The 57,671-nt window shown below is 56.6% G+C and carries 55 protein-coding genes (2 of these 55 cut by a window edge); 22 read left to right on the top strand and 33 right to left on the bottom strand.

Annotated features, from left to right (window positions below; all coding sequences use genetic code 11):
- From lon to bolA, 5 genes are all read right to left on the bottom strand, one after another.
- Positions 1-225, bottom strand: partial view of an endopeptidase La gene (gene lon, locus C6A40_RS00540; RefSeq protein ID WP_008503315.1) — the beginning only. Its footprint begins 2,130 nt before the window's first position; 225 of the gene's 2,355 nt are visible here — the first part of the coding sequence; its start codon is at positions 223-225; the stop codon falls past the left edge of the window.
- A gap of 182 nt (positions 226-407) precedes the next feature.
- Complete coding sequence (clpX, locus tag C6A40_RS00535) at positions 408-1,682, bottom strand: ATP-dependent protease ATP-binding subunit ClpX (RefSeq protein WP_008503316.1); 1,275 nt, start codon at positions 1,680-1,682, stop codon at positions 408-410.
- 126 nt (positions 1,683-1,808) lie between these two features.
- On the bottom strand, positions 1,809-2,432 hold the full coding sequence (gene clpP / locus C6A40_RS00530; RefSeq protein ID WP_008503317.1) for an ATP-dependent Clp endopeptidase proteolytic subunit ClpP: 624 nt from the start codon (positions 2,430-2,432) through the stop codon (positions 1,809-1,811).
- A gap of 260 nt (positions 2,433-2,692) precedes the next feature.
- Positions 2,693-3,991, bottom strand: a complete 1,299-nt coding sequence (tig, locus tag C6A40_RS00525) for a trigger factor (RefSeq protein WP_008503318.1) — start codon at positions 3,989-3,991, stop codon at positions 2,693-2,695.
- Positions 3,992-4,321: 330 nt separating this feature from the next.
- Positions 4,322-4,639, bottom strand: coding sequence for a transcriptional regulator BolA (bolA, locus tag C6A40_RS00520; RefSeq protein ID WP_021241655.1), 318 nt, complete (start codon positions 4,637-4,639; stop codon positions 4,322-4,324).
- Positions 4,640-4,944: 305 nt separating this feature from the next.
- Between bolA and C6A40_RS00515 the strand changes: the two genes are divergently transcribed.
- From C6A40_RS00515 to C6A40_RS00480, 8 genes are all read left to right on the top strand, one after another.
- Complete coding sequence (locus tag C6A40_RS00515) at positions 4,945-5,523, top strand: lipoprotein (protein WP_045335494.1); 579 nt, start codon at positions 4,945-4,947, stop codon at positions 5,521-5,523.
- Positions 5,524-5,569: 46 nt separating this feature from the next.
- Entirely contained in the window at positions 5,570-7,045 is a 1,476-nt protein-coding gene (gene ampG / locus C6A40_RS00510; protein WP_023343488.1) for a muropeptide MFS transporter AmpG, read from the top strand.
- A 478-nt stretch (positions 7,046-7,523) separates the two neighbouring features.
- Positions 7,524-8,471, top strand: a complete 948-nt coding sequence (gene cyoA, locus C6A40_RS00505; protein WP_008503322.1) for a cytochrome o ubiquinol oxidase subunit II — start codon at positions 7,524-7,526, stop codon at positions 8,469-8,471.
- Between the two features lie 16 nt (positions 8,472-8,487).
- Complete coding sequence (cyoB, locus tag C6A40_RS00500; RefSeq protein WP_008503323.1) at positions 8,488-10,479, top strand: cytochrome o ubiquinol oxidase subunit I; 1,992 nt, start codon at positions 8,488-8,490, stop codon at positions 10,477-10,479.
- Positions 10,469-11,083 carry a cytochrome o ubiquinol oxidase subunit III gene (locus C6A40_RS00495; protein WP_008503324.1) on the top strand — a complete coding sequence of 205 codons (615 nt, stop codon included), beginning with the start codon at positions 10,469-10,471 and terminating at the stop codon, positions 11,081-11,083. Before cyoB ends, C6A40_RS00495 begins: the two co-directional genes overlap by 11 nt.
- The gene (locus C6A40_RS00490) at positions 11,083-11,409 is read left to right on the top strand and encodes a cytochrome o ubiquinol oxidase subunit IV (RefSeq protein WP_006176899.1); all 327 of its coding nucleotides are present in this window, start codon (positions 11,083-11,085) and stop codon (positions 11,407-11,409) included. The genes C6A40_RS00495 and C6A40_RS00490 overlap by 1 nt, the downstream gene beginning before the upstream one ends.
- 11 nt (positions 11,410-11,420) lie before the next feature.
- On the top strand, positions 11,421-12,308 hold the full coding sequence (gene cyoE / locus C6A40_RS00485) for a heme o synthase (protein WP_008503325.1): 888 nt from the start codon (positions 11,421-11,423) through the stop codon (positions 12,306-12,308).
- Between the two features lie 149 nt (positions 12,309-12,457).
- The gene (locus C6A40_RS00480) at positions 12,458-13,819 is read left to right on the top strand and encodes an MFS transporter (protein ID WP_045335395.1); all 1,362 of its coding nucleotides are present in this window, start codon (positions 12,458-12,460) and stop codon (positions 13,817-13,819) included.
- Positions 13,820-13,850: 31 nt separating this feature from the next.
- On the opposite strand, the gene C6A40_RS00475 is transcribed toward C6A40_RS00480, so the two are convergent.
- On the bottom strand, positions 13,851-14,342 hold the full coding sequence (locus C6A40_RS00475) for a YajQ family cyclic di-GMP-binding protein (RefSeq protein ID WP_008503327.1): 492 nt from the start codon (positions 14,340-14,342) through the stop codon (positions 13,851-13,853).
- A 121-nt stretch (positions 14,343-14,463) separates the two neighbouring features.
- Here C6A40_RS00475 and panE point away from each other — a divergent pair, with 121 nt between their 5' ends.
- Together panE and yajL are read left to right on the top strand one after the other, a co-directional pair.
- The gene (panE, locus tag C6A40_RS00470) at positions 14,464-15,375 is read left to right on the top strand and encodes a 2-dehydropantoate 2-reductase (RefSeq protein WP_008503328.1); all 912 of its coding nucleotides are present in this window, start codon (positions 14,464-14,466) and stop codon (positions 15,373-15,375) included.
- Entirely contained in the window at positions 15,338-15,931 is a 594-nt protein-coding gene (gene yajL / locus C6A40_RS00465; RefSeq protein WP_008503329.1) for a protein deglycase YajL, read from the top strand. The genes panE and yajL overlap by 38 nt, the downstream gene beginning before the upstream one ends.
- Positions 15,932-16,025: 94 nt before the next feature.
- Here the strand turns inward: yajL and thiI are convergent, their stop codons facing one another.
- Positions 16,026-17,474: a tRNA uracil 4-sulfurtransferase ThiI gene (gene thiI / locus C6A40_RS00460; RefSeq protein ID WP_045335394.1), complete on the bottom strand. Its 1,449-nt coding sequence runs from the start codon at positions 17,472-17,474 to the stop codon at positions 16,026-16,028.
- A 191-nt stretch (positions 17,475-17,665) separates the two neighbouring features.
- On the opposite strand from thiI, the gene xseB reads away from it, so the two are divergent.
- From xseB to C6A40_RS00440, 4 genes are all read left to right on the top strand, one after another.
- Positions 17,666-17,908, top strand: coding sequence for an exodeoxyribonuclease VII small subunit (gene xseB, locus C6A40_RS00455; RefSeq protein WP_008503331.1), 243 nt, complete (start codon positions 17,666-17,668; stop codon positions 17,906-17,908).
- A complete protein-coding gene (gene ispA / locus C6A40_RS00450) occupies positions 17,909-18,808 on the top strand; it encodes a (2E,6E)-farnesyl diphosphate synthase (RefSeq protein ID WP_045335393.1) in 900 nt (299 codons plus the stop codon).
- 24 nt (positions 18,809-18,832) lie between these two features.
- Positions 18,833-20,695 carry a 1-deoxy-D-xylulose-5-phosphate synthase gene (dxs, locus tag C6A40_RS00445; protein ID WP_008503333.1) on the top strand — a complete coding sequence of 621 codons (1,863 nt, stop codon included), beginning with the start codon at positions 18,833-18,835 and terminating at the stop codon, positions 20,693-20,695.
- Between the two features lie 64 nt (positions 20,696-20,759).
- Positions 20,760-21,734 (top strand): aldo/keto reductase, encoded by a 975-nt coding sequence (locus C6A40_RS00440; protein WP_023343484.1) that lies wholly within the window; start codon positions 20,760-20,762, stop codon positions 21,732-21,734.
- A 64-nt stretch (positions 21,735-21,798) separates the two neighbouring features.
- On the opposite strand, the gene thiL is transcribed toward C6A40_RS00440, so the two are convergent.
- The 5 genes from thiL to nrdR all read right to left on the bottom strand — a co-directional run bounded on the left by thiL (position 21,799) and on the right by nrdR (position 25,404).
- The gene (thiL, locus tag C6A40_RS00435) at positions 21,799-22,770 is read right to left on the bottom strand and encodes a thiamine-phosphate kinase (RefSeq protein WP_021241664.1); all 972 of its coding nucleotides are present in this window, start codon (positions 22,768-22,770) and stop codon (positions 21,799-21,801) included.
- A gap of 77 nt (positions 22,771-22,847) precedes the next feature.
- Positions 22,848-23,267: a transcription antitermination factor NusB gene (nusB, locus tag C6A40_RS00430; RefSeq protein WP_006809908.1), complete on the bottom strand. Its 420-nt coding sequence runs from the start codon at positions 23,265-23,267 to the stop codon at positions 22,848-22,850.
- A gap of 21 nt (positions 23,268-23,288) precedes the next feature.
- A complete protein-coding gene (gene ribH, locus C6A40_RS00425) occupies positions 23,289-23,759 on the bottom strand; it encodes a 6,7-dimethyl-8-ribityllumazine synthase (RefSeq protein ID WP_003859098.1) in 471 nt (156 codons plus the stop codon).
- 87 nt (positions 23,760-23,846) lie between these two features.
- The gene (ribD, locus tag C6A40_RS00420) at positions 23,847-24,950 is read right to left on the bottom strand and encodes a bifunctional diaminohydroxyphosphoribosylaminopyrimidine deaminase/5-amino-6-(5-phosphoribosylamino)uracil reductase RibD (protein WP_045335392.1); all 1,104 of its coding nucleotides are present in this window, start codon (positions 24,948-24,950) and stop codon (positions 23,847-23,849) included.
- A 4-nt stretch (positions 24,951-24,954) separates the two neighbouring features.
- Entirely contained in the window at positions 24,955-25,404 is a 450-nt protein-coding gene (gene nrdR / locus C6A40_RS00415) for a transcriptional regulator NrdR (RefSeq protein WP_008503337.1), read from the bottom strand.
- Positions 25,405-25,556: 152 nt separating this feature from the next.
- On the opposite strand from nrdR, the gene C6A40_RS00410 reads away from it, so the two are divergent.
- Positions 25,557-26,096, top strand: a complete 540-nt coding sequence (locus C6A40_RS00410; RefSeq protein WP_008503338.1) for a DUF3251 domain-containing protein — start codon at positions 25,557-25,559, stop codon at positions 26,094-26,096.
- Between the two features lie 270 nt (positions 26,097-26,366).
- A complete protein-coding gene (locus C6A40_RS00405; RefSeq protein WP_031275068.1) occupies positions 26,367-27,251 on the top strand; it encodes a nucleoside-specific channel-forming protein Tsx in 885 nt (294 codons plus the stop codon).
- Between the two features lie 88 nt (positions 27,252-27,339).
- On the opposite strand, the gene C6A40_RS00400 is transcribed toward C6A40_RS00405, so the two are convergent.
- From C6A40_RS00400 to queA, 7 genes are all read right to left on the bottom strand, one after another.
- Positions 27,340-28,020, bottom strand: a complete 681-nt coding sequence (locus C6A40_RS00400; protein WP_023616119.1) for a helix-turn-helix transcriptional regulator — start codon at positions 28,018-28,020, stop codon at positions 27,340-27,342.
- 14 nt (positions 28,021-28,034) lie between these two features.
- Entirely contained in the window at positions 28,035-28,400 is a 366-nt protein-coding gene (locus tag C6A40_RS00395) for a VOC family protein (protein WP_045335391.1), read from the bottom strand.
- A 142-nt stretch (positions 28,401-28,542) separates the two neighbouring features.
- Entirely contained in the window at positions 28,543-29,514 is a 972-nt protein-coding gene (secF, locus tag C6A40_RS00390; RefSeq protein ID WP_008503342.1) for a protein translocase subunit SecF, read from the bottom strand.
- Positions 29,515-29,524: 10 nt separating this feature from the next.
- On the bottom strand, positions 29,525-31,372 hold the full coding sequence (secD, locus tag C6A40_RS00385; RefSeq protein ID WP_114191217.1) for a protein translocase subunit SecD: 1,848 nt from the start codon (positions 31,370-31,372) through the stop codon (positions 29,525-29,527).
- Between the two features lie 27 nt (positions 31,373-31,399).
- Positions 31,400-31,732: a preprotein translocase subunit YajC gene (yajC, locus tag C6A40_RS00380; RefSeq protein ID WP_000007630.1), complete on the bottom strand. Its 333-nt coding sequence runs from the start codon at positions 31,730-31,732 to the stop codon at positions 31,400-31,402.
- 22 nt (positions 31,733-31,754) lie between these two features.
- Positions 31,755-32,882 (bottom strand): tRNA guanosine(34) transglycosylase Tgt, encoded by a 1,128-nt coding sequence (gene tgt / locus C6A40_RS00375; RefSeq protein ID WP_003859110.1) that lies wholly within the window; start codon positions 32,880-32,882, stop codon positions 31,755-31,757.
- Positions 32,883-32,935: 53 nt separating this feature from the next.
- On the bottom strand, positions 32,936-34,006 hold the full coding sequence (gene queA / locus C6A40_RS00370) for a tRNA preQ1(34) S-adenosylmethionine ribosyltransferase-isomerase QueA (protein WP_023326778.1): 1,071 nt from the start codon (positions 34,004-34,006) through the stop codon (positions 32,936-32,938).
- A 92-nt stretch (positions 34,007-34,098) separates the two neighbouring features.
- Between queA and acpH the strand changes: the two genes are divergently transcribed.
- Positions 34,099-34,680 carry an ACP phosphodiesterase gene (gene acpH, locus C6A40_RS00365; protein WP_023293170.1) on the top strand — a complete coding sequence of 194 codons (582 nt, stop codon included), beginning with the start codon at positions 34,099-34,101 and terminating at the stop codon, positions 34,678-34,680.
- A gap of 127 nt (positions 34,681-34,807) precedes the next feature.
- Positions 34,808-35,410, top strand: coding sequence for a peroxiredoxin (locus C6A40_RS00360; RefSeq protein WP_008503347.1), 603 nt, complete (start codon positions 34,808-34,810; stop codon positions 35,408-35,410).
- 43 nt (positions 35,411-35,453) lie between these two features.
- On the opposite strand, the gene C6A40_RS00355 is transcribed toward C6A40_RS00360, so the two are convergent.
- The 7 genes from C6A40_RS00355 to phoB all read right to left on the bottom strand — a co-directional run bounded on the left by C6A40_RS00355 (position 35,454) and on the right by phoB (position 46,715).
- Entirely contained in the window at positions 35,454-36,839 is a 1,386-nt protein-coding gene (locus C6A40_RS00355) for a DUF3999 domain-containing protein (protein ID WP_045335390.1), read from the bottom strand.
- Positions 36,836-39,457 carry a DUF2339 domain-containing protein gene (locus tag C6A40_RS00350; RefSeq protein WP_045335389.1) on the bottom strand — a complete coding sequence of 874 codons (2,622 nt, stop codon included), beginning with the start codon at positions 39,455-39,457 and terminating at the stop codon, positions 36,836-36,838. The genes C6A40_RS00355 and C6A40_RS00350 overlap by 4 nt, the downstream gene beginning before the upstream one ends.
- 86 nt (positions 39,458-39,543) lie before the next feature.
- The gene (gene malZ, locus C6A40_RS00345; protein WP_045335388.1) at positions 39,544-41,361 is read right to left on the bottom strand and encodes a maltodextrin glucosidase; all 1,818 of its coding nucleotides are present in this window, start codon (positions 41,359-41,361) and stop codon (positions 39,544-39,546) included.
- Positions 41,362-41,524: 163 nt separating this feature from the next.
- The gene (proY, locus tag C6A40_RS00340) at positions 41,525-42,898 is read right to left on the bottom strand and encodes a proline-specific permease ProY (protein WP_008503261.1); all 1,374 of its coding nucleotides are present in this window, start codon (positions 42,896-42,898) and stop codon (positions 41,525-41,527) included.
- Positions 42,899-42,979: 81 nt separating this feature from the next.
- Positions 42,980-44,299 (bottom strand): branched-chain amino acid transporter carrier protein BrnQ, encoded by a 1,320-nt coding sequence (brnQ, locus tag C6A40_RS00335; protein WP_008503262.1) that lies wholly within the window; start codon positions 44,297-44,299, stop codon positions 42,980-42,982.
- A gap of 409 nt (positions 44,300-44,708) precedes the next feature.
- Positions 44,709-46,004 (bottom strand): phosphate regulon sensor histidine kinase PhoR, encoded by a 1,296-nt coding sequence (gene phoR / locus C6A40_RS00330; protein ID WP_045335387.1) that lies wholly within the window; start codon positions 46,002-46,004, stop codon positions 44,709-44,711.
- A 21-nt stretch (positions 46,005-46,025) separates the two neighbouring features.
- Positions 46,026-46,715, bottom strand: a complete 690-nt coding sequence (gene phoB / locus C6A40_RS00325; protein ID WP_008503265.1) for a phosphate response regulator transcription factor PhoB — start codon at positions 46,713-46,715, stop codon at positions 46,026-46,028.
- Between the two features lie 187 nt (positions 46,716-46,902).
- Between phoB and sbcD the strand changes: the two genes are divergently transcribed.
- Positions 46,903-48,108, top strand: coding sequence for an exonuclease subunit SbcD (sbcD, locus tag C6A40_RS00320; protein ID WP_045335386.1), 1,206 nt, complete (start codon positions 46,903-46,905; stop codon positions 48,106-48,108).
- Positions 48,105-51,236, top strand: coding sequence for an exonuclease subunit SbcC (sbcC, locus tag C6A40_RS00315; RefSeq protein WP_045335385.1), 3,132 nt, complete (start codon positions 48,105-48,107; stop codon positions 51,234-51,236). Before sbcD ends, sbcC begins: the two co-directional genes overlap by 4 nt.
- 110 nt (positions 51,237-51,346) lie before the next feature.
- On the opposite strand, the gene mak is transcribed toward sbcC, so the two are convergent.
- A complete protein-coding gene (mak, locus tag C6A40_RS00310) occupies positions 51,347-52,252 on the bottom strand; it encodes a fructokinase (protein ID WP_045335384.1) in 906 nt (301 codons plus the stop codon).
- A 123-nt stretch (positions 52,253-52,375) separates the two neighbouring features.
- On the opposite strand from mak, the gene rdgC reads away from it, so the two are divergent.
- A complete protein-coding gene (gene rdgC, locus C6A40_RS00305) occupies positions 52,376-53,290 on the top strand; it encodes a recombination-associated protein RdgC (RefSeq protein WP_008503269.1) in 915 nt (304 codons plus the stop codon).
- Positions 53,291-53,338: 48 nt separating this feature from the next.
- On the opposite strand, the gene ppnP is transcribed toward rdgC, so the two are convergent.
- From ppnP to C6A40_RS00280, 5 genes are all read right to left on the bottom strand, one after another.
- Positions 53,339-53,626 (bottom strand): pyrimidine/purine nucleoside phosphorylase, encoded by a 288-nt coding sequence (gene ppnP / locus C6A40_RS00300; protein ID WP_008503270.1) that lies wholly within the window; start codon positions 53,624-53,626, stop codon positions 53,339-53,341.
- A gap of 71 nt (positions 53,627-53,697) precedes the next feature.
- A complete protein-coding gene (locus C6A40_RS00295; protein ID WP_008503271.1) occupies positions 53,698-54,375 on the bottom strand; it encodes an AroM family protein in 678 nt (225 codons plus the stop codon).
- A gap of 237 nt (positions 54,376-54,612) precedes the next feature.
- On the bottom strand, positions 54,613-54,804 hold the full coding sequence (gene yaiA, locus C6A40_RS00290) for a protein YaiA (protein WP_008503272.1): 192 nt from the start codon (positions 54,802-54,804) through the stop codon (positions 54,613-54,615).
- Positions 54,805-54,848: 44 nt separating this feature from the next.
- Entirely contained in the window at positions 54,849-55,373 is a 525-nt protein-coding gene (gene aroL / locus C6A40_RS00285) for a shikimate kinase AroL (RefSeq protein WP_008503273.1), read from the bottom strand.
- A gap of 141 nt (positions 55,374-55,514) precedes the next feature.
- Positions 55,515-55,976, bottom strand: coding sequence for a YaiI/YqxD family protein (locus C6A40_RS00280; RefSeq protein ID WP_021241674.1), 462 nt, complete (start codon positions 55,974-55,976; stop codon positions 55,515-55,517).
- A gap of 97 nt (positions 55,977-56,073) precedes the next feature.
- Between C6A40_RS00280 and proC the strand changes: the two genes are divergently transcribed.
- Positions 56,074-56,883 carry a pyrroline-5-carboxylate reductase gene (gene proC / locus C6A40_RS00275; protein WP_021241675.1) on the top strand — a complete coding sequence of 270 codons (810 nt, stop codon included), beginning with the start codon at positions 56,074-56,076 and terminating at the stop codon, positions 56,881-56,883.
- 16 nt (positions 56,884-56,899) lie between these two features.
- Here the strand turns inward: proC and adrA are convergent, their stop codons facing one another.
- Positions 56,900-57,671, bottom strand: the 3' portion of a protein-coding gene (gene adrA, locus C6A40_RS00270; protein ID WP_114191216.1) for a diguanylate cyclase AdrA. The gene runs 332 nt beyond the window's last position; 772 of the gene's 1,104 nt are visible here — the last part of the coding sequence; the start codon falls outside the window, past its right edge; the stop codon is at positions 56,900-56,902.

Here is a 57,671-nt window from a genome sequence, read left to right as displayed (position 1 = left end):
GGCCACGGTCCCGACGGTGAAAAGATCGTTTACACCCGGCTCATCCGTTGATGCTTCTTTCTGGGCCACCAGCATGATTTTTTTATCATGATCCATAGCGGCTTCGAGGCAACGGATAGATTTTTCCCGCCCTACAAATAAGGGTATGACCATGTGCGGATAAACCACCACATCGCGCAACGGCAATACGGGGATTTCAATGCGTTCAGAACGCTCAGGATTCATAGAGCTCTCTCTTAGTTAGTGTCCGCCAGGTAAGCTGGTCATGTCACTGTGCTTCACATAACCATTAACATGTATCCAGTATATGGGGATGTTTCCCACACATTCAACGCTATGAATACGGAAAAAGTAAAGGGGAGATAAAATCCCCCCTTTTTGATTAACTGCTTGTATGATTTGGTGAATTATTCGCCAGATGCCTGCTGGGCTTCCGGTTTACCGTAAATCAGCAGCGGCTTGGTTTGACCGCTGATGACCGACTCGTCAATCACCACTTTCTCAACGTCTTCCATCGACGGCAGATCGTACATGGTGTCGAGCAGTGCCGCTTCAACGATAGAACGCAGGCCACGCGCGCCGGTTTTGCGGCTCATTGCTTTTTTGGCAATCGCATCCAGCGCTTCGTCGCGGAATTCCAGATCAACCCCTTCCAGATTGAACAGCGCCTGATACTGCTTGGTCAGCGCATTTTTCGGCTCTTTCAGGATCTGGATCAGCGCCTCTTCACTCAGCTCATTCAGCGTAGCCACAACCGGCAGACGACCGATGAATTCAGGGATCAGACCGAATTTGATCAGATCTTCTGGTTCAACCTGTGCCAGGAGCTCGCCTTCGTTCGGTTTTTCGGATGTGGATTTCACCGTTGCGCCAAAACCAATGCCGGAGCCGGTTTCGACACGGTGAGAGATAACTTTATCCAGACCAGCAAAGGCACCGCCACAGATGAACAGGATCTTGGAGGTATCAACCTGCAGGAACTCCTGCTGCGGATGTTTACGACCACCCTGTGGCGGAACGGCGGCAACCGTACCTTCGATCAGCTTCAGCAGTGCCTGCTGTACGCCTTCACCCGATACGTCACGAGTGATGGACGGGTTGTCGGATTTACGGGAGATCTTGTCGATCTCATCGATGTAAACAATCCCGCGCTGGGCTTTCTGTACGTCGTAATCGCACTTCTGCAGCAGTTTCTGGATGATGTTTTCGACGTCCTCACCCACGTAACCGGCTTCGGTCAGGGTGGTGGCATCCGCCATGGTGAACGGAACATCAAGCAGACGCGCCAGGGTTTCAGCCAGCAGCGTTTTACCGGAACCGGTTGGGCCGATCAGCAGAATGTTACTTTTACCCAGTTCCACGCCATTGCTGGTATCGCCGTTACGCAGGCGTTTGTAGTGGTTATAGACCGCTACCGCCAGCACTTTCTTGGCCTGCTCCTGGCCGATGACGTAGTCGTCAAGGTGATGACGAATTTCATGCGGCGTTGGCAGCGCGCTGCGCTCACGGTGCGGTGCGACTTCTTTAATCTCTTCGCGAATGATGTCGTTACATAAATCGACGCATTCGTCGCAGATATACACGGACGGCCCGGCAATCAGTTTACGCACTTCATGCTGGCTTTTGCCGCAAAAAGAGCAGTACAGCAGTTTGCCCGAACCATCTTTGCGTTTATCTGTCATGAGTCCAAACCTCTTTTTAAGTTCTTTGTGCCGCACATGACGACGCAAATGCCATTCTAAGACGCAAGCTGCATCAAGCAGCGTGCCGCCCTACCTTAGTATAGCGGCACACTCGCGTCGCGGGCATCAATTACGATGGGTCAACACGGAGTCGACTAAGCCGTACTCAACTGCCTCTGAAGCAGAGAGGAAGCGATCGCGCTCGGTATCGCGCTCGATCTGCTCGAGAGGTTGACCCGTATGCTGCGCCATAAGTTCATTCATGCGCGCTTTTACTTTCAGGATTTCGCGGGCGTGGATTTCGATATCCGTCGCCTGCCCCTGGTAACCGCCCAGCGGCTGGTGAATCATCACGCGGGAATTCGGCAAGCAGAAACGCTTACCCTTCGCCCCTGCGGTTAACAGGAACGCACCCATAGATGCGGCCTGACCCATACAGATCGTGCTGACATCCGGTTTGATGAATTGCATGGTGTCATAAATGGACATCCCTGCGGTAATCACGCCACCCGGGGAGTTAATGTACAGGTAAATGTCTTTTTCCGGGTTTTCCGCTTCCAGAAACAGCATCTGCGCCACGATCAGGTTAGCCATGTGGTCTTCCACCTGGCCGGTCAGAAAGATAACGCGTTCCTTGAGCAGACGGGAATAGATATCAAAAGAACGCTCACCACGTGAGGTCTGTTCAATAACCATTGGCACCAGAGCCATATGGGGTGCAAAGTTATCTCGTTCGCCACTGTATGACATTTCCGTCTCCTGGATCAAAATTGAAAACACCTGCTGTACTGATTGTAACCTTACGGACGGATTATCAGCCAGTCTCATTCATCATGATTACGTACTTATGGGGTTCACAGTGCCCTATTTCAAGCATAACAACCTTTTGTTGTTACGCTAACACCGAAAGGGCGTTTTAGCACTCTTCCTGGGCTCTGGCTGCGATAAAAAAAACCCGCTGCCGCAAGGCAACGGGTTTTCTGTTCAAACTTTAAACCGTTGGGGCGAAATTACGCCTGCTGGTTCATCAGTTCGTTGAAAGAGGTCGCTTTTTCGGTCACTTTCGCTTTCGCCAGTACCGCTTCAACCGCCTGCTCTTCCAGGGCAACGTTGCGCATGTTGTCCATCAGCTCTTTGTTCTTACCGTAGAACTCGATCACTTCTGATGGATCTTCGTATGCAGAAGCCATCTCTTCGATCAGGCCTTTCACACGCTCTTCGTCAGCTTTCAGCTCGTGGGTACGAATCACTTCGCCCAGCAGCAGGCCAACCACAACGCGGCGTTTTGCCTGCTCTTCGAACAGCTCACGTGGCAGTTCCATCGCTTGCTGCTGGTTGCCACCGAAACGCTGTGCAGCCTGACGGCGCAGAACGTCGATTTCGCTGTCGATCAGGGCAGCAGGAACGTCGATTTCGTTGGCTTTCACCAGACCTTCGATCGCCTGAGACTTCACGCGGTTGCGCACAGCGCCGTTCAGCTCGCGCTCCATGTTTTTACGCACTTCGGTACGCAGGCCAGCAACAGAACCGTCTTCCACGCCGAAACGTTTGATGAACTCTTCAGTCAATTCTGGCAGTTCGCGCTCTTCCACTTTCTTCAGGTTGATGACGAACTTCGCTGCTTTACCTTTCAGGTTTTCAGCGTGGTATTCTTCCGGGAAGGTCACGTCGATGGTGAACTCTTCGCCAGCCTTGTGGCCTTTGATACCGTCTTCGAAGCCTGGGATCATACGACCCTGGCCCATTGCCAGTACGAAGTCAGACGCTTTGCCGCCTTCGAACTCTTCGCCGTCTACAGAACCGGTGAAGTCGATGGTTACGCGGTCTTCCGCGTCAACAGCGCCTTCTTTCTCTTTCCAGTTCGCCTGCTGCTTACGCAGGGTGTCCAGCATGCCGTCAACGTCTTCGTCAGTCACGGAGACAATCGGTTTTTCAACTTCGATAGATTCCAGACCTTTCAGCTCAACTTCCGGATACACTTCAAACTCTACGGAGTAGGTGAAGTCTTCGCCCAGTTTGTATTCGCCTGGAACGTAGTTTGGCGCACCGGCCGGATTGATTTTTTCTTTGATGATCGCATCGATAAAGTTGCGGCTCATCAGTTCACCCAGCACATCCTGACGCACGGAAGCGCCATAACGCTGAGCAACAACATTCATTGGTACTTTGCCCTTACGGAAGCCGTCAATACGTACTTTTTTTGCTACGTTGACCAGCTCGCTTTTCACAGCAGTTTCGATGCTGTCAGCAGCGATAGTAATCGTTACACGGCGGCCAAGGCCTTGAGTGGTTTCAACTGAAACTTGCATCTTGTTACCTCAAAAAAATCACAGTGCTCGGTCAACTCTGAATCTGTCTGTTATACCGGGATGCTCTCTTAGTGCAGATTCACATTCCCTGTCGCCAGAATCATCCCGAAGACATCCAATAAGACGCGGCATTATAGCGGCATCACTTAGGTGAGTCGAGAACGGTTGGGGCATGTTGCTGCGGCTTTTTTCACGCTTTAAGGCTATTTTTAGCCTTAAAATCGCACCATCCGCTCAAAACTCAGACAAAACAAAACGGCCCGAAGGCCGTTTTGAGGAAATCTGTAAGCAACATACTGGAAAAGCTCCAGCCGTTGCAAATCCGATTTATCAGGCGATAGTGCCTGCACCGCGACAGGGCGGCGATGCGAAAACCGTATCCTGCAAGCCTTCCCATTCCTTAATGGTATAGGTATGCAGTGCCAGCGCATGCACGGTCGTGGAGAGCTCTTCCGTCAAGGTGCTGTAGATCAAGCGATGTCGGTTCAGGAAACGTTCTCCCGTGAAGCGATCGCTAACCAGAACCACTTTAAAGTGGCTTTCAGAACCTGCCGGTACGTTATGACGATAGCTTTCGTCGACGACTTCGAGGAACACAGGGTTGAACGCTGCCCTTAATTTATCTTCTATATGCTCACGTATCATCATGAAATTACTCCTCCGACAACGCCAGGATGTCACCCATCCCTTTAAATATTAGCCGCTTTTACCGTTTCCATTACACATTGACAACAAATATTTAGCTTTCGTCCGATTTTCTCATTCAAACGAATGAAGTTAACTGTGAGGCTCATACCTTTTATCATCCGTGAAAGGAGAAAATGAGTGAGTTGGTCAGTTTTCAGACAAGACGATGAATTTACATGCGTTGACCACTTCCCCTGACCGTTGGCGATGTTATGATGGCGGCAATTTTTCTCTCTATTATGCTTACGATTCGTGAGAACTTAAAAATGTTAAAAAAAATCTTCTTTCCATTGGTAGCCCTTTTTATGCTGGCAGGCTGTGCTACCCCGCCTACCACCATTGATGTCTCACCAAAAATCACCCTGCCTCAGCAGGACCCAAGCCTGATGGGCGTCACCGTGAGCATTAACGGTGCCGATCAGCGTCAGGATCAGGCGCTGGCAAAAGTGACCCGCGATAACCAGCAGGTGACGCTCACCGCGTCCCGTGACCTGCGCTTCCTGCTGCAGGAAGTGCTGGAGAAACAAATGACCGCTCGCGGCTATATGATCGGCCCAAGCGGTGCGGTTGATCTGCAGATCATCGTCAACAACCTGTACGCTGACGTGTCACAGGGCAACGTGCGCTACAACATCGCCACCAAAGCGGATATCGCCATCATTGCCACCGCGAAGAATGGCAACAAGATGACCAAAAACTACCGCGCGAGCTACTCTGTTGAAGGTGCGTTCCAGGCATCCAACCAGAACATTGCTAACGCCGTTAACAGCGTGCTGACCGATACCATCGCCGATATGGCGCAGGACACCAGCATCCACGACTTTATCAAGCAGAACGCACGTTAATCCTGCTTACTGACCCGGTGTAATACCGGGTCAGTCTTAAAAGAACATGTCCAGCCATTACTTACGCATTTTCCAGCAACCGAAATCAGCGATTCTGCTGATCCTCGGCTTTGCCTCGGGTTTACCCCTCGCGCTCACCTCCGGCACGCTTCAGGCGTGGATGACGGTCGAGAACATCGATCTCAAAACCATTGGTTTCTTCTCGCTTGTCGGTCAGGCCTATGTCTTCAAGTTCCTGTGGTCGCCGGTGATGGATCGCTATACGCCGCCGTTCCTCGGGCGTCGCCGCGGCTGGCTGGTGATGACGCAGGTCCTGCTGCTGCTGGCCATCGCGGCGATGGGGTTTCTTGAGCCCACCACGCAGCTGCGCTGGATGGCCGCGCTTGCGGTGGTGATTGCCTTCTGTTCCGCCTCTCAGGATATCGTGTTCGACGCCTGGAAGACGGACGTGTTACCTGCGGAAGAACGCGGTGCCGGTGCGGCCATCAGCGTGCTGGGCTATCGCCTCGGGATGCTGGTCTCTGGCGGGCTGGCGCTGTGGCTGGCCGACCGTTACCTCGGCTGGCAGGGCATGTATTGGCTGATGGCCGCCCTGCTTATCCCCTGCATTATCGCCACGCTCTTTGCCCCCGAACCGAGCGACGTTATTCCGGTTCCCCGCTCGCTGGAGCAGGCCGTGGCCGAACCGCTGCGCGACTTCTTTGGCCGCAACAACGCCTGGCTGATCCTGCTGCTGATCGTCCTTTATAAGCTTGGCGACGCCTTTGCCATGAGCCTGACCACCACCTTCCTGATCCGCGGTGTCGGTTTTGACGCTGGTGAAGTGGGGGTAGTGAATAAAACGCTGGGGCTGTTTGCGACCATTGTCGGGGCACTTTACGGTGGCGTGCTGATGCAGCGCCTGACGCTGTTCCGCGCACTGCTGATCTTCGGCATTCTTCAGGGCGCCTCTAACGCGGGCTACTGGCTGCTGTCGATTACCGACAAACATATGATCAGCATGGCCGCTGCGGTGTTCTTCGAAAATCTCTGCGGCGGTATGGGGACAGCAGCCTTTGTCGCCCTGCTGATGACCCTGTGCAACAAGTCATTTTCCGCCACGCAGTTCGCGCTGCTCTCGGCACTCTCTGCCGTTGGCCGCGTTTACGTAGGTCCGATTGCCGGCTGGTTTGTGGAAGCCCACGGTTGGCCAACGTTTTATCTTTTCTCCGTCGTGGCTGCCGTGCCGGGGATTTTATTGTTGCTGGTCTGTCGCCAGACGCTGGAATATACCCAGCGGACCGAACACTTTATGCCACGAACGGAATATCACCGCGCCTACCGTTTTGCGTTACGTCTGTTAATGATGGGCTGCGTTGCGCTGGCACTCTGGCTTATCGTGCTCATTATTAATGCCAGCACACCACTGGCGCTCCCGTTTGAGGCCCTTCTGCTGGACGCCGGAGCCCTGCTGGCCATCGTTGGGATCCTGACGGGCGGTCTGCTCGATTTCATGGCGTTGCGGAAAACGCAGCTGACCTGAAGAAAAATGCGAAAGGTTATTTCCCGTTGTAATCACTACCCGAAATTATAACGGTGAAATAGCCACCATCGACTAAAAAAATATTTGTTGTTTTGTGCGGGATAGGATTTGGAAATTATTGGCTCTGGTTCCAAAACGCTATTTTTCATTAAACGATTCAGCATGCGATAGTTTGATTTTTCGTTTTTTAGATGTCTTTTTATTGATAATTAATTGTTAATTTTTTGTTTATTTTTAACAATGGTTATACCAATTGTCCCTTTTAGGGTATGCTTGGGGGGCCTTTCGTTATAAAGCCCATCTCATGCGGCTTCGGTCATAAAAACCGACATAATTTGCAACACTTGTGACACGTGCGGCAGAACCCGGTAACACCTTCCTGACACAGGCCTAATGATGTTTACAGTAATGTAACCTTCCCGTAAAATGCCCGCACACTTTAAACGCCACCAGACTCCCGTGGAATTGAGGTCGTTAAATGAGACTCAGGAAATACAATAAAAGTTTGGGATGGTTGTCATTATTCGCAGGCACTGTATTACTCAGTGGCTGTGATTCTGCACTACTAGACCCCAAAGGACAGATTGGACTGGAACAACGTTCACTGATATTGACGGCTTTTGGCCTGATGTTGATTGTGGTTATTCCAGCCATTTTGATGGCTGTTGGTTTCGCCTGGAAGTATCGTGCGAGCAATAAAGATGCGAAGTATAGCCCGAACTGGTCACACTCCAACAAAGTGGAAGCTGTGGTCTGGACGGTACCTATCCTGATCATCCTGTTCCTTGCCGTACTGACCTGGAAAACCACTCACGCACTTGAGCCAAGCAAGCCGCTGGTTCACGATGAAAAACCGATTACCATTGAAGTGGTCTCCATGGACTGGAAATGGTTCTTCATCTATCCAGAGCAGGGCATTGCTACCGTGAATGAAATCGCCTTCCCGGCGAACACTCCGGTTCAGTTCAAAGTGACCTCCAACTCCGTAATGAACTCCTTCTTCATCCCGCGTCTGGGTAGCCAGATTTACGCGATGGCCGGTATGCAGACTAACCTGCATCTGATCGCGAATGAAGCAGGCACCTACGATGGTATCTCCGCCAGCTATAGCGGCCCGGGCTTCTCAGGTATGAAGTTCAAAGCTATTGCAACGCCAGACCGTGCCGCTTTCGACCAGTGGGTTGAAAAAGCGAAACAGTCTCCAAACACCATGTCTGACATGGCGGCGTTCGAAAAAGTGGCTGCACCTAGCGAATACAACAAGGTGGAGTACTTCTCTAACGTGAAGCCTGATTTGTTCAAAGACGTTATTGGCAAATTTATGGATCACGGCAAGAGCATGGACATGACCCAGCCAGAAGGCGAGCACAGCGCGCACGAAGGTATGGAAGGCATGGACATGAGCCACGCGGAAACCGCTCACTAAGGGGCCGAGGAAGAAAATGTTCGGAAAATTGACACTGGATGCAGTGCCCTACCATGAACCGATTATCATGGTTACGGTGGCTGCAATTATCATCGGTGGCGCGGCCTTAGTTGGCCTGATCACTTACTTCGGTAAGTGGAGCTACCTGTGGAATGAGTGGCTGACTTCGGTTGACCACAAAAAACTCGGTATCATGTACTGCATCGTCGGTATCGTCATGTTAATTCGTGGCTTTGCGGATGCGATCATGATGCGTAGCCAGCAGGCGCTCGCGTCTGCGGGTGAAGCCGGCTTCCTGCCACCGCACCACTACGATCAGATCTTTACCGCCCACGGCGTTATCATGATCTTCTTCGTGGCGATGCCGCTGGTTATCGGTCTGATGAACGTGGTCGTTCCGCTGCAAATCGGCGCGCGCGACGTTGCGTTCCCGTTCCTGAACAACCTGAGCTTCTGGTTCACCGTTGTCGGCGTTATTCTGGTTAACCTGTCACTGGGCGTGGGCGAATTCGCGCAGACCGGCTGGCTGGCTTACCCACCGCTGTCAGGAATTGAGTACAGCCCGGGCGTTGGCGTCGACTACTGGATTTGGGCGCTTCAGCTCTCCGGTGTCGGTACGACCCTGACCGGTATCAACTTCTTCGTGACCATTATCAAGATGCGTGCCCCTGGCATGACCATGTTCAAGATGCCGGTATTTACCTGGGCATCTCTGTGCGCCAACATCCTGATTATTGCGTCCTTCCCAATTCTGACCGTTACCATCGCGCTGCTGACCCTGGACCGCTACCTGGGCACCCATTTCTTCACGAATGATATGGGTGGCAACATGATGATGTACATCAACCTGATTTGGGCATGGGGTCACCCGGAAGTTTACATCCTGGTTCTGCCTGTATTCGGTGTGTTCTCCGAAATCGCGGCAACCTTCTCGCGTAAACGTCTGTTTGGTTACACCTCTCTGGTGTGGGCAACCGTGTGTATTACCGTTCTGTCGTTCATCGTTTGGCTGCACCACTTCTTCACCATGGGTGCGGGCGCGAACGTAAACGCCTTCTTCGGTATTACCACCATGATTATCGCCATCCCGACCGGGGTGAAGATCTTCAACTGGCTGTTCACCATGTATCAGGGCCGTATCGTGTTCCACTCAGCAATGCTGTGGACCATCGGCTTCATCGTGACCTTCTCCGTAGGTGGGATGACCGGCGTACTGCTGGCGGTACCGGGTGCTGACTTCGTTCTGCACAACAGTCTGTTCCTGATTGCGCACTTCCATAACGTTATCATCGGTGGCGTGGTCTTCGGCTGCTTCGCTGGCGTAACCTACTGGTGGCCAAAAGCGTTCGGCTTCACGCTGAACGAAAAATGGGGTAAACGCGCGTTCTGGTTCTGGATCATCGGCTTCTTCGTCGCCTTTATGCCGCTGTACGTGCTGGGCTTCATGGGTATGACCCGTCGTCTGAGCCAGCAGATTGATCCGCAGTTCCACCCAATGCTGATGGTTGCAGCGGGCGGTGCCGTGCTGATTGCCTGTGGTATCGCGTCTCAGCTGATTCAGTTCTACGTGTCTATTCGCGACCGCGACCAGAACCGTGACCTGACCGGTGACCCATGGGGTGGCCGTACGCTGGAGTGGGCGACCTCTTCTCCACCGCCTTTCTATAACTTTGCCATCGTGCCTCAGGTTCATGAACGTGACGCATTCTGGGAAATGAAAGAAAAAGGTGAAGCGTACAAGCAACCTGCTCATTACGAAGAGATCCATATGCCGAAAAACAGCGGTGCGGGCATTGTCATTGCCGCCTTCGCAACGGTATTTGGTTTCGCAATGATCTGGCACATCTGGTGGATGGCGATTGTTGGCTTTGCTGGCATCGTAATCAGCTGGATTGTGAAGAGCTTTGACGAGGACGTGGACTACTACGTACCAGTCCGTGAAGTTGAAAAGCTGGAAAATCAGCATTTCGACGAGATTTCTAAAGCGGGGCTGAAAAATGGCAACTGATACTCTGGCGCACTCAACTGCCCACGCGCATGAACATGCGCACCACGATACAGGACCGACCAAAGTCTTCGGTTTCTGGATCTACCTGATGAGCGACTGCATTCTGTTCTGCTGTCTGTTCGCGACCTATGCCGTTCTGGTGAACGGCACAGCGGGCGGCCCGACCGGCAAGGACATCTTTGAACTGCCGTTCGTTCTGGTTGAAACCGCACTGCTGTTATTCAGCTCCATCACCTACGGCATGGCGGCTATCGCCATGTACAAAAACAACAAGAGCCAGGTTGTCTCCTGGCTGGCGTTGACCTGGTTGTTTGGTGCTGGATTTATCGGGATGGAAATCTATGAATTCCATCACCTGATCATGGAAGGCTTCGGCCCGGATCGCAGTGGCTTCCTGTCCGCGTTCTTCGCGCTGGTTGGCACCCACGGTCTGCACGTGACCTCCGGTCTGATCTGGATGGCAGTCCTGATGTTCCAGATTTCCCGTCGCGGCCTGACCAGTACTAACCGTACCCGTATCCTGTGCCTGAGCCTGTTCTGGCACTTCCTGGACGTGGTGTGGATCTGTGTGTTCTCTGTTGTCTATCTGATGGGGGCGATGTAATGAGTCATTCTAACGATCATGGCGCTTCCCACGGCAGCGTAAAAACCTACATGACAGGTTTCATCCTGTCGATCATCCTGACGGTGATCCCGTTCTGGATGGTGATGAGCGGTTCTGCGTCTAAGCCGGTTATCCTGGGAGCAATCCTGGTGACCGCGGTGATTCAGATTCTGGTGCATCTGGTTTGCTTCCTGCACATGAACACCAAGTCCGATGAAGGCTGGAACATGACCGCCTTTATCTTTACCGTGATTATCATCGCTATCCTGGTAGTCGGTTCCATCTGGATTATGTGGAACCTCAACTACAACATGATGGTTCACTAAGAGCGGCGAGTATGTTTAAGCAATACCTGCAAGTAACGAAACCAGGCATCATCTTTGGCAACCTGATCTCCGTGATCGGAGGGTTCCTGCTGGCCTCTAAGGGCAGCATTGATTACGCCCTCTTTATCTACACGCTGGTCGGTGTGTCACTGGTTGTTGCGTCCGGTTGTGTATTTAACAACTACATCGACATGGATATCGACAAGAAGATGGAAAGGACCAAAAATCGGGTGCTGGTGAAAGGCCTGATCGCCCCTTCCGTCTCGCTGGTGTACGCCACCTTGCTGGGTATTGCTGGCTTTATGCTGCTGTGGTTTGGTGCTAACCCGCTGGCCTGCTGGCTGGGGGTGATGGGGTTCGTGGTGTATGTGGGCATCTACAGCCTGTATATGAAACGTCACTCCGTCTACGGCACGCTGATTGGTTCTCTCTCCGGCGCTGCGCCGCCGGTGATTGGCTACTGCGCGGTCACGAACGAGTTCGACAGCGGTGCGCTGATCCTGCTGGCTATCTTTAGCCTGTGGCAGATGCCGCACTCCTATGCCATCGCAATTTTCCGCTTTAAGGATTATCAGGCAGCGAACATCCCGGTTCTGCCGGTCGTGAAGGGCATCTCCGTTGCCAAGAACCACATCACGCTGTACATCATCGCCTTTGCCGTGGCAACGCTGATGCTCTCTCTGGGTGGTTACGCCGGATACAAATATCTGGCGGTAGCGGCTGCGGTGAGCGTCTGGTGGCTCGGCATGGCGCTGCGCGGTTACAAAGTGGAAGATGACAAAGTCTGGGCGCGCAAGCTGTTTGTGTTCTCGATTGTGGCCATCACCTCGCTGTCCGTGATGATGTCTGTCGATTTCATGGTGCCAGATTCACACAACCTGCTGACTTACGTCTGGTAAGCCACAACAGGTGAATAAAGGGGTGCTTCGGCACCCTTTTTTATTCACGGAATTTATTAATAACGCATGTAATATTTGTTAAATAACCCTTTATTTACCCCGCCCCTTCCCCGCACTACACTATGGCCTGCTTTTGAACTGAGGTGGTAATGAACGATTATAAAATGACGCCAGGCGAGCTACGCGCGACCTGGGGCTTAGGGACTGTCTTCTCGCTACGGATGCTTGGCATGTTTATGGTCCTGCCTGTTCTGACCACGTACGGTATGGCGCTGCAGGGGGCCAGCGAGGCGCTGATTGGCCTCGCCATTGGCATTTATGGTCTGGCGCAGGCGGTGTTCCAGATCCCGTTTGGCCTGCTCTCTGACCGGGTGGGCCGCAAGCCGCTGATTGTCGGCGGGCTGCTGGTCTTTGTGCTCGGAAGCGTCATTGCCGCCCTCTCCCACTCCATCTGGGGGATTATTCTTGGCCGCGCCCTGCAGGGCTCCGGCGCGATTGCCGCCGCGGTGATGGCGCTGCTGTCAGACTTAACCCGCGAGCAGAACCGCACCAAAGCCATGGCCTTTATCGGCGTCAGCTTTGGCGTGACGTTTGCGATTGCGATGGTGCTGGGCCCGATAATCACCCATGCGCTCGGCCTGCACGCCCTGTTCTGGATGATTGCCGTGCTGGCAACCCTCGGCATTGTCTTAACCCTGTGGGTGGTGCCGGACAGCAAAAACCACGTCCTCAACCGTGAATCCGGCATGGTAAAAGGCTGCTTCAGCAAGGTGATTGTCGAGCCGCGCCTGCTTAAGCTGAATTTCGGCATTATGTGCCTGCACATTCTGCTGATGTCGACCTTTGTCGCCCTTCCCGGCCAGCTTGCCGCCGCGGGTTTCCCGGCGGCTGAGCACTGGAAAATCTATCTGGTCACGATGTTGATTTCGTTTGTCTCCGTCGTGCCGTTCATCATCTACGCCGAAGTGAAGCGCAAAATGAAGCGCGTCTTCGTGGGGTGCGTGGCGGTCCTGCTGATTGCCGAGATCGTGCTCTGGGGTGCCGGCCCGCACTTCTGGGAGCTGATTGCCGGCGTGCAGCTGTTCTTCCTGGCATTTAACCTGATGGAAGCCCTGCTGCCGTCGCTGATCAGCAAAGAGTCCCCCGCCGGTTACAAAGGCACGGCGATGGGCATTTACTCCACCAGCCAGTTCCTCGGCGTGGCGATCGGCGGCTCGCTTGGCGGCTGGGTCGACGGCCTGTTTGATTCACAAACCGTGTTTCTCGCGGGCGCGCTGCTGGCGACAGTCTGGCTGCTGGTTGCCGGCACCATGAAAGAGCCGCGCTACGTGAGCAGCCTGCGCGTAGAAATCCCGGATGATGTGGAGATTAGCGACGCGCTGAAACAGCGTCTGGAAGCAAAAGAAGGGGTCACGGAGGTGCTGATTGTTCCCGAAGAGCGCAGCGCTTACGTCAAAATTGACAGCAAGGTGACCAACCGCTTTGAGGTCGAGCAGGCGCTGAAAGCGTGAAAAAAAGCCCGGGTAAACCGGGCTTTTTATATTAGTCGCGGAAGTTTTTAAACTGGAACGGTTGTCCCAGATCGCCGCCGCGCACCAGCGCCATCACGGACTGCAGATCGTCGCGGGACTTACCGGTCACGCGAATTTCCTCGCCCTGGATCTGCGCCTGCACCTTCAGCTTGCTGTCTTTGATGAGCTTCACGATCTTCTTCTGCACCGCGCTCTCGATGCCCTGCTTCAGCTTCGCTTCAACAAACCACGTTTTGCCGCTGTGGACGAACTCTTCCGGCACGTCCAGGGAGGTCCCTTCGATGCCGCGCTTCAACAGCTTGGCGCGCAGAATGTCGAGCAGCTGATTCACCTGGAAATCAGACTCGCTCAGCACCTTAATGGTCTTATTTGCGTCGTTCAGCTCAAACGACGCCTCAACGCCACGAAAATCGAAACGTGACTCAACTTCGCGGGTTGCGTTCTCAACGCCGTTGCGAACTTCCTGGATATCAACTTCGGAAACAATATCGAAAGATGGCATCTTTTCTTCTCCCTTCACTTTTGTTGCGTTGCATAATACCCGCTACGAGGCATAACTCAACAGAAGCTTAGCTGTATAATTAAGCTGTAACACCTGGCGCAGTTGCAGGTGAGGAGGAACAATGAAAATTACGGTGCTCGGATGCGGAGCGCTTGGTCAGCTGTGGCTGACCGCACTGTGCAAGCACGGACATGAGGTTCAGGGCTGGCTGCGCGTGCCCCAGCCTTATTGCAGTGTAAACCTGATTGGTGAAGACGGAAGCATCTTTAACGAATCCCTCACCGCGAACGATCCTGATTTCCTGGCGCAAAGCGACCTTTTACTGGTGACGCTTAAAGCCTGGCAGGTCTCAGACGCGGTAAAAACGCTGGCCGCGCAGCTCCCCCCCACTTCGCCCATACTGTTGCTGCATAACGGCATGGGAACCCTGGATGAGCTGAAAAGCGTTCCGCAGCCCCTGCTGATGGCAACGACCACCCACGCTGCGCGCCGCGACGGCAACATCATCGTGCATGTCGCCAGCGGCGTGACGCACATCGGGCCTGCCAGAACGCAGGATGGGGACTACAGCTATCTTGCCGATGTGCTGCAGAAGGTGCTCCCGGACGTGGCCTGGCATAACCACATTCGCCCTCAACTCTGGCGCAAGCTGGCCGTTAACTGTGTGATCAACCCGCTGACGGCGCTGTGGAACTGCCCGAACGGTGAACTGAAAAACCATCCGCAGGAGGTAGCGTCCCTGTGTGCAGAAGTCGCGGCGGTCGTTGAGCGGGAAGGCTTGCATACCTCAGCAGACGATTTGCGCTGTTATGTCGAGCAGGTTATTGAGAGTACAGCTGAGAACATCTCCTCGATGCTGCAGGATGTTCGGGCATTACGCCACACGGAGATCGACTACATTACGGGATATCTGCTAAAACGCGCCCGCGCGCACGGCATCGCGGTGCCGGAAAACGCCCGTCTGTATGACCTGGTTAAACGTAAGGAGAGTGAATATGAGCGCGTCGGCACTGATCTGCCTCGCCCCTGGTAGCGAAGAGATGGAGGCGGTCACCACCATCGATCTGATGGTGCGCGGCGGCATTAAGGTCACCACCGCCAGCGTCGCCAGCGACGGTAATCTGGCAATCACCTGTTCACGCGGGGTGAAAATCCTTGCAGATGCACCGTTGGTACAGGTGGCTGACGGAGATTACGACATCATCGTGCTGCCCGGTGGGCTGAAGGGCGCGGAATGTTTTCGTGACAGCCCGCTGCTGGTTGAGACCGTGCGTCAGTTTCATTTATCCGGGCGCATTGTCGCCGCCATTTGTGCCGCCGCCGGCACGGTGCTGGTTCCCCATGACATCTTCCCCATCGGCAACATGACCGGCTTCCCGGGGCTGAAAGACACCATTCCGGAAGATCAATGGGTGGACAAGCGCGTCGTCTGGGATCCCCGCGTCAACCTGCTGACCAGCCAGGGCCCGGGCACCGCGATTGATTTTGGCTTAAAGATTATCGACCTGCTGGTCGGGCGGGAGAAGGCGTACGAAGTCGCGTCATCGCTGGTGATGCCAGCGGGGATTTATAATTACTATGAAGAGTAGTGCATAAAAAAAGCCGGGTGGCGGCCACGCCTTACCCGGCCTACAAATGCACGGTACCGTAGGCCCGGTAAGCGAAGCGCCACCGGGCGAGAAACTACGGACGATACACCTTCACATTGGCAAAGCCCTGCTCGCGCAGATACAGCGCCTGCAGGCGACTCATCACCCCGCGCTCACACCACAGCAGGTACGTTTTGCTCTGGTCGAGGTCGCCAAACTTTGTGCTCAGCTTGTAGAACGGCAGAGAAACCACTTCGACGCCGTCAACCTGCAGCGGCTTGTCATCCTGCTCGTCAATGGAGCGGATATCCAGAATCGCGTCGTTCGCGCCGAAACCGCTCACGGTCTCCACTTCTACCACTTCCTGCTCGGTCTGCTGGGCGATCTCGCGGATATCAATGTTGGACGCTTCTTCCACCACTTTATCCAGAATGCTGAAATCGAAGTTCTCTTCTTCCGCTTCGATCTTCGCCTTCACCGCTTTGACGGTCGGGCTTTTTGAGATCACGCCACAGTATTCCGGCATGGTGCGGGCAAAATCTTCGGTACCGATTTCGCGCGCCAGATCGATGATGTGCTCTTTATCATGGGAGATCAGCGGACGCAGGATCAGGGTATCAGACACGTTGTCGATCAGGCGCAGGTTGGTCAGCGTCTGGCTGGAGACCTGCCCCAGCGCTTCACCGGTGACCAGCGCCTGCACGCCGTAGCGTTCAGCCACTTTGGATGCCGCACGCACCATCATACGCTTGAGGACAACGCCCATCTGGCCGTCGTCCACTTTCTCCAGAATCTCGCCGACCACCGGTTCGAAATTGATTGCCACGAAACGCACGCGGTGGGAGCTGCCGAAGCGGTTCCACAGGTAATGCGCCACCTGACGAACGCCGATTTCGTGCGCCGCGCCGCCCAGGTTGAAGAAGCAGTAGTGTACGCGGCAGCCGCGGCGCATCAGCATATAGCTGGAGACGCCGGAGTCGAAGCCGCCGGAGATCAGGGACAGAACATCTTCCTGAGTCCCGATCGGGAAGCCGCCGATACCTTCATAGCGGCCTTTCACCAACAGCAGGCGATCGTTTTCGATCTCCAGATTAACGGTCACGTCCGGGTTGGTCAGACGCACGCGCGCCGTCTCAACGTGCTGGTTCAAACCGCCGCCAACGTAACGTTCCACTTCAATGGAGCTGAATTCGTGCTTACCGCGACGCTTCACGCGCACGCAAAAGGTTTTGCCTTCGATCCGATCGCGGTACTGAACCAGCGCTTTTTCGAAGATGTCGTGCATATCGCTGAACGGGACATCTTCCACTTCCAGAATATGGTGGATCCCCGGAATACGGGTCAGCGCGTCGCGAATATCCTGACGTTTGTTTTCGTCTTTCGCACGGACCTCAACGTGGTCCCAGTGGCGCACCACGGCGAGGGTTTCGTCGTAGTGCTTTAAAACGTTACGAATGTTCCCGGTGAGAATTTTAATAAAGCGCAAACGCACAGATTGGCTTTTGATGGTGATTTCAGGGAACAATTTAATGATAAACTTCATGGCGGCAATGTTTCTTAGGCAAGCGTATTAAGGCTTGTAATGGAAAAGAGTACAGCAGCCCACACCCGTGGCTGCATCCAGGCGCGCAAGTATACCACCATCGCGCCGCTCCTGTGCACATTGCGCGTTATTTGATAATTGCCCTGAGTCCGTTACCATGTCGGGGCTGAGAATATAAGAGTCAATTCACTATGCCGAAGAAGAACGACGCACCGGCCAGTTTCGAAACTGCGCTGAGTGAACTGGAGCAAATCGTTACCCGTCTTGAGAGCGGCGATCTCCCGCTGGAAGAGGCGCTCAACGAATTCGAGCGCGGCGTGCAGCTGGCGCGCCAGGGGCAGGTCAAACTGCAGCAGGCCGAGCAGCGCGTGCAGATCCTGCTTTCCGACAGCGAAGACGCGAAAACCACGCCTTTCACACCGGACGCCGAGTAAATGGATTTTGCCAACGAGCTTCAGGCGCGCGTCGTGCGTGCCAACGACGCCCTGCGCCGATTTATTGCGCCACAGCCTTTTCAGAACACTCCTCTGGTTGAAGCCATGCACTATGGCGCACTCTTGGGTGGAAAGCGCCTGCGCCCGTTCCTGGTGTACGCCACCGGCAACATGTTCGGCATCAGCGATAACACGCTGGACGCCCCGGCAGCCGCCGTTGAGTGCATCCATGCCTACTCGCTGATCCACGACGATCTTCCGGCGATGGACGACGACGATTTGCGTCGGGGTCAACCCACCTGCCACATCAAGTTTGGCGAGGCGAATGCCATTCTGGCGGGTGATGCCCTGCAGACGCTGGCGTTCTCGATTCTGAGCGACGCGCCAATGGCCGAAGTGGCTGACCGTGACCGTCTGGCAATGATTTCCGAACTGGCCAAGGCCAGCGGCGTGGCCGGCATGTGCGGCGGTCAGGCGCTGGATCTTGAAGCGGAAGGACGTCAGGTTAATCTGGAACAGCTGGAGCGTATTCATCGCCATAAAACCGGGGCATTGATTCGTTCCGCCGTTCGCCTGGGCGCGCTGAGCGCGGGTGAGCAAGGGCGCAAAGCCCTGCCGATTCTGGACAGATACGCAGAAAGTATCGGTCTGGCATTCCAGGTTCAGGATGACATTCTGGATGTGGTGGGCGATACTGCAACATTGGGTAAACGTCAGGGTGCGGACCAGCAGCTTGGCAAAAGTACCTACCCCGCCCTGCTGGGTCTTGAGCAAGCCCAACGTAAAGCCCGGGATCTGATTGACGATGCCCGCCAGTCGCTGAATGAACTGGCTGCGCAATCGCTGGATACCTCGGCACTGGAAGCGCTAGCGGACTATATAATCCAGCGTGATAAATAAACTATATATCTCGATGAGCCTTTGATGAGTTTTGATATTGCCAAATACCCGACACTGGCGTTAGTTGACTCCACCCAGGAGTTACGTCTGTTGCCGAAAGAGAGCCTGCCGAAGCTGTGCGACGAGCTGCGTCGCTACCTGCTCGACAGCGTAAGCCGCTCCAGCGGCCATTTCGCCTCCGGGCTTGGCACGGTAGAGCTAACCGTGGCGCTGCACTACGTCTATAACACGCCGTTCGATCAGCTCATCTGGGACGTGGGCCACCAGGCCTATCCGCACAAAATTCTGACCGGACGTCGCGATAAAATTGGCACTATTCGTCAGAAAGGTGGCCTGCATCCGTTCCCGTGGCGCGGTGAGAGCGAGTATGACGTGCTGAGCGTCGGCCATTCCTCCACCTCCATTTCTGCGGGCATCGGTATTGCCGTCGCCGCCGAGAAAGAGAACAAGCAGCGCCGCACCGTCTGCGTGATTGGCGACGGTGCCATCACAGCGGGTATGGCCTTCGAAGCCATGAACCATGCGGGCGACATCAAGCCGGACATGCTGGTTATCCTCAACGATAACGAAATGTCGATCTCCGAGAACGTTGGCGCGCTGAACAACCATCTGGCACAGCTGCTCTCCGGCAAGCTTTACTCCTCGCTGCGTGAAGGCGGTAAAAAAGTCTTCTCCGGCGTACCGCCGATCAAAGAGCTGCTTAAGCGTACCGAAGAGCACATCAAAGGCATGGTCGTGCCGGGTACCCTGTTTGAGGAGCTGGGCTTTAACTATATTGGCCCGGTTGACGGCCACGACGTACTGGGGCTGGTCACCACGCTCAAGAACATGCGCGACCTGAAAGGCCCGCAGTTCCTGCACATCATGACCAAAAAAGGGCGTGGCTACGAGCCGGCGGAAAAAGATCCGATTACCTTCCACGCGGTACCGAAATTTGACCCGTCCAGCGGCTGTCTGCCGAAAAGCAGCGGCGGCATGCCGAGCTATTCAAAAATCTTCGGCGACTGGCTGTGCGAAACCGCCGCGAAAGACAACAAGCTGATGGCGATCACCCCGGCCATGCGCGAAGGCTCCGGCATGGTAGAGTTCTCTAAAAAATACCCTGACCAGTATTTCGACGTGGCCATTGCCGAGCAGCACGCGGTGACATTTGCAGCGGGCCTGGCGATCGGCGGCTACAAACCGGTTGTCGCTATCTATTCAACCTTCCTGCAGCGCGCCTACGATCAGGTGATCCACGACGTGGCGATCCAGAAGCTGCCGGTGCTGTTTGCCATTGACCGTGCGGGCATCGTCGGTGCCGACGGCCAGACGCACCAGGGCGCGTTTGACCTGTCGTTCCTGCGCTGCATTCCAGATATGGTGATCATGACGCCAAGCGACGAGAACGAATGTCGTCAGATGCTGTTTACCGGCTACCATTATCAGGATGGACCAAGCGCCGTTCGCTATCCGCGCGGCAATGCGGTGGGCGTTGAGCTGCAGCCGCTGGAGAAGCTGGCGATCGGTAAAGGTCTGGTTAAACGTCGCGGTGAGAAAGTGGCGATCCTGAACTTCGGCACGCTGATGCCAGAGGCGGCTAAAGTAGCTGAAACGCTGAATGCCACCCTCGTGGATATGCGCTTTGTGAAGCCGCTCGACGAATCCCTGATCCTGAGTATGGCGGAGGCGCACGACGTGCTGGTCACGCTGGAAGAGAACGCGATTATGGGCGGTGCGGGCAGCGGCGTGAACGAGGTGCTGATGGCAAACCGTAAAGCCGTTCCGGTGCTGAACCTCGGCCTGCCGGACTATTTCATCCCGCAAGGTACCCAGGACGAAGCCCGCGCGGCGATTGGCCTGGACGCTGCCGGTATCGAAGCTAAAATCCGCGCCTGGCTGGACTGATCCCTCCCCCCTTTTCCGCTCCTGCTATGCTTAAACGTATTGTTTAAACAGCAGGAGCGGAACCGTGCAATACACAACATTAGGAAAAACGGACCTTAAGGTTTCCCGACTTTGTCTGGGATGCATGACCTTTGGCGAGCCCGATCGGGGGAACCACGCCTGGACGCTGCCGGAAGAGAGCAGCCGTCCGATTATCAAACGCGCCATCGAGGGCGGCATTAACTTCTTTGACACCGCCAACAGCTACTCCGACGGCAGCAGCGAGGAGATTGTCGGCCGCGCCCTGCGCGATTTTGCCCGTCGGGATGACATCGTCGTTGCCACCAAGGTGTACTACCCGGTGGGCGACCTGCCGCAGGGCCTTTCTCGCGCGCAGATCCTGCGTTCCATTGACGACAGCCTCAGGCGCCTGAACATGGATTACGTCGACCTGCTGCAAATTCACCGCTGGGATTACAACACGCCGATCGAGGAGACGCTTGAGGCGCTCAACGACGTCGTCAAAGCCGGTAAAGCACGCTACATCGGCGCATCGTCGATGCACGCGTCGCAGTTTGCTCAGGCGCTGGATCTGCAGGCGCAGCACGGCTGGGCGCGCTTTGTCACCATGCAGGATCACTACAATCTGATCTATCGTGAAGAAGAGCGTGAGATGTTGCCGCTGTGCCATCAGGAGGGCGTGGCGGTCATCCCGTGGAGCCCGCTCGCGCGCGGTCGCCTGACCCGTCCGTGGGGCGAAACTACGGCCCGTCTGGTCTCGGATGAAGTGGGAAAAAATCTCTATGAAGGAACAGAGGCCAGCGATGCGCTGATTGCCGAACGCCTGGCCGGGATTGCCGACGATACCGGCGCAACCCGCGCCCAGGTAGCGCTGGCATGGCTGCTGGGTAAACGCGGCGTCGCGGCTCCCATTATCGGCACGTCCCGGGAAGAGCAGTTGGACGAACTGTTAAACGCGGTGGATATCACGCTGACGCCCGAACAGGTTGCCGAGCTGGAGACGCCGTATCAGCAGCATCCGGTGGTGGGGTTTAAATAAGCCCCATCTTTTTTGTAGGCCGGGTAAGGCGGAGCCGCCACCCGGCATTACAGAGCGTACAAACTCACGCGAAGTGATCGTACCCTTTCCAGTCCAGCGTAACCGGCGCACCGTCTTTCACAAACTTCAGCCCTTCACTCTCCGGCATGATCTGCCCGATACAGGTGAATTTCGCGCCAAGATGCGCTAACGCCACGTCGAGCGTTCCACGGTTCAGCTCCGGAACGGTAAAGCACAGTTCATAATCTTCACCACCGGACAGAGCCCAGCGCAGTGCCTGTTCAGGTTCAACATGACGAAGCAGTTCCTCTGACAGCGGGAACAGATCCAGGTCTACGCGCGCGCCGACACCGCTGGCCTTCAGAATATGGCCAAGATCTGAGATCAGCCCGTCAGAGAGATCGATAGCCGAGCTTGCCCGCTCGCGCAGCGCCTGACCGTGCAGAATACGCGGCGTCGGGCGCAGATGGCGTTTCACCAGATACGCCGCATCGTCAGCGTTCTTCACGGTTAAGCGATCCTGAAGAATCGCCAGGCCCGCGGCGCTGTCGCCCGGTGTACCGGTCACGTAGATCCAGTCACCGGGTTTTGCACCCGAACGCTTCAGCGCGCGACCAAGCGGTACATAGCCATGGATCGCCAGCGTCATCGACAGCGGCCCGGCAGTGGTATCACCGCCAATCAGCTGCATATCGTAGTAGTTAAGCTGCTCAAACAGCGCATCGCTGAATGCTTCAAGCCAGGCTTCGTCTACCTCAGGCAGCGTCAGCGCCAGGGTTAACCACGCGGGATCGGCCCCCATCGCCGCCAGATCGCTGACGTTAACCGCCAGCGCCTTATACGCCAGATCGGCAGGATCGATATCCGGTAAAAAATGACGTCCGCACACTAAGGTGTCGGTGCTGATTGCCAGCGTCTGTTTTTCGGGAATATTGAGAAGTGCACAGTCATCGCCGATGCCGGTTTCAACATCAAGACGAGAGGTTCTGACACGGTCGAAATAACGGGCAATCAGGGAAAATTCGCCGCATGCCATACGTTATGCCTCAGCAAATAAAAGAAAAAACCGGAGCCGCACTGCCCGTCAGGCAATGCAAAACTCCGGTTTGCGGATCACTTTTTGTGGGGACGGATCGCAGGTGCTGCTTTATCAAGTACGCCGTTTACAAACTTGTGGCTGTCTTCAGCGCCGAAGGTTTTCGCCAGTTCGATCGCTTCGTTGATGGCCACTTTGTACGGCACATCATCACGTTTAGACAGCTCAAACAGCGCAATGCGCAACACTGCTTTTTCTACCTGACCCAGCTCTTCGAGCAGACGGGACAGGTAAGGTTTCATCAGACCATCGAGATACGCGCTATTAGTCGCCACTCCCGACAGCAGTTCACGGAAGTACAGAACGTCAACGTCTTTCACGTCCTGTTCTGACAGGAACTGGTATTCAACATCAGCGATGTCGTTCTGGGACAACTGCCAGGAGTAAAGTGCCTGGACGGCACATTCACGGGCGCGGCGACGAGCAGCAGGTTTCACGGAATTCCCCTTACAAAAAAATCAGGCCTTGATGGCTTTCAATACATTGATCATTTCAAGCGCGGTCAGTGCAGCTTCTGCACCTTTGTTACCGGCTTTGGTGCCAGCACGTTCGATGGCTTGTTCAATACTTTCGGTGGTCAGCACGCCGAACGCGACAGGAATTTCAGCATCCTGCGCAACGTGTGCCAGACCGTTGCTTGCACCGCCCGCAACGTATTCGAAGTGCGCAGTGCCGCCACGAATAACGGTACCCAGCGCAATCACCGCGTCATATTTACCGGTTTTCGCCAGCGCGCCCGCCGCCAGTGGCAGTTCGTAAGCGCCTGGAACCCAAACAACGGTAATGTTGTCATCTTTAACCTGGCCGATACGTTTCAGGGCGTCAACCGCACCTTCCAGCAGGCTATCGTTGATGAAGTTGTTGAAACGCGCAATGGTGATGGCGACGCGAGCGTCCGGGGTAGCTACAGCAGCTTCAATAATGTTCATACTCTTCCTTTACGGGTTCATTTGGCCCCGCAGGGGGGCGGATTTTATCATAATACTTTGCGCACTGCTTCCCTATTTCGGGAGCAATTACGCTGTCGTTAAGTGGAGGCAGACATCCGGACCCACCGGACGAATCTCGCTAAATTTGAGTTGTGGTGCATCGGCCAGTTTTTCAAGGCCGGGCAGCACAAACAGGCCGCGCGCGTCACTGCCCAACAGTTTAGGCGCAACGTAAACAAGCAGCTCATCCACCAGCCCCGCCTGAAGCAGCGCGCCGGCAAGCGTCGGGCCCGCTTCGACCCAGATGCTGTTCACCTGCTGCTTGCCGAGCAGCATCATCAGCACCACCAGATCCAGATGCCCGTTATGTTCCGGCACTATGATGCTGCGCACGCCTTCTGGCCATTCACGCGTATCTTCCTTCGTGCGGGCAATCCAGGTTTCCCCTGGCTGCTGGACGATGCAGTGCTCCGGCGTCACGCGGTTCTGGCTATCAATGACAATACGCAGCGGCTGACGCAGGTTCTCCTGCGGATACAGAGCCTGGGTATCGGCATTCAGCTCGTCCCAGCGCACGGTCATGGCTGGATCGTCAGCCAGAACGGTTTCACTGCTGGTGAGGATAGCATGGCTTTGCGCGCGCAGACGTTGCACATCGCGCCTTGCCTGCGGAGATGTTATCCACTGGCTCTCGCCATTTGCCATCGCCGTACGACCGTCCAGCGAGGCACCCAGCTTAAGCTGGATATACGGGAACCCGGTACGCATGCGCTTCAGGAAACCTTTGTTGAGCGCTTCCGCGTCCTGCATCATCAGGCCATGGCTGACGTCAATGCCTTCCTGCTGCAGACGATACAGACCTCGTCCGGCCACCTGCGGATTCGGGTCCTGCATCGATGCAACCACGCGCGACACCCCCGCGGCAATCAGCGCGTCGCAGCACGGTGGCGTACGCCCGTGATGGCTGCAGGGCTCCAGCGTAACGTAGGCCGTCGCACCGCGCGCCTTCTCGCCGGCCATGCGCAGCGCATGAACCTCAGCATGCGGCTCGCCAGCACGATAGTGAAAGCCCTCCCCCACGATCTCGCCATCTTTAACGATAACGCACCCGACGTTCGGGTTGGGATGGGTCGTAAAACGACCGCGCTGCGCCAGCTTCATGGCTCGCGCCATGTACATCTCATCGTGCATGAGCTTAATCCTGTAAGCGGGCGATCTCTTCGCCAAACTCTTTGATGTCTTCGAAGCTGCGGTAGACCGAGGCGAAGCGGATATAGGCGACCTTATCGAGCTTTTTCAGCTGCTCCATCACCAGGTTGCCAATCATCTTGCTGGGCACTTCGCGCTCACCCAAACCACGAAGGTAAGATTTTATGTGGTTTAACGCCATCTCCACGTCGTCCGCGCTGACGGGACGCTTTTCAAGGGCCTTCAGCATTCCGCTGCGCAGTTTCTCTTCGTTAAACGGCTCACGCACGTCGTTACTTTTAACCACGCGCGGCATGACCAGCTCTGCCACCTCAAAGGTCGTGAAACGCTCGTTACACACCAGACACTGCCGACGACGGCGCACTGAAGACCCTTCGCCCACAAGGCGAGAGTCGATGACTTTGGTATCCACAGCGGAGCAGAATGGGCAATGCATACGGTATCCCTGTTATCTGGTTAACTGATTTTCATTTTACCCTGAACTGGCCTGACAACAAAGGAAGAGCTTTTTGAGAAAAAGGATCTATGTCTGACACAATGATGCTGGCTACCATTAGGACGATCCGTTATTTCAAGGAAATAAACGCAATGACAAGACGTTACCTGAAAATATTGCTGGTGGGGAGCCTCTTCACCCTTAGCGCCTGTGCACAGCAAACCGAAGTCCGTCAGATGAAACAGAGCGTCAATACGCTCAATACGGCGATGGACAAGCTAAACAAAGAAACGGTGAAGATCACCCAGCAAAACGCGCTGAACGCGAAATCTACCAGCGGGGTGTACCTGCTGCCGGGGGCGAATACGCCTGCCCTGCTGAACAGCCAGATTGGCACGCTAAAAATGTCTCTGGTGAATGTGGCGGCGAATGCCGATGGTACTCGCGCAACATTACGCATCAAGGGAGAGTCCAACGATCCGCTTCCGGCCTTCAGCGGCACCGTCGAGTGGGGCCAGATCCAGGGCACCACGGAGAACTACCAGGAGGTGAACGTGAAGAATCAGCTCTTCACCGCACCGGCCAGTGTTTTAGCACCCAGTGATGTGGATATTCCGCTTCAGTTAAGCGGCCTTACGCCGGAACAGTTAGGCTTTATCCGCATTCACGACATTCAACCCGCCGCGCAGTAATCCTCTCTTTTTTAGCGGAGTGAAATGTCACTCCGCTAACATTTACATTTCGTATGGATTGGCAACATAAATGATTGCCGCTACAATCCCGGCCGTTTAAAGTACGCAAACGTGAACGCAATCGATTACGCGTATGAGAGATATGTGAAACAACACATATTTTTGTGAGCAGGGATTCCTATAATAGGCACCGCAGAAACACGAAATATTTAGAAACGCAATTCGCGCATTTTTCACTCCCGGAAGGGAATTTCAATCAGTGGCATGATTATGAAAAAAACATTACTCGCAGCTGGCGCCGTGCTGGCACTGTCCTCTTCTTTCACTGTTAACGCAGCGGAAAACGACAAACCACAATACCTCTCCGACTGGTGGCACCAGAGCGTTAACGTGGTCGGCAGCTACCACACGCGTTTCGGACCTCAGATTCGTAACGATACCTACCTGGAATATGAAGCGTTCGCCAAGAAAGACTGGTTTGATTTCTACGGCTACGTCGATCTGCCAGTATTCTTTGGTGGTAACACCGATGCGAAAGGTATCTGGAACAACGGCTCTCCGCTGTTTATGGAAATCGAACCACGCTTCTCTATCGATAAGCTGACCGGCACCGACCTAAGCTTCGGGCCGTTCAAAGAGTGGTACTTCGCGAATAACTACATTTACGACATGGGCCGCAACGATTCTCAGGAACAAAGCACCTGGTACATGGGTCTGGGTACGGACATCGACACCGGTCTGCCAATGAGCCTGTCTCTGAACGTGTACGCTAAGTATCAGTGGCAGAACTACGGTGCCGCGAACGAAAACGAGTGGGATGGCTACCGTTTCAAAGTGAAATACTTTGTGCCAATTACCCAACTGTGGGGCGGTAACCTGAGCTATATCGGCTTCACCAACTTTGACTGGGGCTCAGACCTGGGTGACAACGATTTCCGTGACCTGAACGGTAAGAAAGCGCGTACCAATAACTCCATCGCCTCCAGCCACATTCTGGCGCTGAACTACGATCACTGGCACTACTCTGTTGTGGCACGTTACTGGCACAACGGTGGTCAGTGGAACGACGACGCCAGCCTGAACTTCGGCAACGGCGACTTCAGCGTCCGATCTACCGGTTGGGGTGGTTACCTGGTTGTAGGTTACAACTTCTAATCAGTGCGGGTTTCGCCCGGTGGCGCTACGCTCACCGGGCCTACGACCCAAATGTAGGCCGGGTAAGGCGTAGCCGCCACCCGGCTTTTTACTGCCTCACCTTGCGCAAAAAATCCGCCAAAGACCTGTCCGCACTTTCGCTAAACCGCCTCTCCGTAGCCACAATGTTGAGGCATCTGTCGAGCCGGAAACAGCGATAGTCATCGCGCCGTTCACACCACGCCGCCAGCAGCCAGCGCTCTCCCCAGAAGAACAGCCCCAGCGGCTGAACCTCACGATTAGACAGCTGTCCTGCTTCATCACGGTAATGCAGCGCCAGCACCTGCTGAGCGGAAATTGCCTGATGGATCCTGTCAAAATCGCTGCGGGAGTGGCTTTGCATGCAAAAATCCGGGGCGTAGATCCGCGTCTGCTCCGCCTTTCGACGACTCTCCTCGGGCAGAATCGCCAGCACCTTTTCCTGAGCCGACTCCAGCTCGCGCGACAGCGATTCCCCTCCCCAGGTTTTGAGCAGGCGAATCGCGACGATCAGCGCCTCGGACTCCTTATTTGTCAGCATCAGCGGCGGCAGGTCAAAGCCCGACATCAGCCGATATCCGCTCCCCGCCTCACCTTCCACCGGCACGCCGGAAAGCGACAGGTCGCGGATATCGCGGTAGACCGTGCGCTCGGACACGCCAAGCCGGTCCGCCAGATGCGCTGCCGTTGTCAGACGCCTGCCCCGCAGGATCTGCACAATCTGAAACAAACGGTCAGCGCGTCGGGTCATTTCTTAGTTCGCTCTCAGGCAGGTTGATGGAGGCCGACGCGGTTACCCTCGCTGTCGGTAAACAAGGCGATAGTGCCAATGCCATGCGGCAGTTCCAGCGGGCCAAACACGCACTCGCCGCCCGCAGAGGCGATGCGATCGAGCGTTGCCGCCAGATTGTCAGTATGCAGGTAAATAATAGCGCCCTGCAAAGACGGTGTAACGCCGTCAAATTTTGCCAGGGCGCCTCCGGTGGCGGGATCCTCATGCGGGAAAACCGCCAGCTCCGCACAGTCCATTTTCTCGCGACGCAGCGCAAGCTGCATCACCGGCTCATAAAATTTAATCGCGCGATCCATATCCAAGACCGGAATTTCAAACCAGTTAATGACGCTTTTCATACATCCTCCTGCCTGTTGTTTGGGTTCAGAAGGAGTCTACGACAGGGCTCCTGACAGCATACTGTCAGGAGTGTTTGTCAGGAGCAGATAAAAAAAATCCCGGTCAACCGACCGGGATTTCGATAACGCGCTAAACGTCGCCTTACGGCAGAATGGACGGCTGATCCGCCCCTTCTTTTTCGACTTTCTGCTGGAGCAGGTGCTCGCGCTTCATGCCGAGTTTCAGCGCCAGGGCGGACGCAACGTAGATAGACGACGCCGTACCGATGGTGACACCAATCAACATGGTCAAGGAGAAGCCTTCCAGAACCGGGCCACCGAACAGGAACAGCATCAGGATCACCATCAGGGTGGTACCGGATGTGATCAAGGTACGGTGCAGCGTCTGGGTCAACGACACGTTAAAGATTTCGTACGGCGTACCGCGACGGATCTTACGGAAGTTTTCACGGATACGGTCAGATACCACGATACTGTCGTTCAGTGAGTAACCGATGACGGACATCAGGGATGCCACAATCGTCAGGTCAATCTCAATGTGGAACAGCGACAGTATGCCCATGGTGATCACCACGTCGTGCGCCAGAGCGATAACCACACCGGCCGCCAGTCGCCACTCAAAGCGGAAACCGACATATACCAGGATGGAGATCAGCGCCACCAGCAGCGCCATCGCGCCGGTCTGCGCCAGGTCAGCACCCACGCTTGGGCCGACGAACTCAATACGCTTAACCGCCGCGTTCTGGCTGGTTGTTTCGTTAATCACGCTAACAACCTTACTGCCCAGCTCCTGGCTGCCGTTAGCATCGTGCACCGGCGGCATACGCACCATGATGTCGCGGCTGCTGCCGAAGTTCTGCAGCAGCGGCTCTTCAAAGCCCGCTTTCTGCAGCGATTCGCGCATCTGGTCCATATCGACCGGTTTTTCCAGGGAGATTTCAATTACCGTACCACCGGTAAAATCGAGACCCCAGTTAAAGCCTTTCACGCCCATAATGACGATGGACAGAATCAGCAGGAAACCTGAAATGCCGAAGGCCCAGTAGTCCCAGCGCATAAAGTCCCAGACTTTACGGCCGTGGTTCAATTGTTCAACAGTATATTCCTGTGCCACAACGCACTCCTCAGATAGACAGCTTTTTGACGCGCTTGCCGCCGTACAGCAGGTTCACGATGGCACGGGTGCCGACAATAGCGGTAAACATTGACGTTGCGACACCGATACCGGTTGTAATCGCAAAGCCTTTGATCGCGCCAGTACCCACTGCATACAGGATAAGAACCTTAATCAGTGTTGTTACGTTCGCATCGAAGATAGAGCTGAACGCGCCTTTATAACCTTCATCAATCGCCTGCTGAACAGAGCGACCGTTGCTCAACTCTTCTTTGATACGTTCGTTAATCAGTACGTTGGCGTCGACCGCCACCGCAAGGGTCAGAACGATACCCGCAATCCCCGGCATGGTCAGCGTCGCTCCCGGCAGCAGGGACATGATGCCGATAATCAGCACCAGGTTCGCGATCAGCGCGGAGGTCGCAATCAGACCAAACTTCTTATAGAAGAAGATCATGAACAGGATAGAGACCACCAGACCGGCCAGACACGCTTCCAGGCCCTGCTGGATGTTTTGCATACCCAGAGTTGGACCAATGGTACGTTCTTCAACAATCTGAATTGGCGCTATCAGCGCACCGGCACGCAGCAGCAGGGAGAGCTGACGCGCTTCGTTCGGGTTGTTAATACCGGTAATACGGAAGCTGTTACCCAGACGAGACTGGATATTGGCGATGTTAATCACCTCTTCCTCTTTCACCAGCACAGCACGGCCGTTTGCATCTTTCTTACCGCTGTCTTTGTACTCCACGAACAGGGTCGCCATCGGTTTACCGATGTTGTCCTTGGTGAAGTTAGACATGATGTTACCACCCGCGCTATCCAGCGAGATGTTAACCTGCGGCTGGTTGTATTCATCCTGGCTCGACGTGGAGTCGGTGATGTGGTCACCGGTCAGAATCACACGTTTGTACAGCACAACCGGCTGACCTTCGCGGGTCTGTTTCACTTCGGAGTCACCCGGAATACGGCCAGAAGCGGCAGCAGACTGGTCAACGTTGGTATTCACCAGACGGAATTCCAGCGTTGCGGTCGCACCGAGAATCTCTTTCGCACGCGCGGTGTCCTGGATACCCGGCAGTTCAACCACGATACGGTCAGCACCCTGACGCTGTACCAGCGGCTCGGCCACGCCCAGTTGGTTTACACGGTTACGCAGAATGTTGATGTTCTGCTGAACGGCATATTCACGCGCTTCTTTCAGGCGCGCATCGGTCATCACCGCGCGCAGCTGGTTGCTGCCCTGCGAGGAGATCACCAGGTCACGGTGACGTTGGGCCAGGTAATCTACAGCCTGATCGCGCGCCGCGCTGTCGCGGAACGTGATGCTCATGCCGTAGTTATCTTCTTTACGCACGGTGGTGTAAGCGATGCCTTTATCACGCAGATCGCTGCGCAGGCTGTCGATATTCTGTTCCTGCAGCTTGCCGAGCGCGGTATCCATATCCACTTCCATCAGGAAGTGAACGCCACCACGCAGGTCAAGACCGAGTTTCATTGGCTCTGCATTCATCGCAGCCAGCCAACGCGGGGTTGCAGGGGCAAGGTTAAGCGCCACGACGTATTTATCACCCAGCACGCCCATCAGCGCTTCACGTGCGCGGAGCTGCGTGTCGGTGGTGTCGAAGCGAGCAAGAATTGCGCCCTCTTCCAGTGCCACAGACTTAGCGGTAATTTTTTCTTCTTGTAACGTTTTCTGGACCTGGATCAGCGTTTGCTCACTGGCGGCGACACCGCGCGCGCCAGTGATTTGAACAGCCGGATCCTCACCATACAGGTTGGGAAGCGCGTACAGCAGGCCGACGAGAATCACGACGACCAGCATGATGTACTTCCACAAAGGATAACGGTTTAACACGGCAGTTCCCTTTGGGAAAAGTTGGGATTACAGCGCCTTCATGGTGCCTTTCGGCAGAACGGCAGCTACGAAGTCACGTTTGATGACCACTTCAGTGGTGTCGTTCAGGGCGATTGCAATGTAGCCACTTTCAGCCACTTTGGTTACGCGACCGACCAGACCACCGTTGGTCAGCACTTCATCGCCTTTCGCGATGGAGTCCATCAGCTTTTTGTGCTCTTTGGTGCGCTTCTGCTGTGGGCGCAGGATCATGAAATAGAAGATCAGACCGAACACAACCAGCATCAGAATCAGAGACATTGGGCTGCCCTGCGCTGGAGCGCCTGTTGCTGCTACCGCATCAGAAATAAAAAAGCTCATTCAAATTCCCTCATTATTAAAATTAATCAACGTTCAACGGTGGAACATCCCGCCCCTGACGTTGGTAGAAATCGGTCACGAAGCTCTCTAATTTACCCTCTTCGATAGCCTTACGTAAACCAGCCATTAAGCGCTGATAATAACGAAGATTATGAATGGTATTGAGACGCGCGCCCAAAATCTCGTTGCAACGATCGAGATGATGCAGGTACGCACGAGAATAATTGCGACAGGTATAGCAATCGCACTCGGAATCGAGCGGGCTGGTGTCACTCTTATGCTTCGCGTTACGGATTTTCACCACGCCATCGGTAACGAACAGATGGCCGTTACGCGCGTTGCGGGTTGGCATGACGCAGTCGAACATATCAATGCCGCGGCGTACGCCTTCAACCAGATCTTCCGGTTTGCCCACGCCCATCAGGTATCGTGGTTTATCCGCCGGGATTTGCGGGCAGACGTGCTCCAGAATGCGGTGCATGTCTTCCTTCGGCTCACCCACAGCCAAACCGCCGACAGCGTAGCCATCAAAACCTATCTCTACCAGACCTTTAACAGAGATATCGCGTAAATCTTCGTAAACGCTGCCCTGGATAATGCCGAACAGCGCATTTTTGTTCTGCAGGGAGTCAAAACGGTCACGGCTACGCTTCGCCCAGCGCAGAGACATCTCCATGGAACGCTTGGCGTAGTCCCAGTCGGCCGGATACGGCGTGCATTCGTCGAAGATCATCACGATGTCAGAGCCGAGATCGTACTGAATCTCCATTGATTTTTCGGGATCGAGGAAAATCGGATCGCCGTTGATCGGGTTACGGAAGTGAACGCCCTGCTCGGTGATCTTGCGGATATCGCCCAGGCTGAAGACCTGGAAACCGCCGGAGTCGGTCAGGATAGGGCCTTTCCACTGCATGAAGTCGTGCAGGTCGCCGTGGAGCTTCATAATCTCCTGACCCGGACGCAGCCACAGGTGGAAGGTATTGCCGAGGATAATCTGCGCGCCAGTGGCTTCAACTTCTTCCGGCGTCATCCCTTTTACGGTGCCGTACGTGCCCACAGGCATAAACGCGGGGGTTTCCACCACGCCGCGATCAAACACCAGGCGACCGCGGCGCGCGCGACCGTCGGTGGTATCGAGTTCAAATTTCATTTTTTCTCCGACGTCAGAAAAACAGTCCAACGTTGTAAAACGGTGCCGCGGACTTATTCCCCGACACGCTCATTCAAAGCCTGCGGATTGTACGTGATAAACATCGCGTCCCCGTAGCTAAAAAAGCGATATTTTTGTTCTACCGCAGACTTGTAGGCATTCATCGTATGCTGATACCCCGCGAACGCGGAGACCAGCATAATCAGCGTCGATTCAGGCAGATGGAAGTTGGTCACCAGCGCGTCAATCACTTTGTACTGGTAACCCGGGTAGATAAAGATCTGCGTATCGCCAAAGAACGGCTCAATCAACTCGCTTTTCGCGGCCTGCGCGGCGCTCTCCAGCGAGCGCACCGACGTCGTACCGACCGCCACGACGCGGCTACCGCGCGCTTTCGCCGCCAGCACCGCGTCCACGACATCCTGCGGCACTTCAGCATACTCAGAGTGCATGATGTGGTCTTCAATGCTGTCCACGCGCACCGGCTGGAAGGTTCCCGCCCCGACGTGCAGCGTAACAAACGCCATCTCAACGCCTTTCGCGCGCAGTTTTTCCAGCAGCGGTTCATCAAAGTGCAGGCCTGCCGTCGGGGCCGCGACCGCGCCAGGCTTCTGGCTGTAGACGGTCTGGTACAGCTCGCGGTCAGCCTCTTCGTCAGGACGCTCAATGTACGGCGGCAGCGGCATGTGGCCGATGGCGTTCAGGATATCAAGCACCGTGCGCTCGTCGTTGAACTCCACCTCGAACAGCGCGTCGTGGCGCGCGGTCATGGTCGCCTTGATGCTCTCGTCATCGCCCAGCAGCAGCTCCGCGCCCGGCTTTGGCGCTTTGGATGCGCGAATATGTGCCAGAATACGTTTATCATCGAGCATACGTTCGACCAGCACTTCAATCTTGCCGCCGCTGGCCTTACGGCCGAACAGGCGCGCCGGGATCACGCGGGTATTGTTAAAGACCAGCAGATCGCCAGGGTTGAGCTTGTCGAGCAAATCGGTGAAAGTACCGTGCGTCAGCTCGCCCGTTGGCCCATCCAGTGACAGTAAACGACAGCTGCTGCGCTCAGGCATGGGATAGTGAGCAATCAGGGATTCAGGTAGTTCAAAGGAGAAATCGGCGACGCGCATGACGTATACTCGTGACTTAAAAACAGGCGGCATAGTCTAGTGCTCACACCCTTTTGCTGCAACAACTAGCCGCCCCCGGACAAATAAAACGCATGAATTTTCTCGCTCACCTGCATCTCGCTCACCTCGCTGACAGCTCCCTGTCCGGTAATTTGCTGGCCGATTTCGTACGCGGCAACCCCGCGGAAGCGTACGCCCCTGAGGTTGTCGACGGGATTTTTATGCACCGCCGCATCGACGTGCTAACGGATAAGCTGCCGGAAGTGACGGAAGCCAAAGCGTGGTTTCGGCCGGAAACGCGACGCGTCGCACCGATCACGCTTGATGTGATGTGGGACCATTTCCTGTCGCGCCACTGGGCACAGCTCTCGCCGGAGCTTCCCCTGCCGGAATTTGTGCGTTATGCCCATCAGCAGGTGTCGATCATTCTGCCCGACTCGCCGCCGCGCTTTGTGAATCTGAATAACTACCTGTGGTCAGAGCGCTGGCTGGAGCGCTATCGCGAGATGGATTTCATTCAGAACGTGTTGAATGGGATGGCGAGCCGTCGCCCGCGCCTGGATGCGCTGCGGGATTCCTGGTATGACCTGGATGAACATTACGATGCGCTGGAGACCCGCTTCTGGCGGTTTTACCCGCGCATGATGGCGCAGGCGAAAAACAAACAGCTCTGACAGAATTCGTATTGATAGGTAAAAGCTGGCGGAACGATTGTCACCACCTCTTTGTCTTATCCATGAACACTCTCTATACTGGCTCGCGTTGCGTTCCAAATAACCTTAGTATCTACAGGAGAATCATATGGTTCTGGTAACTCGTCCGGCTCCGGATTTTACAGCTGCAGCAGTTCTGGGCAACGGTGAAATCGTTGAAAACTTCAACTTCAAACAGCACACCAACGGTAAAGCGACCGTTCTGTTCTTCTGGCCAATGGACTTCACTTTCGTTTGCCCGTCTGAGCTGATCGCGTTCGACAAACGTTATGAAGAATTCCAGAAGCGTGGCGTAGAAGTGGTTGGCGTCTCCTTCGACTCTGAGTTTGTACACAACGCATGGCGTAACACCCCTGTCGACAAAGGCGGCATCGGTGCGGTGAAATACGCAATGGTTGCGGACATCAAACGCGAAATCCAGCAGGCTTACGGTATCGAACATCCGGACGCTGGCGTTGCGCTGCGCGGTTCCTTCCTGATCGACGCGAACGGCATCGTTCGTCACCAGGTTGTGAACGATCTGCCGCTGGGTCGTAACATCGACGAAATGCTGCGCATGGTTGACGCGCTGCAGTTCCACGAAGAGCACGGCGAAGTGTGCCCGGCTCAGTGGGAAAAAGGTAAAGAAGGTATGGCTGCTTCCCCAGACGGCGTAGCTAAATACCTGTCTGAGAACGTATCCAGCCTGTAATCGGCACGGTTTACGAGAAAGGCCCGCTTATGCGGGCCTTTTTTTATGCCTTGCGCTGCGTTTCCCGCCAGATGCGCCAGGCCATGCCCGCCAGCAGGAGCACGCCCGCGATCAGCACGCCCCACACCAGCAGGGCGTTCATCCAGCTCGCCCGCTCGCCTGCAGAGGTGGCGTTTAGCCGCCCCTCACCGCCCAACGCGACATCATCCAGAATATCGGCCTGCGGCAGGTTCGCCATATCATAGGTCTTGCGCAGATCGGCTGGGATCAGCATGTCAGGTTCCACCTGTGCAGGCTTTGCGGCGCCGTTGCCCCAGGCGAGCACGTACGGCGCTTTACCCTGCGCGTTGAACACCAGGTCATAGCGGTCGCGATGCCCCGTGACGCTCGGCAGGTATTCTGGCAGACGCGCATTCAGCGTCGTGATTTTCACTGCCTGCACCAGGTCCCCGTTAAGCGAAACCGGTCCGGATGTTTTCCCCTCCAGGCGGTAAATCACCTCTTTTTTCAGGGGATGCCATGTGTCTTTTTCCGTACGCCGCCAGGCGATCTCCACGGGAAGGACGCCATCGCCGTTCAGCGAGATGCTGACAGCGCTCAGCGGCTGCGGACGCGTCCAGCGCCACTGCGCTTCGGTTGTCGATAACTGCTCCCCTTCCCCCTCAAGATTGATCTCTTCCGGGGCCGCCTGCGCAGGTGCGCTAATTGCGTTTACGCCGGTCAACGTTACCCCCTGGCTCTGCGTTTTCAGCACCACCATGAGATAGCCATTCGCCTCGGGAGATAAAACCGTATCGGTATCGATCCGATCGAGCTTAAGGCGATCCTGACCGCTGGCGACGTCCAGCAGCGGCATATCTTCGCGCAGGGTATACCAGCGCTTAAGATCCTCGCTGTAATAGACCGACGCCGTTCCCTGCCACGGCGTCTGCGGGGTATTCCAGAGCAGCTGCAGCTGGGATATGGCCAGCTCACCCGTCGTCTGCTCCGGCAAGCTCAGCAGGTAATGTTGCCCGGCTGCGGCGGCTTTTTGCCCCTCCAGCACAATCTCAACGCCGTTTCGGGAACGGAGCCGGATCTTATCGCTGTCACCGGCGTCTGAGGCAGCCGCGAGCGGCGAGACATCCAGCGGAAAGAGGCGCAGCGCCGTGGATTGCGCTGTGGACTGCGGGCGCGTCGCGGCGATCAGGCTAAAGGGAACCGGCTCACCCGACTGGTTAAAGACGCGAACATCATGCAGATCCGCGGATTTGCTCTGCTCATAGACGGCAAGCGGCAGCATCACTCGATACCACCGGGAAGGAACGGACGTGTCGAGTGAACGACCAAAGGCGTAGTCCCGTGGCGATTCCGCCGGTACCTCGTCGCAGAACGCCGGGCCGGAAAGCGCCAGCAGCGCGGTACACGCTACCGCTTTCATCCATTTCATTTTTCATCTCCTGTTTTTGGCGGTAGCGGCGAGAAATAGCCTACGATCAGCACCAGTATCGCCACGCCGATAAACGCCACCGCGCGCGACAGACCGCCTCCGCCCGCGCTGTCCACCAGCATCAGTTTAACCATCACCACACCCAGCAGCGCGGCCCCGCAGAGCCACTCCTGCCGGGAAGCCCGACGGGTGGCATGGATCATGACCACCAGCGCACTCAGCATCCAGAACAGGGCAAAACTGGTCTGGATAAGCCGCGAATCCCACAGCGATGCCATATTCCAGGCCACGTCGCCGTACCAGGCCAGGGCGCGCATCAGCGCACCGTTCAGCCACCAGAAGCCAAACGCCATGAGCGCGACGCCAGGCCACGGACGCGCTTGCGCAAGCAATGCCGGGTAGTAGCGGTCCACCGCCCGATAAAAGACCACCAGCCCCAGCAACGCGAACGCTGCGCCTTCCTCAAGCGGGTTTACCAGCGGGAGCCAGGTTTGACGATAGACCACGCCGTCCTGGAAATTGGTCACCACCAGCAATACCAGCAGCGCCACGACGGCAGGGATCGGAGCCAGACACGCATAGAGCGCAGGCCATTCCCGGAACGGCCACGCGCGACGCCGTACCGCAGCAGAGAGCGCCATAATCACCCCGCCGCCTGCGGCCATCGCTAATCCGCTGCCCCAGGCCGCCATGCCCCACGGCAGAGACCGGGCAAACCAGTAAAGCTCGGCGGCCAGCGCCAGTAAAATCATCCAGCACAGCGACAGATGCAGCCCCATCGCGATACGCGGCAGAACCCTTTCACCATCGCGCCGCAACAGCATCAGCGCGGCAGGAAGCGCAACGCACCAGGCCAGGTTTGACCAGCCGGCGGCAACGATCTGCTGATGCCAGATCTGATACCCCACCATCAGCAGCATTACCGGCCACAGCAGCCATTTGCTGGCGTCCAGCTCTCGCCACGCCAGACGAGCGGCCACCTGCCGCCAGCCCCAGACCGACGCCGCCGTCAGCGCCAGCACGCCCGCCAGAATCGGTAATTCTTTCGTAAGTACAAGCTGCGACGCACCCAGCTGCGCAACCAGCCAGAACAGCAGCCCGCCTGCCAGCAGCGCCCAGCTGACCGGCAGAAAAAGAGTCCGCCACAGCCAGGCCGCAGCCAGCCAGCAAAGGCTGAGGATGGCGAAGATAAGGAGCAGGCTCAGCGACGTAACGCCGTCCGTTTGCGCCCACAGCGCGCTGCCGAGGGCCAGCACCAGCAGCGCCGTCCCGCTATAGCTCATGCGCCGCTGGTGCTGCTGCACGCCCAGCCAGAGAATACCCAGCCCCTCCAGCGCCCAGGCCATTGCCGTCCAGCACGCCGACAGCGCCAGCGGAATGGCGAGCGTGGCGAACCCGCCGCCGATCGCCAGTGCAGCCATGACCAGCGGCCGTCCGAGGGAGGGATAGCGCCGCAGCGCGAGGTACGCGAGGGTGAGATAAAATGCGCCGTATCCCAGCGCGCTCAGCGCCGGACCATAGTCCCAGTGCTGCGTCATACCGTACTGCATTCCGAAGCCGATCAGCGGCGGGGCAAACAGCAGCACGCCGTCAACGATCTGCTTCCCTTTTTCCTGGGCCCGCAGCGACAGCGCCACGCTCAGCACGCCGAAGATCAGCGTATTGGCAATCAGGAACAGCTGGCAGATCCAATAGTCTTCAGGCTGGTAATCACTCAGCCCCCACAGGCCGCCCACGCCGAACGTGAACAGCAGCCCGAGCAGGTTCAGCTCGCGCCAGTGCTGCCAGATGCTGATAGCAAGAATGCCGATGGACAGCAGGAGATAGAAAGAGAACAGCGCGACAAAGCTGCCGCCCCCGGTAGACAACAGCAGTGGCGCAAGATACCCGCCGAGGCTCGCCAGCATGGCCAGGCTCAGGGCCTTCTGCAGCACCGCCAGCCCGACGCTCGCCGCGCAGATCACCACCAGCAGCGCAAAAGCCAGCGTCATCGGCAGCATTTGCCAGAGCCGGAAGGCGCCAAACACCGTCAGGTAAAGCACCCCGGTCGCCCCGCCCTGGAGGATCAGCGCATAGACCCGCTGCCTGTGCCGCAGCCGCCACCCAATCGCCAGCAGAACAACGGCAAACAGCGCCGCTGCCACGAGGCGCAGCTCAAGCGGGAACAGGGAATGTTCGACGGTATAGCGCAGCAGGAAAGAGAGGCCGAGGAAGAGCAGCAGAATGCCCAGCTTCGCCAGCGGATTGCCCTGCATGAACCAGCGCGCCAGCGACGTCAGGATGCCGCCAAAGGCTGAAGGCTGTTTTGCCGCAGGGGTCGGGGCCTGGGAAGAAGCGGGTTCTGCCACCGCTGCGGGAATATCGGGTCGCCAGGGGTCGACAGGCGCGGGAGCGTCCTCCACCACTGGCGCGGTAATTGCCTCCGGCGCGGCGGTCTGCACCGGTTCCGACGCGTTCTCAGGCACGCCGCGCTGCTCAAGCGCCTCTATGCGCTGGCGCAGCCGGGCGATCTCCTGCTGCGCCGCCGTACTGCGATTAAACCCGATAACCGCAAGCACGGGCGCAACCAGCAGCGCAAAAACCAGGAATAAACAGCCAAGGATGTAAAGCTCGTCCATGTTTCCACCTTCACCGTAAACGATCTGTTAAGATTGACACAAATCGTTGCGTTTGCGCCATCTTAAAAGGTGGAAACAATCGCGTATTAGCTGCCGAACCAGATCGTCGCGGATATTGCAGGCAGCGCCAGCACGCCGTCCTGTATTGTCGCCTTGCCCTCTTTGCTCTTCCACGCAGCGACATTCAGCAGCGGTGAATCATCCAGCACCACTTCGCAGGCCTCGCCCCGGTTGATCGCCACCAGCACGCGCTGCTGGTTATAAACGCGGGCAAAGACCACGACGTTATCATGAGCGTATACCACCTGGCAGCCGCCGTAGCGCAGGGCAAGACTCTGCTTACGCAGCTTCGCCAGTCGCTGATAGAGGCTGAACAGCACTTTGTCCTGTTTCTCTGGTGACCACGGGAAGGTTTTGCGGCAGAACGGATCGTTGTTGCCGTCCAGCCCCACCTCGTCTCCGTAGTAGATGCACGGCACGCCCGGCCAGGTGAAGAGCCAGGTCACCGCCAGCGGCAGACGCGCGACATCCTTGCCCAGCAGGGATTTAAAACGCGCGGTATCGTGGCTATCGAGCTGGTTAAACATCCGCAGCTGCTGCTGATGCGACAGCCCGGCGCGGTAGTTCTCCATCCACGCCATGCAGGTTTCCGCGTCGATATGATTTGGATCGTAGGAGATATCGGTGTTGGCGAGGAATCCCCACAGCGGGAAGGTAAAGCCGCGATAGTTCATCGCCGCATCTTCCGCATCATTCTGCAGCCACTGGCGCGCGTCACCAAAGTGCTCGCCAAAAACGAACGCTTCCGGCTGTGCGGCTTTTGCCGAGCGCGTTATGCCGGCGACGTGCTGAAGGTTGTTCCGCGCCCCGCCCGCTTCGCCGAGCATATGCACCACGTCCAGGCGCCAGCCGTCCATATTCCACGGCGCCTTCAGCCAGTGTCGGACGATGCTGTCTTCGCCGCCGTAGATTTCATTAACGAGCGTTGGCGACTGGAAATCCAGCTTCGGCAGGCTCGGGTAGCCCAGCCAGTCCAGCGCGCGGCCCTCCTCGTTAAAGCTGTACCAGTCGCGCTGCGGCGAATCCGGGTTATGACATGCCCCGCCCATCGACTGGTTATGCCGATCAAACCACGCATGCGAATCGCCGCTGTGGTTGAACACGCCGTCCAGGATCAGGCGCATCCCCTCTTTTTGCGTATTCTTACGCAAGCGCAGCAGCGCCTCGTCGCCGCCAAACTGCTCATCAACGTGGCGATAATCTTCGGTATCGTATTTGTGTACGCTCGGGGCTTTAAACACCGGGTTGAGGTACAGCGCCGTCACGCCCAGTTTTTTCAGGTACGGCAGCTTTTCGCTGATACCGTCGAGATCGCCGCCGTAGAAGGTCGAGCCGCCCGCCTGCGCGGTTAACGGCTCATCCCACGCTTTCAGGATAATGTCGTGGCCCGCTGCATGGTGGTAATAGATCTTATCCTGGTCGGCACTGCGCTTTTCGCTGCGCGCAAAACGGTCCGGGAAAATCTGGTAAAAGACCTGATCGTTAACCCACTGCGGACCGTTATCCGGATAATCGACCGCAAACTGCTCCAGCCGTGCAGGCGGGAAACGGCTAAACCCCTGCGGGGTAAACCACAGCTGGCTGTTGTTCCACAAAAGCTTAAAGCTGTAGCGGCGGCGCGGCTGTCCGCTACGCAGGTCGATATTCGCCCGCCAGGCGGTGATTCCCGGCTGCGGCTGGCTGCGCAGCTTGTGCATTTTCAGCCCGGTCTCTTCGTTATCGATTTCGGCGCGGAGCGTCACGCGTTCAGGCTGATTTTCACCCGCCAGCCAGAGCGTAATCACCAGGTTGTCTTTGTTTTGCTTAACAAATGGGGCAACCGGAAGGTGCCAGGCGTTTAACATCACGAATCCCCTTTGATGAAATTGACGTCACCTTGCCACAGGGTGGTTAAGGATAGCTCACCATGATGGGATTTATTGGGGGAGGAGGACGGGGGAGGAGTTTTTTTCGGGGGCAAAAGGGAGTGTAGGCCGGGTAAGCGCAGCGCCACCCGGCATTTTTACCTTACTGCGCTTCTGCCAGCTGACGGTCGCGGCGGCATTTGAACACCCAGCCCACCAGCAGCAGCACGATCCACGCGCAGCCCACGTAGAGCGAAATGCGGGTGTCCGGATGGTAGCCAATCAGGCCAATGATAAACACCAGGAAGATCAGCCCGACGACGGTCGTCGCCACCCCGCCCGGTACTTTGAACTTCAGCGCTTTCGCCTCATCCGGCGACAGGCGACGGCGGAAGGCAATCTGCGACAGCAGGATCATGATCCACACCCACACCGTCGCGAAGGTCGCCAGGGATGCAATCACCAGGAAGACGTTCTCCGGCATGATGTAGTTCAGATAAACCGAGAACAGCAGCGCCACGGTCATCACCACAACGGTCACCCACGGCGTGCCGCGGCGCGAGGTTTTGGCGAACACCTTCGGCGCGCTGCCCTGCTCTGCCATGCCGTGCAGCATACGACCCACGCCAAAGACGTCACTGTTGATCGCCGAAAGCGACGCGGTCAGCACCACAAAGTTGAGAATGCTGGCGGCAAACGCAATACCCATATGCTGGAAAGTCAGGACAAACGGGCTACCGTTGGTACCCACCTGATTCCACGGGTAGATGGACATGATCACAAACAGCGTACCCACATAAAACACCAGAATACGCATCGGCACCGAGTTGATGGCGCGCGGAATGGATTTCTCCGGGTCTTTCGCTTCACCGGCGGTAATACCGATAATCTCGATACCGCCGTAGGCGAACATCACCATCTGCAGGGACATCACCATGCCGAGCCAGCCGTTGCTGAAGAAGCCACCGTTGCTCCAGAGGTTATGGATCCCGGTCGGCTGCCCGCCGTTGCCAATCCCCCAGATGATGATCCCGAAACCGGCCACAATCATGATGATAATGGTGGCGACCTTGAAGAAGGAGAACCAGAACTCCAGCTCGCCGAACACCTTCACGCTCATCAGGTTGACGGCGCAAATGATCAGCACCACGCTCAGCACCCAAATCCAGTGCGGCACCGCCGGGAACCAGACGCCCATATAGATGCCAAACGCCGTCACGTCGGCTATTGCCACGATCAGGATTTCGAAGCAGTAGGTCCAGCCGGTGATAAACCCGGCCAGCGGGCCGAGGTTTTCCTGCGCGTAGCGCGAGAAGGAGCTGGCGGAGGGGTTATGAACCGACATTTCGCCGAGGGCGCGCATGATGATATACGCCGCCACGCCGCCGATGATGTACGCCAGCAGCACGCTTGGACCGGCCATTTTGATGGCATCTGCCGAGCCATAAAAAAGACCGGTGCCAATAGCAGAGCCCAGCGCCATAAAGCGGATGTGGCGCGTGCTCAATCCACGTTTAAGTTTGTTAGTGCTTTCCATTTAAATCTTGCCATTCAACACGAAAAAAACAAAAAACCACGGGGCCTTAAGCCCCGTGGTTAAACAGTTTGTTGCCGTTGATTAATGGGCGTTCGATGCGACCTGACGCCCTGCAGCACGGTCCCAGATAACCGCCAGAACCAGTGCAACAACGGTAGGCATCAGCCAGGCCAGGCCCTGCTCGGACAGCGGCAGACGCTGTGTCCAGGCTGGCAGAATTTCAGCGAACGCTGATGCTTTAATCCCGTCAAGGATACCAAAAATCAGGCTGATAAACATGGCTGGCGCAATAATTCGTGAGGAGTTGTTCCACCACGGGCGGGTGAAGCTCAGCACCACCAGCACGATGCACGGCGGATAGATCGCCGTCAGTACCGGAATAGAGACCTGAATCAGGTGGCTCAGACCGAGGTTGGATACCGCCATGGAGAAGATACCAAGGATAAACACCAGGGTGCGGTAAGAGAGCGGCAGGTACTGCGCAAAGAACTCAGCACAGGCGCAGGTCAGGCCAACCGCGGTAACCAGGCAGGCCAGGAAGATGAGCGCCGCCAGCAGCATACTGCCTGCACCACCGAAGGTGTGCTGGACGTAGGCGTGCAGGATAGCCGCACCATTCGCGTTTTGATCGACCAGCATCGCGCTATCGGAGCCCAGGCGGAACAGCGCCAGATACAGCAGCGTCAGGCCTACACCGGCCATCAGGCCAGCCCAGATGGTGTAGCGGGTCAGCAGACGCGCTTCGGTCACACCGCGGGAACGCGCGGCGTTAACGATAACGATACCAAACACCATCGCGCCCAGCGTATCCATCGTCAGGTAACCGTTCACAAAGCCGTTAGAGAACGCGGCGTTTTTATAGGCGTCCATCGCGTCGCTAATCGGGCCTGCAGGCCAGACGATAGCCGCCACCGCCAGAACAATCAGCGCCACAATTTTCAGCGGAGCCAGGAAGTTACCCACGGTATCCAGCAGCTTGCCCGGATAGAGGGAAACCAGAATCACGATAGCGAAGTAGATCAGGCTGTAGATGAACAGCGGCATCGCGCCGTCACCGGTCAGCGGAGCAATACCCACTTCGAAGGAAACGGTCGCGGTACGCGGGGTGGCAAACAGCGGACCCACGGCCAGGTAGCAGACGGTAGCCAGCAGAACGCCCGCCACTTTGCCAATCGGGGTGCTGAGGCTATCCACACCGCCGCCGACTTTCGCCAGCGCGATGACGGTCAGCACCGGCAGACCCACGGCAGTAATCAGGAAACCAAACGCGGCGGTCCAGACGTGTTCACCCGCCTGTAAGCCAACCATTGGAGGGAAAATGATGTTGCCTGCGCCAACGAACAGCGCAAATGTCATAAAGCCCAGCGCGATGATGTCACGCGATTTTAAGTGATGGGTCATAAAACCTTACTGCCTGTGGATGTGGTGTTGAAAACATTGAGATTTTCGCTGCCCCTGACGGGACGATACAGCCGAAAATTTGCTCAATTTTAGCGGGATATGCTCCCGTCCTGGCGTGGAGAAGAATAGTTTTTCGATTTACCACGCAAATACAGTCGGTCTGACAGTATCTGGGGGGCAATTTAAACGCTTATAACGTTTAAAGGCAAGGTGGGATCGTAAAACCAGAACAATATGCCAGCATGAAAATACACTCCAGCACAATACGCTAATTATAAGAAAAACCCATGGCTAATCATGCGAACAAAAAACAGCCAGCCGTATAAAATTCAGACGCGTTTCGCTTGACTGCAAAGCAAACGGGCCAGCGATGGCTGACCCGTGGAAAGGTAAAATGACACACCTGCCGTCAGGCGATCTTTTTGGCAATTAATCGTTCCGGGATCACGAAGCTGAAGCGGGTTCCTTTACCCAGGGTACTCTGAATATCGAGACGGCTTTCATGGTGATTCACCGCGTGTTTCACAATCGCCAGCCCCAGGCCACTTCCGCCCGTCTGCCGCGATCGCGCTTTATCCACGCGATAGAAGCGCTCGGTCAGACGCGGAATATGCTCCGGCGCGATCCCCGGCCCGTTGTCCTCCACGCTAAACTCGGCCCCCGTTGGGGTATGCTGCCAGCGCACCACGATCTCCGTCCCTTCCGGCGTATGGTTTATCGCGTTATACACCAGGTTGGAGATAGCGCTGCGCAGCTCATCTTCACTGCCCAGCACCTTTAGCGTGTTGTCGACCTCAAAGGTCAGGTGATGCTTTTTGTGGCTTAACGTCTGCGCTTCACGCTCCACGACCCGCAGCATCATCGGCACATCGATGGTGTCATTCAGCGCGAGCGTGGGTGCCGCTTCAATCTTCGAGAGCGTCAGCAGCTGCTTCACCAGGCCTTCCATCCGGTGCGTTTGCTCGCGCATGGTGTGCAGCGCTTTTTCACGCGGCGCACCTTCCAGCGTTTGCTCCTGCATCATCTCCAGGTAGCCCTGAAGCACGGTCAGCGGGGTACGCAATTCGTGACTGACGTTGGCGAAGAAGTTGCGGCGCGCCCCTTCCAGCTGGTGCATCTGGGTGACATCGCGCGCCACCATCAGCCACTGCTTATCGCTGTAGGGCATCACGCGGATCTCCAGATGGCGACCGTTATTGAGCTTGAGATTGTGCGGACGGGTAAAATCACGCTTTTTCAGGTACAGCGTAAACTCGGGATAACGCAGAAGGTTGAGGATATTCTGGCCATTATCGTCCGGCCAGCGCAGGCCCAGCAGCTGCTGCGCCAGGCCGTTACACCAGAAGATCGTCCCTTCTTCGGTGGTCAGAATGACCGCATCCGGTAGCGACTCCGCACCGCTGCGAAAACGCTTAATCAGGCTTCCCAGCTCGCGGCGGCGCTTTTTATTTCGCATCTGCATCTGGTGCAGACCGTACAGCAGCGGCTCCCAGCTGCCGCTTCCGGGCGGCGGCGTCATGCTTCGGTCAACCCACAGCCACCAGGAGAGGCGCAGCAGGTTCCAGAAATGCCAGATCAGCAGCCCGGTGACCGACGCCAGCAGAAACCACGGCAGATGTCCAAGAAAGGCCCCCAGAATGAAGGCCGGAATACAGCATAAGATCAGTTCAAAGACGAGCCTTTTCCATGACAGACGTTCCAGCACGCGTCACACTCCTGTCATTGTTCAGAAACGGGTAGAAAAACGATAACCCGTGCCGCGGACCGTCTGCACCATGCGATCGTGGCCGCTCAGTTCCAGCGCTTTTCGCAGGCGGCGGATATGTACGTCAACCGTCCGGTCTTCGACATACACGTTAGTTCCCCAGACGTTATTCAGCAACTGCTCGCGGCTGTACACGCGTTCCGGGTGGGTCATAAAGAAGTGCAGAAGTTTAAATTCGGTAGGCCCCATGTCGAGGGGATTTTCACCGGTCATCACGCGGTGAGAAGTCGGATCAAGGCTCAGCCCCTGCATCTCAATCACCTCTTCCACCGCCATCGGCGAAATACGGCGCATCACGGCTTTAATGCGGGCCACCAGCTCTTTGGGGGAGAACGGTTTGGTAATGTAATCGTCCGCGCCGGTCTCCAGACCGCGCACACGATCCTCTTCTTCTCCGCGCGCCGTAAGCATCACAACCGGGATGTCGCGGGTCAGCGCTTCACGCTTCAGGTGTTTGATAAACTGCAGTCCGGAGCCGCCGGGCAGCATCCAGTCCAGCAGAATCAGATCGGGCCAGGGTTCATTCAGCTGGTTCACTGCGCTGTCATAATCTTCCGCTTCAACCGGCTGGAAGCCGTTTTGCTCGAGCACGAAGCACACCATTTCACGAATTGGAGCTTCATCTTCTACGACCAGAATACGTCTCGCCATACTTTGCCCTGTCTTATCTTATTTACGTTACAAGTTTGTAATTCGGCGCCATTATGCGTCAGATTTATGACAGATTTATGAAAAACAGTACCACTATAAATGGCAAACTGTTGTTTTATTACAGCGGTTATTTTCCCTTCTCTGAACGTTTATAATCCTGCTTTCTCTTTTTTGCCACGGATCAGCTATGCGCATACTTCACACCTCGGACTGGCATCTGGGTCAAAATTTTTACAGCAAAAGCCGTGCGGCTGAACATGAAGCGTTCCTGAACTGGCTGCTGGAAACGGCCCGGACGCATGAGGTGGACGCGATTATCGTGGCGGGAGATATTTTTGATACCGGCTCGCCGCCGAGCTATGCGCGTGAGCTGTACAACCGCTTCGTGGTGAATCTGCAGCAAACCGGCTGTCATCTGGTGATTGTCGCCGGCAACCATGATTCCGTCGCGACGCTTAACGAATCCCGCGACATCCTGGCGTTTCTCAATACCACCGTCGTCGCCAGCGCCGGGCACGCCCCGCAGATCCTGAAAAAGCGCGACGGGTCGCCCGGGGCGGTACTGTGTCCGATTCCCTTTTTGCGTCCGCGCGACATCGTGCAAAGCCAGGCGGGGCTGTCGGGCGCGGAAAAGCAGCAGCATTTGTTACAGGCGATCGCCGATTATTACCGCCAGCAGCACGCCGAAGCCTGTGCCCTGCGCGGTGACCAGCCGATTCCGGTGATTGCGACCGGGCACCTCACCACCGTCGGGGCCAGTAAAAGTGACGCCGTGCGTGACATCTATATCGGCACGCTGGACGCCTTTCCGGCGCAGCACTTCCCGCCAGCCGACTACATTGCGCTCGGGCACATCCACCGGGCGCAGATCGTCGGCGGCTGCGAGCACATCCGCTACTGCGGCTCGCCTCTTTCGCTCAGCTTTGACGAAACGGGCAAAGCCAAATCCGTACATCTGGTGACCTTCTCCGACGGAAAACTCAGCGCCGTCGACACGCTGGAGGTGCCCGTTACCCAGCCACTGGCGGTGCTGAAAGGCGATCTCGATGCCATCACCGCCCAGCTGGAGCAGTGGCGCGGCGTCGAGCAAGATCCCCCCATCTGGCTGGACATCGAAATCACCACCGACGACTACCTGCACGATATGCAGCGGAAAATCCAGGCGCTGACCGAAGACCTGCCGGTAGAGGTCTTGCTGGTGCGCCGCAGCCGCGAGCAGCGCGAGAAAATCCTGTTAAGCGCTCAACGTGAAACGCTCAGTGAACTGGGGGTCGAAGAGGTGTTTGAACGCAGGCTCTCGCAGGAGGAAATCGACGAGGCGAAGCGCGCAAGGATCAGCGAACTGTTCAGCCATACCCTGCATGCGCTCAATGATGAGGAAGAAAACGCATGAAAATTTTGAGCCTGCGCCTGAAAAATCTTAACTCCCTCAAGGGCGAGTGGAAAATTGATTTTACCGCTGAGCCGTTTGCCAGCAACGGGCTGTTTGCCATCACCGGCGCGACCGGGGCAGGTAAAACCACCCTGCTCGACGCCATCTGTCTGGCGCTTTATCACGAAACGCCGCGACTGCAGAAGGTCTCCCAGACGCAAAACGACCTGATGACGCGCGACACCGCCGAGTGTCTGGCGGAAGTGGAGTTCGAGGTAAAAGGCACCGCCTATCGCGCCTTCTGGAGCCAGAACCGGGCGCGCAACCAGCCGGACGGTAACCTGCAGGTGCCGCGCGTGGAGCTGGCGCGCTGCGAAGATGGCAAAATCCTGGCCGACAAAGTGACGGATAAGCTGGAGCAAACCGCCGCGCTCACCGGGCTGGACTACGGGCGCTTTACCCGCTCGATGCTGCTCTCTCAGGGGCAGTTTGCCGCCTTCCTTAATGCCAAGCCGAGCGATCGCGCCGAGCTGCTGGAAGAGCTGACCGGCACCGAAATCTACGGTCAGATTTCCGCCATGGTGTTTGAGAAACACAAAGCGGCCCGCAGCGTGCTTGAAAAGTGCGAGGCGCAGGCGGCGGGCGTCGTGCTGTTGAGCGAAGAACAACAGCAGCAGTTACAGCAAAGTTTGCAGGCACTTACTGACGCAGAGAAAACCCTGCTGGAACAGCAGCAAAACCAACAGAAACATTTTCAGTGGCTTACGCGCCATGATGAGCTCGTGCGCGAGCAACAGCGCGCCGCCGCGATGCAGCAGCAGGCGCAACAGGCGCTGACGGACGCTGCGCCTGAGCTGGCAAAACTGCAGCTTGCTCTGCCCGCCGCCCAGCTGCGACCGCTCTGGGAACATCAGCAGGAGCAAACCGCGCGTCTGGCACAAACGCAGCAGCGAATTATCGAAGTAAATACTCGCTTACAAGCCAGAACCGCGCTGCGTTCACGTATTCGCAATACCGCCCTGCGTAACCACGAGCAGCTTCAGACCGAACTGACGGCGTTGGCGCAGTGGCTGGCGGAGCACGAGCGCTATCGTCTGTTAGGCCAGGAGATTGCAGGCTGGCGCGCCCAGTTCTCGCAGCTTAACCGCGATAAAACGCAGTTAGCCTCGCTTGCTGCGCGGATAGGTGAATTACGCAACAGGCTGGCTGCGATGCCGGAAAACGCGCTGACGCTGACGGCGGATGAGGTCAGCGCGGCCATGGAGCAGCAGTCCAGGTCCCGCACGCTGCGCCAGCAGCTGACGTCGCTGCATGCCCGCTATCAGCCGCTGCAAAAGCGCCTGCGCCAGAGCAGTGAAAGCGTGCAGAAGGCCCAGGCCGAACAAAATAAACTCAATGAAACGCTGACGCTGCGCCGCCAGCAGTACAAAGAGAAAAACCAGCACTATCTCGATCTAAAAGCCCTGTGCGAAACCGAAGCAACAATTAAGAAGCTGGAGCATTACCGCTCCCGGCTTGAGGCGGGCAAACCCTGTCCGCTGTGCGGTTCCTGTGAACATCCCGCCGTTGAGCAATATCAGTCGCTTGAGCTGACGGATAACCAGCGCCGCCGTGATGCCCTGGAAAAAGAGGTCGCCGCCCTTAAAGAGGAAGGCCTGCTGGTGCTGGGACAGGTCAATGCCCTGACTCAGCAGATCCAGCGCGAGACAGACGACGCGCAGACGCTTTCTCAGGAAGAGCAAGCGCTCACTAAAGAGTGGGTGGCGGCCTGCACGTCCCTGAACATTACCTTGAATATTCAGGACGATATCGCGCCATGGCTGAACGAACAGGAACAGTACGAGCGCCAGCTTTATCAGCTCAGTCAGCGTCTCACCCTGCAGAACCAGCTCAACGAACAGGAAGGGCAGGAGCGGCAGTATCAGCAGCAGCTGGCGGCCACGCGGCAGGCGCTGGAACATGCCCTGCTCGCGCTCTCGCTTAACGCACCTGAAGAGGGTCAGGAAGCCGCCTGGCTTCAGGCCCGCGAAGCGGAATTCGCGCAGTGGCAGGAGAAGCAAACGCAGCACGGCGTGCTTCAGGAACGCATAAACGCCCTGAAGCCGCTGCTCGACGCGCTTCCGGCAGCGAACAGCGAAGACGCCGAACCGGTTATTCCTGATAACTGGCGCGCCATCCACGACGAGTGCGTGTCGCTGCAAAGCCAGCTGACCGCGCAACAGCAGCAGGAAGGGCTGGAGCGAGAGCGCCTGCAGCAGTCGCAGACGCAGTTCACCGCGGCGCGCTCGGCGAGCTGCTTTGCCGACCAGGACGCGTTTCTTGCCGCGCTGCTGGATGACGATGCTATTCGCCACCTTGAACAGCTGAAACAGTCGCTGGAAAACCAGATCCAGCAGGCCGCGGCGCTGTGCGGGCAAGCGAACCAGCAGCTGCAGTCTCATCTGGCGCTGCGCCCGGAAGGGCTCGACGCCGATGCCGCCACGCTGCAAAGCCAGCTGCAGCAGCTGGCGCAACAGCTGCGCGAGAACACCACGCATCAGGGCGAGATCCGTCAGCAGCTTAAGCAGGACAGCGATAACCGGCAGCACCAGCTGGCGTTGATGCAGCAAATTGAAGAGGCCGCGCGCCAGGCGGATGACTGGGGTTATCTGAACGCGCTGATCGGCTCCAGCACCGGCGACAAGTTCCGTAAGTTCGCCCAGGGGCTGACGCTGGACAATCTCGTCTGGCTCGCAAACCAGCAGCTTAACCGCCTGCACGGGCGTTACTTATTGCAGCGTAAGGCCAGCGACGCGCTGGAGCTGGAAGTGGTGGATACGTGGCAGGCGGATGCGGTCCGCGATACCCGTACCCTCTCCGGCGGCGAGAGCTTCCTGGTCAGCCTGGCGCTGGCGCTGGCGCTTTCCGATCTGGTGAGTCATAAAACGCGGATCGATTCCCTGTTCCTGGATGAAGGGTTCGGCACGCTCGACAGTGAGACGCTGGATACGGCGCTGGATGCGCTCGACGCGCTGAACGCCACCGGGAAAACCATCGGCGTGATCAGCCACGTAGAGGCGATGAAAGAGCGTATTCCGGTGCAGATCAAAGTGAAGAAGATTAACGGGCTGGGGTATAGCAAGCTGGATAAAGAATTTGCCGTGCAGTAAAGGTCCACTCCACATGTAGGCCGGGTAAGGCGTAGCCGCCACCCGGCTTTTTTATTGTGGCTGCCTGAATTCGCCCGCAGGCGCTTCGCTTACCGGGCTTACAGAGCCGTTTATTCTGGCCACAGCCACGCCGCGCCGCGCACGCCGCTGGAGTCCCCATGGACGGCTTTGCGGATCGGCGTTTCACACTCGCCGCCGAAGACCCACTGCTTCACCAGGTTCGGCACCGTGGCGTACAGCCGGTCGACGTTGCTCATGCCGCCGCCCAGCACAATTACGTCTGGGTCGAGAATATTCACCACGTGGGCCAGGGATTTCGCCAGCCGCATTTCATAGCGGCTCAGGGCCAGCTCCGCCACCGGATCCTGCGCTTCGACCAGACGCATGATCTCATTTCCCTTGAGCGGCTGGCCGCTCAGGCGGTGGTAATCGGTCGCAAAACCGGTACCGGAGATAAAGGTCTCAATACAGCCCTGTTTTCCGCAGTAGCACGGCACTTCGGTGCGGTATTTGAGTTCGTCTTCATCCATCCACGGCAGCGGGTTGTGCCCCCACTCGCCCGCGGTGCCGTTACCGCCGATATGGGCGCGCCCGCCGAACGCTAAGCCCGCACCGCAGCCGGTGCCGATGATCACGGCAAACACGGTCTGGGCACCGGCCGCCGCGCCGTCGATGGCCTCAGAGACCGCCAGGCAGTTGGCGTCGTTGGCCAGACGCACTTCCCGCTTCAGGCGCGCGCTTAAATCTTTATCAAACGGCTGACCATTGAGCCAGGTGGAGTTGGCATTTTTAACCACGCCGGTATACGGCGAGATCGACCCCGGTATCCCCATCCCGACGCTGCCGGTTTGCCCTGTCGCCTGCTCGGCCATCTCGACCAGCCTGGCAATCGTCTCGATAGTCTGGTGATAATCATCGCGCGGCGTTGGCAGACGATGGCGAAACAGCTGCTCCCCCTGCTCGCTCAGTGCGATGACTTCTGTTTTGGTGCCGCCCAAATCGATCCCAATACGCACAAGACTCTCCTCATTATTTTGATTATCAACAGAGTAGAAGCACGCTTCCCGATTAGCAATGCAAGCGATGCGACAATTCGTTATCATGCCCGCTGATTTAACGACAAGGCCGTGGAAATTATCATGCTGTGGTTCAAAAATTTGATGGTTTACCGTCTCAGCCGCGACGTTTCGCTGCGTGCAGAAGAGATGGAAAAACAGTTAGCCGCTTATACCTTTTCCCCTTGCGGTAGCCAGGATATGGCGAAAACCGGTTGGGTTCCGCCAATGGGTTCACAAAGCGATGCACTGACCCACGCCAGCAGCACGGGTCAAATCATCGTCTGCGCCCGTAAAGAAGAGAAAATACTGCCGACGCCGGTGGTTAAGCAGGCACTCGAAGCGAAAATTCTCAAGCTGGAAGCCGAACAGGGCCGCAAGCTGAAAAAGACCGAAAAAGATTCGCTGAAAGATGAAGTACTGCACTCCCTGCTGCCGCGCGCCTTCAGCCGCTTCAGCCAGACCATGATGTGGATCGACACCGTTAACGGGCTGATCATGGTGGACTGCGCCAGCGCCAAGAAAGCAGAAGATACGCTGGCCCTGCTGCGTAAAAGCATCGGATCTTTACCGGTCGTTCCGCTGGCGCTGGAAACGCCGATCGAGCTGACGCTGACCGAATGGGTACGCAGCGGTGCTGCGGCTCAGGGTTTCCAGATCCTTGATGAAGCCGAGCTGAAAGCCCTGCTGGAAGATGGCGGCGTGATCCGCGCGAAGAAGCAGGATCTGGTGAGCGACGAAATCGCCGTCCACATCGAAGCGGGTAAAGTGGTCACTAAACTGGCGCTCGACTGGCAGCAGCGTATTCAGTTCGTGATGTGCGACGACGGCTCCGTGAAGCGTCTGAAGTTCTGCGACGAGCTGCGCGATCAGAACGAAGATATCGACAGGGAAGATTACGCCCAGCGTTTTGACGCGGACTTCATCCTGATGACCGGCGAGCTGGCGGCGTTGATTCAGAATCTGGTGGAAGGTCTCGGCGGCGAAGCGCAGAGATAACGGGCAAACCGTAGGCCGGGTAAGCGTTAGCGCCACCCGGCTAATTTTTTATTTCAGGTAGCGGCACAGATAAGAGGTAGGTTCAGCCACCTGCAGATGGAACTCACTGTGGCCAGGGACGTTGAAAACCTGTCCGGCTGCGTAAACTTTCCATTCCGTTTCACCCGGCAGTAAGACGTTCAGCGCCCCGCTGACGACCGTCATCTCTTCCGCTTCCGCCGTGCCGAAGGTGTATTCCCCTTCCGCCATGACGCCAACGCTGGCGCGGCCAGTGCTGCTGCTGGTAAAACCAATGGATTTCACTTTACCGGAAAAGTATTCGTTACTCTGAAGCATGAACTGGCCCTTATATTTTTAGATAAAAATTCACTATAGGGGCCATGCTCATCACCTGTCACGCAAAATCATTACATGAGCAGTTCCGAGGCCAGGCGAGCCATCAGAACGTTGGATAACAGCACCGGCACATCCAGCGCTTTTTGCAGTAAATCACGATGATGCTGGTGGAACCCCAGGCAGTCCAGAATCAGGACATCGGCCCCTCTTTCCAGCAGTTCCTTCCCGGCCGCAATGAGTTTGGCCTCGCTGTCCCAGAACGGATTCGCCAGCGCGTACAAGGGCACTTTTTCCAGCACGTGCCATTTTGCCTCCTGGTTATCCATGAGCTCCTCGATGGGGACAATCACCCCCACCTGATGACCATCCACGATGGAGGCCACCAGCGGCGGAATGATGCGCATCGGTTCCAGCAAAATCGCATTGCGCGCCGTAAGTCCCTTTATGGGGGCGGTGCTCATCAGCAAAATAACGTCATATCCCTGATTATCGAGCACTTCTATTACGCCCTGCAGCGAGCGCTCGATCTTCTGGCGGGAAACATGCGCCAGTTTACCGTCACTTAATAACGTCGCCAGGGGATCCTCCCCCGCCTCGACAGCGTAGTCTTCCATGACCTCTTCCCGACTCATCTTGCCCAGCAGGCTGAGATGCGTAATCTGTTGTTCAGATACATGCTCGGTTAAGAGCGGTAACACTTCGCTTACAGGGACCACACCAATGGTGAGGATCGCCAACGTTGCCTTCATCTTTATCGCCTTCCATTACTCCAACATCGTGCACACAGGTACAGGCTCACTACGCTGCACAGTTCGTTTTTTCAACAAAACAGCACCAAGCGTAGCAGGTGATCCCGACACCGAAATGTAAAGATCGCCTGCCGATACCAGAGTTACTTGTATTAACTAAATATTAACTCCTGCTTAACTTTTTCGATGAGTAAAAAGTGTGATTCAGGCACGATCCTGGAGCGTTTAGGAAACCGCTCAGGTTATGTCGGGATCTTCATAGCGCCGCTTCGCATCCAGCGCTTCCTGTTCCGTCTCGTGTTCACTGATCAGCGAGTCGGGTTTGGGGTGATCGGCACGCAGTTGATACCAGGTCACAGTGTGACCTGTCTGGCCTTTTTCAACGGTTACAATGCGCGCTTCACGCGGATAGGGAGGTCTTGTTGGCATAGCTCATCCTTTTTTTATGTCTGAGCTATAAGTATAGACGCCGCTTAGCTGGCACACGCCAAACGCAGGGCGGTAATAATCTGAATCACAACGTCTTCGGGAGAGGCGGACGCATCCACCACGTGGTGAGCCGCTTCGCGGTATAACGCATCGCGTTCGGCCAGCACTTCACTCACCTCTTCGTTCAGCGGCCTGGAGGTCAGCGCAGGGCGTTGCCCCTCTTCCGGAAAGGCTTCCAGACGCCCAACCAGGGCCGACACCGGCGCGCTGAGGTAAATCACAATCCCTTTTTCGCGCATAAAGTGACGATTACACTCCGCCAGAACAATGCCACCGCCGGTGGCGATCACCGCGGACGGGGTCGTGACCGCTTTCAGCGCGGCCGTTTCGCGTGCGCGAAAGCTCTCCCAGCCTTCCTGCTCAACAATGTCGGCGATAGTTTTTCCGGCCTCGGTTTGCAGCCAGTGGTCGGTATCCACAAACTGGCGATGACACACGCGTGCCAGCTCCAGGCCAACGGTGGTTTTCCCACAGCCGCGGGGGCCAACTAAAAAGATGGGTTGGGTCATAGCCAGGTGTTCCCCTTGATGCCGGAAGGCTGAAGACTGTAAAGAAATAATTGCAGAAGATGTTGCGATTACTTTACTGCAAAGCGGTACGGGATGACAACCCTGTGGAGGCCACACTGTACCACACATTGACAATAATTATCATTTCGCTGTACGGCGCTTTACTTCCAGCAGCCATTTATCCAGCTCGGCAGCAAACTGCTGGCGATCGCGCTGTGACAGGCTGTCCGGCCCACCGGTCTGCACGCCGCTGGCCCGCATGGTATCCATAAAATCGCGCATCGTAAGCTTCTCGCGGATGGTCGACGGCGAGTATCGCTCACCGCGCGGATTGAGCGCTGCCGCCCCTTTCTCCAGCACGTCGGCCGCCAGCGGAATGTCCGCCGTGATCACCAGATCTTCCGCGCTGCACAGGCGGACAATTTCGTTGTCTGCCACGTCGAATCCGGCAGGCACGCGCAAAGAACGAATGAAGCGCGAAGGCGGCACGCGAATGTTCTGGTTCGCCACCAGCGTCAGCGGCATCTGAACGCGCTCGGCGGCGCGAAATAAAATCTCTTTAATCACGTTCGGACACGCGTCCGCATCAACCCAAATCGCCATATTGTCTCCCCATAATGACTCTGCCGACTATTGTCGCCTGCATTTCGTTGTTAAGCTATCAATCAGAGAAAACAACGCATAATGACGGAGGATCGTGATGGACAAGAAAATCGGGTTTATCGGCTGCGGTAACATGGGCAAAGCCATTCTGGGCGGCCTGATCGCCAGCGGGCAGGTGCTGCCGGGTCAGATTTGGGTCTATACCCCGTCACCGGACAAGGTCGCCGCGCTGCGCGATCAATACGGGATTAACGCCGCCGAAAGCGCGCAGGAAGTGGCCCAGGTCGCCGATATCGTCTTTGGCGCCGTCAAGCCGAACATCATGATCAAAGTGCTGAGCGACATCACCTCCAGCCTGAATAAAGAGACGCTGGTGGTGTCGATTGCCGCGGGCGTGACGCTTGACCAGCTGGCGCGCGCGCTGGGCCATGACCGCAAAATTGTTCGCGCAATGCCCAATACCCCCTCGCTGGTTAACGCCGGCATGACCTCCGTCACGCCTAACGCGCTGGTGACCCCGGAAGACGTAGCCGATGTGCTGAACATTTTCCGCTGCTTCGGCGAAGCGGAAGTGATTGCCGAATCGATGATCCATCCGGTGGTGGGCGTGAGTGGTTCTGCGCCTGCGTATGTCTTCATGTTCCTGGAAGCGATGGCCGATGCCGCCGTGCTTGGCGGAATGCCGCGCGCCCAGGCGTATAAGTTCGCCGCGCAGGCCGTCATGGGCTCCGCCAAAATGGTGCTGGAAACCGGCAAACACCCGGGTGAACTGAAAGATATGGTTTGCTCCCCGGGCGGTACCACCATCGAAGCGGTGCGGGTGCTGGAGGAGCGCGGATTCCGCTCGGCCGTCATTGAAGCAATGGCAAAATGCATGGAAAAATCAGAGAAGCTGAGTAAATCCTGATCGTTTCAGTCGGGCGTCAGGCGGCCACTTCGGTGCGGCTGCGCCCGGCATTTTTCGCCCTGTACAGCGCCACGTCAGCCGCCTTTAGCCATTCCCGATAATGTGCAAACTGCGGCCCCCAGGGGGCAACGCCCACGCTGATGCGCAGCGCCTCTTTTGGCGCGCACGGTAGCGACAGCGTTTCCAGCCGCTCATGCACCCGGGACATGACGGCGATGGCGCTTTCCGCTGCGGTCTGCGACATAATCACCGCAAACTCATCCCCGCCAAACCGGCCGATGGCATCACCTGACCGCACCGACATCTGAAGCTGGCGCGTGATGGCAATGATCGCCTCATCCCCCACGGCGTGCCCCCAGGTATCGTTGATATTTTTAAAGTGGTCGATATCAATCAGTAAAATCGTGGCGGTGCAGCGATCGCGGCGGCAATGCTCAAATTCATTTCGCAGCAGCATTTCCCTGTGTCGGCGATTATAGACCCCGGTCATGCCGTCGCGGGTGCTCATCATTTCCAGCCGCTGCTTGTGCTCAGCAAGCCTGACGGCGGTGCGGTGGCTGAGCCAGGCAAACAGCATGGGATAAAGCACCAGTACGGGAAGCGTTAAGCTCCACTCCACGAGGTCGGGGTTGAAGACGGCCACGCGCCCAACAATCGGCAGCGTCACCAGCGCGGAGAGCAGAGTCAGCAGGATCCCCGGGATAAACAGACGACAGCCCCCGGAGCCCATCATATTCATTCCGACCATCATCACCAGCGCTGCAGAGGGTAACGCGCTCATCCCCATC

This window comes from Enterobacter sp. GER_MD16_1505_Eko_090, assembly GCF_003331015.1.
Classification (GTDB): Bacteria; Pseudomonadota; Gammaproteobacteria; order Enterobacterales; family Enterobacteriaceae; genus Enterobacter; species Enterobacter roggenkampii.
This window is presented reverse-complemented; position numbering and strand designations above follow the sequence as displayed.

Bases quoted from the DNA above. Each gene is read 5' to 3' on its own strand.
- clpX (WP_008503316.1), bottom strand. From the start codon at position 1,682: ATGACAGATAAACGCAAAGATGGTTCGGGCAAACTGCTGTACTGCTCT.
- clpP (WP_008503317.1), bottom strand. From the start codon at position 2,432: ATGTCATACAGTGGCGAACGAGATAACTTTGCACCCCATATGGCTCTG.
- tig (WP_008503318.1), bottom strand. From the start codon at position 3,991: ATGCAAGTTTCAGTTGAAACCACTCAAGGCCTTGGCCGCCGTGTAACG.
- bolA (WP_021241655.1), bottom strand. From the start codon at position 4,639: ATGATGATACGTGAGCATATAGAAGATAAATTAAGGGCAGCGTTCAAC.
- C6A40_RS00515 (WP_045335494.1), top strand. From the start codon at position 4,945: ATGTTAAAAAAAATCTTCTTTCCATTGGTAGCCCTTTTTATGCTGGCA.
- ampG (WP_023343488.1), top strand. From the start codon at position 5,570: ATGTCCAGCCATTACTTACGCATTTTCCAGCAACCGAAATCAGCGATT.
- cyoA (WP_008503322.1), top strand. From the start codon at position 7,524: ATGAGACTCAGGAAATACAATAAAAGTTTGGGATGGTTGTCATTATTC.
- cyoB (WP_008503323.1), top strand. From the start codon at position 8,488: ATGTTCGGAAAATTGACACTGGATGCAGTGCCCTACCATGAACCGATT.
- C6A40_RS00495 (WP_008503324.1), top strand. From the start codon at position 10,469: ATGGCAACTGATACTCTGGCGCACTCAACTGCCCACGCGCATGAACAT.
- C6A40_RS00490 (WP_006176899.1), top strand. From the start codon at position 11,083: ATGAGTCATTCTAACGATCATGGCGCTTCCCACGGCAGCGTAAAAACC.
- cyoE (WP_008503325.1), top strand. From the start codon at position 11,421: ATGTTTAAGCAATACCTGCAAGTAACGAAACCAGGCATCATCTTTGGC.
- C6A40_RS00480 (WP_045335395.1), top strand. From the start codon at position 12,458: ATGAACGATTATAAAATGACGCCAGGCGAGCTACGCGCGACCTGGGGC.
- C6A40_RS00475 (WP_008503327.1), bottom strand. From the start codon at position 14,342: ATGCCATCTTTCGATATTGTTTCCGAAGTTGATATCCAGGAAGTTCGC.
- panE (WP_008503328.1), top strand. From the start codon at position 14,464: ATGAAAATTACGGTGCTCGGATGCGGAGCGCTTGGTCAGCTGTGGCTG.
- yajL (WP_008503329.1), top strand. From the start codon at position 15,338: ATGAGCGCGTCGGCACTGATCTGCCTCGCCCCTGGTAGCGAAGAGATG.
- thiI (WP_045335394.1), bottom strand. From the start codon at position 17,474: ATGAAGTTTATCATTAAATTGTTCCCTGAAATCACCATCAAAAGCCAA.
- xseB (WP_008503331.1), top strand. From the start codon at position 17,666: ATGCCGAAGAAGAACGACGCACCGGCCAGTTTCGAAACTGCGCTGAGT.
- ispA (WP_045335393.1), top strand. From the start codon at position 17,909: ATGGATTTTGCCAACGAGCTTCAGGCGCGCGTCGTGCGTGCCAACGAC.
- dxs (WP_008503333.1), top strand. From the start codon at position 18,833: ATGAGTTTTGATATTGCCAAATACCCGACACTGGCGTTAGTTGACTCC.
- thiL (WP_021241664.1), bottom strand. From the start codon at position 22,770: ATGGCATGCGGCGAATTTTCCCTGATTGCCCGTTATTTCGACCGTGTC.
- ribH (WP_003859098.1), bottom strand. From the start codon at position 23,759: ATGAACATTATTGAAGCTGCTGTAGCTACCCCGGACGCTCGCGTCGCC.
- ribD (WP_045335392.1), bottom strand. From the start codon at position 24,950: ATGCACGATGAGATGTACATGGCGCGAGCCATGAAGCTGGCGCAGCGC.
- nrdR (WP_008503337.1), bottom strand. From the start codon at position 25,404: ATGCATTGCCCATTCTGCTCCGCTGTGGATACCAAAGTCATCGACTCT.
- C6A40_RS00410 (WP_008503338.1), top strand. From the start codon at position 25,557: ATGACAAGACGTTACCTGAAAATATTGCTGGTGGGGAGCCTCTTCACC.
- C6A40_RS00405 (WP_031275068.1), top strand. From the start codon at position 26,367: ATGAAAAAAACATTACTCGCAGCTGGCGCCGTGCTGGCACTGTCCTCT.
- C6A40_RS00400 (WP_023616119.1), bottom strand. From the start codon at position 28,020: ATGACCCGACGCGCTGACCGTTTGTTTCAGATTGTGCAGATCCTGCGG.
- C6A40_RS00395 (WP_045335391.1), bottom strand. From the start codon at position 28,400: ATGAAAAGCGTCATTAACTGGTTTGAAATTCCGGTCTTGGATATGGAT.
- yajC (WP_000007630.1), bottom strand. From the start codon at position 31,732: ATGAGCTTTTTTATTTCTGATGCGGTAGCAGCAACAGGCGCTCCAGCG.
- tgt (WP_003859110.1), bottom strand. From the start codon at position 32,882: ATGAAATTTGAACTCGATACCACCGACGGTCGCGCGCGCCGCGGTCGC.
- queA (WP_023326778.1), bottom strand. From the start codon at position 34,006: ATGCGCGTCGCCGATTTCTCCTTTGAACTACCTGAATCCCTGATTGCT.
- acpH (WP_023293170.1), top strand. From the start codon at position 34,099: ATGAATTTTCTCGCTCACCTGCATCTCGCTCACCTCGCTGACAGCTCC.
- C6A40_RS00360 (WP_008503347.1), top strand. From the start codon at position 34,808: ATGGTTCTGGTAACTCGTCCGGCTCCGGATTTTACAGCTGCAGCAGTT.
- C6A40_RS00355 (WP_045335390.1), bottom strand. From the start codon at position 36,839: ATGAAATGGATGAAAGCGGTAGCGTGTACCGCGCTGCTGGCGCTTTCC.
- C6A40_RS00350 (WP_045335389.1), bottom strand. From the start codon at position 39,457: ATGGACGAGCTTTACATCCTTGGCTGTTTATTCCTGGTTTTTGCGCTG.
- malZ (WP_045335388.1), bottom strand. From the start codon at position 41,361: ATGTTAAACGCCTGGCACCTTCCGGTTGCCCCATTTGTTAAGCAAAAC.
- proY (WP_008503261.1), bottom strand. From the start codon at position 42,898: ATGGAAAGCACTAACAAACTTAAACGTGGATTGAGCACGCGCCACATC.
- brnQ (WP_008503262.1), bottom strand. From the start codon at position 44,299: ATGACCCATCACTTAAAATCGCGTGACATCATCGCGCTGGGCTTTATG.
- phoB (WP_008503265.1), bottom strand. From the start codon at position 46,715: ATGGCGAGACGTATTCTGGTCGTAGAAGATGAAGCTCCAATTCGTGAA.
- sbcD (WP_045335386.1), top strand. From the start codon at position 46,903: ATGCGCATACTTCACACCTCGGACTGGCATCTGGGTCAAAATTTTTAC.
- sbcC (WP_045335385.1), top strand. From the start codon at position 48,105: ATGAAAATTTTGAGCCTGCGCCTGAAAAATCTTAACTCCCTCAAGGGC.
- rdgC (WP_008503269.1), top strand. From the start codon at position 52,376: ATGCTGTGGTTCAAAAATTTGATGGTTTACCGTCTCAGCCGCGACGTT.
- ppnP (WP_008503270.1), bottom strand. From the start codon at position 53,626: ATGCTTCAGAGTAACGAATACTTTTCCGGTAAAGTGAAATCCATTGGT.
- C6A40_RS00295 (WP_008503271.1), bottom strand. From the start codon at position 54,375: ATGAAGGCAACGTTGGCGATCCTCACCATTGGTGTGGTCCCTGTAAGC.
- yaiA (WP_008503272.1), bottom strand. From the start codon at position 54,804: ATGCCAACAAGACCTCCCTATCCGCGTGAAGCGCGCATTGTAACCGTT.
- aroL (WP_008503273.1), bottom strand. From the start codon at position 55,373: ATGACCCAACCCATCTTTTTAGTTGGCCCCCGCGGCTGTGGGAAAACC.
- C6A40_RS00280 (WP_021241674.1), bottom strand. From the start codon at position 55,976: ATGGCGATTTGGGTTGATGCGGACGCGTGTCCGAACGTGATTAAAGAG.
- proC (WP_021241675.1), top strand. From the start codon at position 56,074: ATGGACAAGAAAATCGGGTTTATCGGCTGCGGTAACATGGGCAAAGCC.